This window comes from Dyadobacter sp. (assembly GCF_039919315.1).
Taxonomy (GTDB): domain Bacteria; phylum Bacteroidota; class Bacteroidia; order Cytophagales; family Spirosomataceae; genus Dyadobacter.
Genome location: NZ_JBDSFX010000035.1, coordinates 1 through 57,671 on the forward strand (window position 1 = coordinate 1; position 57,671 = coordinate 57,671).

46 protein-coding genes are annotated in these 57,671 nt (G+C 45.7%); 26 read left to right on the forward strand and 20 right to left on the reverse strand.

Annotated features, from left to right (window positions below; genetic code table 11):
- The first annotated feature begins 495 nt into the window (after positions 1 to 495).
- The 13 genes from hisH to ABIO93_RS09975 all read left to right on the forward strand — a co-directional run bounded on the left by hisH (position 496) and on the right by ABIO93_RS09975 (position 12,367).
- Positions 496 to 1,083: an imidazole glycerol phosphate synthase subunit HisH gene (gene hisH, locus ABIO93_RS09915; protein WP_348067061.1), complete on the forward strand. Its 588-nt coding sequence runs from the start codon at positions 496 to 498 to the stop codon at positions 1,081 to 1,083.
- 19 nt (positions 1,084 to 1,102) lie between these two features.
- Positions 1,103 to 1,825, forward strand: a complete 723-nt coding sequence (gene hisA, locus ABIO93_RS09920) for a 1-(5-phosphoribosyl)-5-[(5-phosphoribosylamino)methylideneamino]imidazole-4-carboxamide isomerase (RefSeq protein ID WP_348067063.1) — start codon at positions 1,103 to 1,105, stop codon at positions 1,823 to 1,825.
- Positions 1,826 to 1,828: 3 nt separating this feature from the next.
- The gene (gene hisF / locus ABIO93_RS09925) at positions 1,829 to 2,602 is read left to right on the forward strand and encodes an imidazole glycerol phosphate synthase subunit HisF (protein WP_348067065.1); all 774 of its coding nucleotides are present in this window, start codon (positions 1,829 to 1,831) and stop codon (positions 2,600 to 2,602) included.
- 105 nt (positions 2,603 to 2,707) lie between these two features.
- Positions 2,708 to 3,337, forward strand: a complete 630-nt coding sequence (gene hisIE / locus ABIO93_RS09930; protein WP_348067067.1) for a bifunctional phosphoribosyl-AMP cyclohydrolase/phosphoribosyl-ATP diphosphatase HisIE — start codon at positions 2,708 to 2,710, stop codon at positions 3,335 to 3,337.
- 12 nt (positions 3,338 to 3,349) lie between these two features.
- Positions 3,350 to 3,685, forward strand: coding sequence for a phage holin family protein (locus ABIO93_RS09935; protein WP_348067069.1), 336 nt, complete (start codon positions 3,350 to 3,352; stop codon positions 3,683 to 3,685).
- A gap of 62 nt (positions 3,686 to 3,747) precedes the next feature.
- On the forward strand, positions 3,748 to 4,086 hold the full coding sequence (locus tag ABIO93_RS09940; RefSeq protein WP_348067071.1) for a phage holin family protein: 339 nt from the start codon (positions 3,748 to 3,750) through the stop codon (positions 4,084 to 4,086).
- Between the two features lie 101 nt (positions 4,087 to 4,187).
- Entirely contained in the window at positions 4,188 to 4,595 is a 408-nt protein-coding gene (locus ABIO93_RS09945) for a hypothetical protein (RefSeq protein WP_348067073.1), read from the forward strand.
- The gene (locus ABIO93_RS09950) at positions 4,592 to 5,365 is read left to right on the forward strand and encodes a geranylgeranylglyceryl/heptaprenylglyceryl phosphate synthase (protein ID WP_348067075.1); all 774 of its coding nucleotides are present in this window, start codon (positions 4,592 to 4,594) and stop codon (positions 5,363 to 5,365) included. The genes ABIO93_RS09945 and ABIO93_RS09950 overlap by 4 nt, the downstream gene beginning before the upstream one ends.
- A 43-nt stretch (positions 5,366 to 5,408) precedes the next feature.
- Positions 5,409 to 5,699 carry a hypothetical protein gene (locus ABIO93_RS09955; RefSeq protein WP_348067077.1) on the forward strand — a complete coding sequence of 97 codons (291 nt, stop codon included), beginning with the start codon at positions 5,409 to 5,411 and terminating at the stop codon, positions 5,697 to 5,699.
- Positions 5,700 to 5,766: 67 nt separating this feature from the next.
- Positions 5,767 to 6,381 carry a hypothetical protein gene (locus tag ABIO93_RS09960; protein WP_348067079.1) on the forward strand — a complete coding sequence of 205 codons (615 nt, stop codon included), beginning with the start codon at positions 5,767 to 5,769 and terminating at the stop codon, positions 6,379 to 6,381.
- The gene (gene porU, locus ABIO93_RS09965; RefSeq protein WP_348067081.1) at positions 6,359 to 9,748 is read left to right on the forward strand and encodes a type IX secretion system sortase PorU; all 3,390 of its coding nucleotides are present in this window, start codon (positions 6,359 to 6,361) and stop codon (positions 9,746 to 9,748) included. Before ABIO93_RS09960 ends, porU begins: the two co-directional genes overlap by 23 nt.
- A 104-nt stretch (positions 9,749 to 9,852) precedes the next feature.
- Entirely contained in the window at positions 9,853 to 11,007 is a 1,155-nt protein-coding gene (gene porV / locus ABIO93_RS09970; protein WP_348067083.1) for a type IX secretion system outer membrane channel protein PorV, read from the forward strand.
- 79 nt (positions 11,008 to 11,086) lie between these two features.
- The gene (locus tag ABIO93_RS09975; RefSeq protein ID WP_348067086.1) at positions 11,087 to 12,367 is read left to right on the forward strand and encodes a pitrilysin family protein; all 1,281 of its coding nucleotides are present in this window, start codon (positions 11,087 to 11,089) and stop codon (positions 12,365 to 12,367) included.
- 3 nt (positions 12,368 to 12,370) lie between these two features.
- Here ABIO93_RS09975 and ABIO93_RS09980 read toward each other — a convergent pair whose 3' ends face one another.
- Positions 12,371 to 13,693, reverse strand: a complete 1,323-nt coding sequence (locus tag ABIO93_RS09980) for a deoxyribodipyrimidine photo-lyase (protein WP_348067088.1) — start codon at positions 13,691 to 13,693, stop codon at positions 12,371 to 12,373.
- A gap of 176 nt (positions 13,694 to 13,869) precedes the next feature.
- Here ABIO93_RS09980 and ABIO93_RS09985 point away from each other — a divergent pair, with 176 nt between their 5' ends.
- Entirely contained in the window at positions 13,870 to 14,721 is an 852-nt protein-coding gene (locus ABIO93_RS09985) for a DUF1080 domain-containing protein (RefSeq protein ID WP_348067090.1), read from the forward strand.
- Positions 14,722 to 14,771: 50 nt separating this feature from the next.
- Here ABIO93_RS09985 and murA read toward each other — a convergent pair whose 3' ends face one another.
- From murA to ABIO93_RS10005, 4 genes are all read right to left on the reverse strand, one after another.
- The gene (gene murA, locus ABIO93_RS09990; RefSeq protein ID WP_348067092.1) at positions 14,772 to 16,079 is read right to left on the reverse strand and encodes a UDP-N-acetylglucosamine 1-carboxyvinyltransferase; all 1,308 of its coding nucleotides are present in this window, start codon (positions 16,077 to 16,079) and stop codon (positions 14,772 to 14,774) included.
- Between the two features lie 45 nt (positions 16,080 to 16,124).
- Positions 16,125 to 16,865 carry a DUF4290 domain-containing protein gene (locus tag ABIO93_RS09995; RefSeq protein ID WP_348067094.1) on the reverse strand — a complete coding sequence of 247 codons (741 nt, stop codon included), beginning with the start codon at positions 16,863 to 16,865 and terminating at the stop codon, positions 16,125 to 16,127.
- A 112-nt stretch (positions 16,866 to 16,977) separates the two neighbouring features.
- Complete coding sequence (locus ABIO93_RS10000; protein WP_348067096.1) at positions 16,978 to 19,785, reverse strand: C25 family cysteine peptidase; 2,808 nt, start codon at positions 19,783 to 19,785, stop codon at positions 16,978 to 16,980.
- 33 nt (positions 19,786 to 19,818) lie between these two features.
- On the reverse strand, positions 19,819 to 20,328 hold the full coding sequence (locus ABIO93_RS10005; RefSeq protein ID WP_348067098.1) for a dihydrofolate reductase: 510 nt from the start codon (positions 20,326 to 20,328) through the stop codon (positions 19,819 to 19,821).
- Positions 20,329 to 20,565: 237 nt separating this feature from the next.
- Here ABIO93_RS10005 and ABIO93_RS10010 point away from each other — a divergent pair, with 237 nt between their 5' ends.
- The 3 genes from ABIO93_RS10010 to ABIO93_RS10020 all read left to right on the forward strand — a co-directional run bounded on the left by ABIO93_RS10010 (position 20,566) and on the right by ABIO93_RS10020 (position 24,289).
- A complete protein-coding gene (locus ABIO93_RS10010; protein ID WP_348067100.1) occupies positions 20,566 to 20,940 on the forward strand; it encodes a PadR family transcriptional regulator in 375 nt (124 codons plus the stop codon).
- Positions 20,941 to 20,969: 29 nt separating this feature from the next.
- On the forward strand, positions 20,970 to 23,528 hold the full coding sequence (locus ABIO93_RS10015) for a PspC domain-containing protein (RefSeq protein WP_348067102.1): 2,559 nt from the start codon (positions 20,970 to 20,972) through the stop codon (positions 23,526 to 23,528).
- Positions 23,529 to 23,593: 65 nt separating this feature from the next.
- Positions 23,594 to 24,289, forward strand: a complete 696-nt coding sequence (locus ABIO93_RS10020; RefSeq protein WP_348067104.1) for a DUF2807 domain-containing protein — start codon at positions 23,594 to 23,596, stop codon at positions 24,287 to 24,289.
- Between the two features lie 57 nt (positions 24,290 to 24,346).
- Here the strand turns inward: ABIO93_RS10020 and ABIO93_RS10025 are convergent, their stop codons facing one another.
- The gene (locus ABIO93_RS10025) at positions 24,347 to 25,417 is read right to left on the reverse strand and encodes a hypothetical protein (RefSeq protein ID WP_348067106.1); all 1,071 of its coding nucleotides are present in this window, start codon (positions 25,415 to 25,417) and stop codon (positions 24,347 to 24,349) included.
- A 117-nt stretch (positions 25,418 to 25,534) separates the two neighbouring features.
- Between ABIO93_RS10025 and ABIO93_RS10030 the strand changes: the two genes are divergently transcribed.
- From ABIO93_RS10030 to ABIO93_RS10055, 6 genes are all read left to right on the forward strand, one after another.
- Entirely contained in the window at positions 25,535 to 26,380 is an 846-nt protein-coding gene (locus ABIO93_RS10030) for an outer membrane beta-barrel protein (protein WP_348067108.1), read from the forward strand.
- Between the two features lie 19 nt (positions 26,381 to 26,399).
- Entirely contained in the window at positions 26,400 to 26,918 is a 519-nt protein-coding gene (locus ABIO93_RS10035; protein WP_348067266.1) for an acyl-CoA thioesterase, read from the forward strand.
- A 54-nt stretch (positions 26,919 to 26,972) separates the two neighbouring features.
- Positions 26,973 to 27,344, forward strand: coding sequence for a Rid family detoxifying hydrolase (locus ABIO93_RS10040; RefSeq protein WP_348067110.1), 372 nt, complete (start codon positions 26,973 to 26,975; stop codon positions 27,342 to 27,344).
- 155 nt (positions 27,345 to 27,499) lie between these two features.
- The gene (gene gltX, locus ABIO93_RS10045) at positions 27,500 to 29,050 is read left to right on the forward strand and encodes a glutamate--tRNA ligase (RefSeq protein ID WP_348067113.1); all 1,551 of its coding nucleotides are present in this window, start codon (positions 27,500 to 27,502) and stop codon (positions 29,048 to 29,050) included.
- Between the two features lie 122 nt (positions 29,051 to 29,172).
- Positions 29,173 to 29,427 carry a hypothetical protein gene (locus ABIO93_RS10050; protein ID WP_348067268.1) on the forward strand — a complete coding sequence of 85 codons (255 nt, stop codon included), beginning with the start codon at positions 29,173 to 29,175 and terminating at the stop codon, positions 29,425 to 29,427.
- A gap of 52 nt (positions 29,428 to 29,479) precedes the next feature.
- Positions 29,480 to 30,259, forward strand: coding sequence for a TIGR00266 family protein (locus ABIO93_RS10055; protein ID WP_348067115.1), 780 nt, complete (start codon positions 29,480 to 29,482; stop codon positions 30,257 to 30,259).
- Positions 30,260 to 30,307: 48 nt separating this feature from the next.
- On the opposite strand, the gene ABIO93_RS10060 is transcribed toward ABIO93_RS10055, so the two are convergent.
- The 5 genes from ABIO93_RS10060 to ABIO93_RS10080 form a co-directional block, all read right to left on the reverse strand.
- A complete protein-coding gene (locus ABIO93_RS10060; RefSeq protein WP_348067117.1) occupies positions 30,308 to 31,312 on the reverse strand; it encodes a two-component regulator propeller domain-containing protein in 1,005 nt (334 codons plus the stop codon).
- 93 nt (positions 31,313 to 31,405) lie between these two features.
- Positions 31,406 to 33,376: a T9SS type A sorting domain-containing protein gene (locus ABIO93_RS10065; RefSeq protein WP_348067270.1), complete on the reverse strand. Its 1,971-nt coding sequence runs from the start codon at positions 33,374 to 33,376 to the stop codon at positions 31,406 to 31,408.
- A 179-nt stretch (positions 33,377 to 33,555) separates the two neighbouring features.
- The gene (locus ABIO93_RS10070) at positions 33,556 to 35,130 is read right to left on the reverse strand and encodes a RagB/SusD family nutrient uptake outer membrane protein (RefSeq protein WP_348067119.1); all 1,575 of its coding nucleotides are present in this window, start codon (positions 35,128 to 35,130) and stop codon (positions 33,556 to 33,558) included.
- 38 nt (positions 35,131 to 35,168) lie between these two features.
- On the reverse strand, positions 35,169 to 38,396 hold the full coding sequence (locus ABIO93_RS10075) for a TonB-dependent receptor (protein WP_348067121.1): 3,228 nt from the start codon (positions 38,394 to 38,396) through the stop codon (positions 35,169 to 35,171).
- Between the two features lie 657 nt (positions 38,397 to 39,053).
- Positions 39,054 to 40,145, reverse strand: a complete 1,092-nt coding sequence (locus ABIO93_RS10080; RefSeq protein ID WP_348067123.1) for a Gfo/Idh/MocA family oxidoreductase — start codon at positions 40,143 to 40,145, stop codon at positions 39,054 to 39,056.
- A 281-nt stretch (positions 40,146 to 40,426) separates the two neighbouring features.
- Here ABIO93_RS10080 and ABIO93_RS10085 point away from each other — a divergent pair, with 281 nt between their 5' ends.
- The 3 genes from ABIO93_RS10085 (at position 40,427) to ABIO93_RS10095 (ending at position 44,562) form a co-directional block, all read left to right on the forward strand.
- Positions 40,427 to 41,914 (forward strand): aldehyde dehydrogenase (NADP(+)), encoded by a 1,488-nt coding sequence (locus ABIO93_RS10085; protein ID WP_348067125.1) that lies wholly within the window; start codon positions 40,427 to 40,429, stop codon positions 41,912 to 41,914.
- Between the two features lie 44 nt (positions 41,915 to 41,958).
- Positions 41,959 to 42,960: a 4-hydroxyproline epimerase gene (locus tag ABIO93_RS10090; protein ID WP_348067127.1), complete on the forward strand. Its 1,002-nt coding sequence runs from the start codon at positions 41,959 to 41,961 to the stop codon at positions 42,958 to 42,960.
- A 186-nt stretch (positions 42,961 to 43,146) separates the two neighbouring features.
- Positions 43,147 to 44,562 (forward strand): amino acid permease, encoded by a 1,416-nt coding sequence (locus ABIO93_RS10095; protein WP_348067129.1) that lies wholly within the window; start codon positions 43,147 to 43,149, stop codon positions 44,560 to 44,562.
- Positions 44,563 to 44,625: 63 nt separating this feature from the next.
- On the opposite strand, the gene ABIO93_RS10100 is transcribed toward ABIO93_RS10095, so the two are convergent.
- The 9 genes from ABIO93_RS10100 to ABIO93_RS10140 form a co-directional block, all read right to left on the reverse strand.
- Positions 44,626 to 45,120 carry an SRPBCC domain-containing protein gene (locus ABIO93_RS10100; protein ID WP_348067131.1) on the reverse strand — a complete coding sequence of 165 codons (495 nt, stop codon included), beginning with the start codon at positions 45,118 to 45,120 and terminating at the stop codon, positions 44,626 to 44,628.
- Positions 45,110 to 45,436 carry a metalloregulator ArsR/SmtB family transcription factor gene (locus ABIO93_RS10105; RefSeq protein WP_348067133.1) on the reverse strand — a complete coding sequence of 109 codons (327 nt, stop codon included), beginning with the start codon at positions 45,434 to 45,436 and terminating at the stop codon, positions 45,110 to 45,112. The genes ABIO93_RS10100 and ABIO93_RS10105 overlap by 11 nt, the downstream gene beginning before the upstream one ends.
- Positions 45,437 to 45,551: 115 nt before the next feature.
- Positions 45,552 to 46,133: a hypothetical protein gene (locus ABIO93_RS10110; protein WP_348067135.1), complete on the reverse strand. Its 582-nt coding sequence runs from the start codon at positions 46,131 to 46,133 to the stop codon at positions 45,552 to 45,554.
- Between the two features lie 111 nt (positions 46,134 to 46,244).
- Positions 46,245 to 46,400, reverse strand: coding sequence for a hypothetical protein (locus ABIO93_RS10115; RefSeq protein ID WP_348067137.1), 156 nt, complete (start codon positions 46,398 to 46,400; stop codon positions 46,245 to 46,247).
- 89 nt (positions 46,401 to 46,489) lie between these two features.
- Positions 46,490 to 47,656, reverse strand: a complete 1,167-nt coding sequence (locus ABIO93_RS10120; RefSeq protein ID WP_348067139.1) for an NRAMP family divalent metal transporter — start codon at positions 47,654 to 47,656, stop codon at positions 46,490 to 46,492.
- A gap of 52 nt (positions 47,657 to 47,708) precedes the next feature.
- The gene (locus tag ABIO93_RS10125; protein WP_348067141.1) at positions 47,709 to 51,479 is read right to left on the reverse strand and encodes a hydantoinase B/oxoprolinase family protein; all 3,771 of its coding nucleotides are present in this window, start codon (positions 51,477 to 51,479) and stop codon (positions 47,709 to 47,711) included.
- 67 nt (positions 51,480 to 51,546) lie between these two features.
- Positions 51,547 to 52,530 (reverse strand): arabinan endo-1,5-alpha-L-arabinosidase, encoded by a 984-nt coding sequence (locus ABIO93_RS10130; protein ID WP_348067143.1) that lies wholly within the window; start codon positions 52,528 to 52,530, stop codon positions 51,547 to 51,549.
- Between the two features lie 22 nt (positions 52,531 to 52,552).
- Positions 52,553 to 56,308, reverse strand: a complete 3,756-nt coding sequence (locus tag ABIO93_RS10135) for a PVC-type heme-binding CxxCH protein (protein WP_348067145.1) — start codon at positions 56,306 to 56,308, stop codon at positions 52,553 to 52,555.
- Positions 56,309 to 56,493: 185 nt separating this feature from the next.
- Positions 56,494 to 57,621, reverse strand: coding sequence for a Gfo/Idh/MocA family oxidoreductase (locus tag ABIO93_RS10140; protein ID WP_348067146.1), 1,128 nt, complete (start codon positions 57,619 to 57,621; stop codon positions 56,494 to 56,496).
- Between the last annotated feature and the right edge of the window lie 50 nt (positions 57,622 to 57,671).

Consider the following 57,671-nt stretch of genomic DNA (forward strand, 5'->3'; position numbering starts at 1 on the left):
CAATCTGATACTGTGAGTTACCCTGCCGTTTGGAAATAAGGGGGAGAATGTCTTTTTGTTTGAATCGGCGCTGGGTTAAAGAAACTTCCCGAAAGGTTTGATGCGCATTAAAAAGCCGGCGGGCGAGGTCTTCGGATTGTGCCTCCGATTGAACTGTGGTCAAGGTAATCAGCAAAAAAAGTAGGTGTGAAACAAATATCCGCATGGTGGTATAACGCCATTTTGTAATCGCAATGTACAAATAAATTTTCTAAGCAAATTTTAATGTATTTTTTACAATTCAGCTTTCTGACTTTTGTAAATTATACTTACATTTGTGGCATGTTAAGAGCTGAAACATATCATCGTTTTCATCATAGCCATCTGGCTTTCGGACGTCTTGGGTGATGTGTTTTTGCAAGTAGTGTTGTAATAAGGTTGAATACATAGTATCCCAGAAGCCCGATTTTTCTAAATCGGGCTTTTTTTATTCTGGTTTCAAAATCTCACAATTGGATGAAAACCGTCATAATCAAGTATAACGCAGGAAATGTGCAGTCGGTGATGTACGCGCTGGATCGTATCGGGGCCAGTTACCTGTACACGGACGACGTGGAGGAGATCAGATCTGCCGACAAAGTCATTTTTCCGGGAGTAGGAGAGGCCAGTACTACGATGAATTACCTCAGGAAGGTAGGGCTGGACAAGGTGATACCTTCATTGAAACAGCCGTTTTTCGGAACCTGTATCGGTATGCAGCTAATGTGCCGCTTTTCCGAAGAAAATAATACGGAATGCATGGGGATCTTTGATGTGGATGTGAAACGTTTTTCCGCTGCCCCAGGCATAAAAGTGCCTCACATGGGCTGGAATAACATTTCAGGATACAAAACAGCATTGACTAACGACATTCCCGACAATGCCTACGTTTACTTTGTACACAGCTACGCCGCACCGGTTTGCGACTATACCGTGGCGAGTTGTGACTACGTGCTCCCATTCAGTGCAATGCTCCATAAAGACAATTTTTACGCAGCGCAGTTTCACTGTGAAATAAGTGGTGACGCGGGGCAGAAGATTTTGGAGAACTTTTTGAAAATTTGAGTTAACAGACTGATTGACAATGATTGAAATTATACCTGCCATTGACCTGATCGAAGGAAAATGCGTGCGCCTGACCCAGGGAGATTATAGCCAGAAAACCATTTATAATGAAAATCCGGTGGATGTGGCGATGGAATTCGAGGACGCGGGCATCAAGCGGCTGCATTTGGTGGACCTGGACGGAGCGAAGGCGAAAAAAGTGATCAACTGGAAAGTATTGGAAAGAATTGCTTCCAAAACAAAACTACATATAGACTTTGGCGGTGGGGTCCAGTCGGATGATGATCTGAAAGTGGTTTTTGAAAGTGGTGCCAAGCAGGTAACTGGTGGTAGTATAGCCGTGAAGCAACCTGAGGTTTTCGAAAACTGGCTGGCTGTGTACGGAGGCGACAAGATTATTCTGGGAGCCGATGCAAAAAAAGAAAAAGTGGCAGTGAGTGGCTGGGAAGAAGGGACCGAGATTTGGGTTTATGATTTTGTCGAGAAATGGGTCGAAAAAGGAGTCAAATACACCATTAGTACTGATGTCGCCAAAGACGGCCTGTTGCAAGGACCTTCTTTTGACCTATATAAAAATATGCAGGACAAATGCCCTGATCTGCAAATTATTGCCAGCGGAGGGATCAGCGGATTGGCAGATGTGGAGAAACTGGCGGAAATGAATATTTATGGTGTGATCATTGGCAAGGCAATTTATGAAAACAGGATCAGCCTGGCCGATTTACAGCGTTTTACAGTTTAGGATATGCTCACAAAAAGGATAATTCCCTGTCTGGACGTCAAGGATGGCCGGACGGTAAAAGGTGTCAATTTCGTAAATCTCCGTGATGCGGGGGATGCCGTGGAGCTGGGCGCTCTCTATGCTGCCCACGGCGCCGATGAGCTGGTGTACCTGGACATTACCGCTACCATCGACGGCCGCTCAACTTTTATCGATCTGGTACGTCGGGTGGCGCATACGATCAACATTCCATTCACAGTCGGTGGCGGGATTTCGTCCATCGCGGACGTTTCTGCATTGTTGCATGCTGGGGCTGACAAGGTTTCAATCAATTCGGCAGCTGTCAAAAATCCGGATCTGATCAATGAGCTGTCACTGGAATTCGGCAGCCAGTGTATCGTGGTCGCGATAGACACCCGTTACATTGCCACGGATCATGGGCAGGAGCACATTGTACATACACACGGGGGTAGGAAGCCTACGGAATTGCGGACCATAGCATGGGCCAAAGAGGTAGAGGAGCGCGGAGCAGGCGAGATTTTGCTGACATCCATGGACACTGACGGTACAAAAGCAGGATTTGCATTGGACCTGACCGCCACTGTTTCGGGTAATGCTAATATTCCGGTGATAGCCTCGGGCGGTGCGGGGAGTATGGAACATTTTTATGATGTGTTTACCACCGGAAAAGCCGATGCAGGGCTTGCAGCAAGCATTTTCCATTTCAGGGAAATTGACATTCCTGATCTAAAAAAGTACCTGCACGATCAAAATCTGCCGATCAGAATGACGCGTTAAGGAAGTGAATCGGGACTTTGTAAAGCATAATCTGAAACAGAATGCCGGCGTGATGAAACGAATTAGCCGGAAAGAATGCAACTTTGCCTAAATGAATTATTAAAAATGAGCGATACCTTTTCCACCATTGATTTTGATAAATCGGCCGACGGGCTGGTGCCTGCCATCATTCAGGATGTAAATACCGGTAAAGTCCTAATGTTGGGTTATATGAATGCAGAAGCATTGCTAAAGACCAAAACGGAAGGCACGGTAACATTTTTCAGTCGCAGCAAACAACGTTTGTGGACGAAGGGTGAAACATCCGGTAACTTTCTTTTTGTGAATGGAATAACCGCCGATTGTGACGGTGATACCATCCTGATCAAAGCCACTCCGGCGGGCCCAACCTGTCACACCGGAGCAGATACATGCTTTGGGGAAAAAAATAGTCAGGATACACGAATCGGGGAAGCGTCCTTTCTCAATTACCTTCAGAAGGAAGTGATCCGTGAAAGAAAATTAAACCCTTCTGATGAGTCCTATACGAGCAGTCTTTTCAAGAGAGGGATCAACAAGATCGCGCAGAAGGTAGGGGAAGAAGCGGTGGAGGTGGTGATCGAAGCGAAGGATGACGACAACGATCTTTTTAAGAGCGAAGTTTCTGATCTTTTGTTTCACCTTTTGGTCTTGTTAGAGCAAAAAAACATTGACTTAGATGAGGTAATTAGCGTACTTCGTAGCCGTCACCAATAAAACGGATACTGTATGAAGTTACTCCTACGCCTTGTAATCAGTACTTTGGCAGTGCTGGTTGCCGCTCATCTTGTTCCGGGGGTTGTGGTTGCCAGCACAAGCACAGCCATCATTGTCGCCATCGTATTGGGATTACTCAATACTTTTTTGAAGCCAGTTCTTCAGATTTTAGCGCTGCCCATCACGATCCTCACCCTGGGGCTCTTCTATTTTGTCGTTAATGTTTTCATTATCTACCTCGCGTCCTCACTGATCGACGGATTTTCGGTGAACGGGTTCATTCCTGCGTTACTCTTTGGTCTGGTGGTTTCTGTGGTTTCTGCCATTCTTGGTATGTTTTTGGATTAGTGTACTAGAAAAGCCCTGGGTTGGGCCGTACATGCATACACATGATTTGATTGCTACCGCTTATGCTAAGTCAATTAGAGGAAATCAAGGACACGCTTTTTAAATATTTCGAGACACGTATCGATTTATTTAAAATTGAAACAAGAGATAAAATTGAACGTGCGGTCGTCATGGCAATTTACGCCGCGATCCTGCTTTGTCTAGGGCTGACTGTACTGATACTGATCGTTATTTTATTGGGTACATTCCTGAATAAATGGCTTCACAGCGATTATTTGGGCTTTCTGATACTCCTCGGCGTCTTCATTCTCAAACTAGTCATTACGATCGTCTGGCGCGAGGGAATCGTTACTTTTATCCGCAATATGATCGTGCGGTTTGTCAAGGTAAAGGAAGATTAATGTGCCTGATGGTGTATTATTGCAGATAATTTTGCGCCAAATTGCTATTTTTGGGTTCCTTTTGGGTATTTCTTACGCCACTATTTAAAACAGGTACTGAAATGAGTTCTTCACCAGAATCGTCCGTCAAGATTACAAAGCCGTTTTCATCGGACACGGATCAGGAAAAAAAGGAATTGCTGCAAGATGCGGACCTTTATAAAGACAAGCTGGAACTACAATGGAGCGATCTCAAAAAGGACGCTACCGAGTATGGAAAGCAGGCTCTGGTGATAGGAGGGGTACTTGCTACCACTTTTTTGGTCATGAATGCCGTTTTACCAAAGAGCAAAAAGGACAAAGAGAAATCTGAGGAGCCAATAATACCTGCCCAAAAAAGCAAAATTCCGAAAAAGAAAACCCAATTTGCGGTTGGACAAGCCGTTCAAAGTTTAGCCTGGACATTGGCTGTGGGATGGGCACGCCAGAAGCTAAAACATTTAATTGCAGATGAACGAAAAACCGAATGAAAACAGCGAATCATAAAATCGCAGACCTCCTTTCGACCAGAAAACAAGAAAAAAGGAAATCGTTTGCTGTTCTCTTAGATCCTGATAAAGTCAATTTTTCTACTTTTCCGAAATTCCTCGAATATGCGGCCGGGCAAGGCGTAGACTTCTTTTTCGTTGGAGGAAGCCTGATTACCAACTACGCCATTGATCAGCTCGTTGCAGCGATTCATGAACATACCAGCATTCCTGCCATTCTTTTTCCCGGCAGCAGCCTACATATTGATCCTTCCGCAGATGCGATACTTTTGCTTTCCCTGATCTCAGGCCGTAACGCGGAATTGCTGATCGGGCAGCATGTAATAGCTGCACCTTTGCTCAAAAGAAGCGGAATAGAAGTGCTGCCCACGGGATATATGCTCATTGAAAGTGGCAGGCTTACCACAGTATCCTACATTAGCAACACCATTCCCCTGCCCCGCGACAAGCCGGGCATCGCCGCATGCACCGCACTGGCCGGAGAATATCTAGGTCTTAAAAATATATTTCTGGACGCAGGCAGCGGAGCACAGTTTCCGGTAAGCCCTGAAATCATTGCAGCAGTTCGTGGCAGCGTCGATACCCCGATCATTGTAGGCGGCGGGATCGATTCTTACGAAAAAGCGGAGGCAGCACTCACAGCCGGAGCCGACGTGATTGTGGTAGGTAACGGAATAGAACAAAATCCTGATCTGCTTCCCGAAGTTGCAGCCTGTGTGAAAGCATTCAACAGGAAATGGGAAAGTGTTTAATAGAACAATGGTAGAAATTATTGGATAAAATAAAGGGATTTGGGTGTTTTCTAAGGAAATTTTAAGTTCTTGGAAAAATACAATCTCCAAAGTTGGGAATATTCAAACTTATCATGTTACCTTTGCATCGAACCTTAATTACACCCAAGAAATGAAAAAATTCTTTGCATTTGCGTTTGTTGCCGGGATGGTAGCTTTCGCTGCTTGTACTAGCAAACCTGCTGACGAATCAGCTGATACTACTGCTGTAACTGTTGAAACTCCTATGGTTGATACTACAGCTGTTGATACTGCTGCTATCGTTGATTCAGCTGCTGCTGATTCAGTTAAGTAATCAGACGTACAAGTCGAAAATCTTGAAAAGCTCTATGAAAATAGGGCTTTTCTTTTTTTATTTAAGGATGAAAAATAAATCCTTTGCCTTGCATGTCCCTCCGGATGCAAGATCTTACTGCGAAGAATTATACAATCAATATCAATTCGATTTCTTCCTTTCACGCCCGCGCCGCACCCGGCTGGGCGACTTTACGGTAAAACCAGGTACTACTCCGCGGATAACCGTTAATGTTAACCTTAATCCATACAATTTCCTGATCACGTACATTCATGAAGTGGCGCATTGTGCCGTACATTATCTGTACAAAGGTCGTCTCAGGAAACGAGTAGCTCCGCATGGTATCGAATGGAAGCGGGAATTTGAGCGGCTTTTGCAACCGGTCATGAATGAAAATATTTTCCCCGAAGACATCCTGGCTGCTTTGCTTCGTTATTCTAAAAACCCGACCGCGTCCACGGGCGGTGACACATTACTTTTTAATGCCATCAGAAAGTACGACGAGCAGGCACTGAACTCCGGCAGGGTAGCATTGGTTCAGCTCAATGAAGGTTCCAGCTTTGTTTTTCAAAACAGGCAGTTTACCAGGGGTATTTTGAGAAGGACCCGCGTTCTTTGTACGGATAAGGCTTCTAAGCGTCTTTACACCATTCCCGCTCATGCATTGGTTGAAGCATGTTGATCTTCGGAAATCATTGATCCGTTCAGTTTTTAGCTGTCTGGGATTCCTACTTTGCCTTTCTTTACAAGCCCAGCAGTCGGTTCTGTCCACGGGGAACTGGTATAAGATTGCCATTACCCAAACCGGTATTCACAGGATCGATGCGGCTTTTTTACAAAAAATGGGCATGGACGCAGCAAGCGTGGCCCCTGGCCAGATCAGGATCTATGGAAATGGCGGAGGTATCTTGCCGCAGGCTAACAATGCAGGTTATACCAATGCATTGATAGAGAACGCGATATGGGTACAGGGAGGCGAAGACGGCAAATTTGACCAAAGCGATGCCATTTGTTTTTACGCACAAGGCCCGCATGTCATTCAATATGATTCTGTCAAAAAAGAATTACAACATATTACCAATTGCTACACCGATACGAGCTACTACTTTCTCACATTCGGGCAGGGAAATGGGCTGCGCGTGAAGGAATTACCCGCAGTCGCAGGAAAAAATGTGCCGATAATAAGCCAATATGACGATTATTGGTACCATGAAAAGGAAGCGACTAACCTTCTCAAATCAGGAAGGGAATGGTGGGGTGAATATTTGTCAGGGTTAGCGGTTTTCAATGTGGATGCCAATATGCCGGATGTGGTGCCGTCGTCGAGGATCAATGTCCGTGCCTCGGCCATCGGCGCGGCGCAGGTACCAACAAAATTTCGCTGGCAGCTCAATGGGCAACCCATTGGCGAGGGTAGCATTGGAACCGTCACCAATGCTACCTACGACGTTAAAGCTTTGCGTTCAGAAGCAAGTTACGCTGCCACTGCATCAATAACACCGCCAGCGCTTTTTACGGTTGGGGTAACTTATGATAGGAATGGGCAGAATTCGGCGCAATCTTATCTTAATTATGTCGGTTTGCAGGCGAAAAGACATTTAAGGCTTTATGATCAACAGCAGATTTATCATTTTTTACCACAAAATACGGATACTGTTCATTATCAGTTTGGTAATGCTATGGACGGGGTCTTTCTCTGGAATATTACAAATCCTTTGACTCCATCAGTAGTAACAAGCCGCAATGCAGCCAGCATTTTTGATTTCATTGCCAACGGTGGTGGGGGAGTCGGCAAATACATTAGTTTTAAACCGGAACAGGGTTATGTACCGTCTTCCTGGCAACACATCAATAACCAGAATATTGCGATATCCGAAACGCCCGATCTGCTGATCGTAACCGCGCCGGGCTGGGAGGCGGAAGCAAAACGGCTAGCTGCATTCAGAAGTGAGAACGATGGACTCGAAACTTTGGTAGTCACTACAGACCAGATTTACAATGAGTACGCTTCCGGCAGGCCCGACATGACGGCTATCCGTGATTTTGCCAGGCAGCTTTACCGAAAAACTCCGGGTAAACTGAAATACCTGCTGCTATTTGGAGATGCGACTTACGATTATAAAAATATCTTACAAAACCAATCATTGCAACAACGCGCAAACTGGGTGCCGGTTTACGAAAGCAAAGAATCGCTGAATCCGGTATCAACCTATTCTTCGGAGGATTACTATGGTTTTATGGAACCCGGTGAAGGAGCCTGGACAGAGTCGGCGGCGGGAGATCATACGGTGGAAATTGGAATCGGCCGTCTGCCGGTAAAATCGGCTGCGGAGGCAAAAATAGTGGTTGACAAACTGATCCTTTACGCATCCGGACAATCTGCGGGTAGCTGGAAAAACCAGGTCAGGTTTGTGGCAGACGATGGAGATGGTAATGTGCATCAGCAGCATGCCGACCAGCTTGCGAAGATGATACAGCCTTATTTTCTGTCGTCGAGATTATTTATGGATGAATTCCCGCAAACCACTACAACATTAGGACAAAAAGCACCTGCACTCAATGGAGCTATCCGGGAAAGCATTAATAAAGGTACATTGATCCTTAACTACACCGGCCACGGCGGAACGACAGGTTGGGCGGAAGAGCAAATACTCACCCTGGCGGACATGCAAGCATCCCGTGGAATGAATAATTTGCCTCTACTATTTACCGCAACCTGCGATTTCGGAAGATATGATGATCCGGGGATCGTTTCTGGCGCAGAACTCATGGTACTAAGCCCTCGTGGATCGGCCATCGGGGCAATAAGCACGACCCGTCCGGTTTACGCGAGTACCAATTTTACATTAAGCAAAGCATTTTATGAGTCTCTGACCAAAATAGGCCGGGATGGGAGAATGGGGGATTATTTTAAAGAAACTAAAAACAAATCACTTGTAGGTAGCCTCAACAGGAACTTCACGCTACTAGGCGACCCTTCCATGAAATTGGGCTTGGCACAAAGGGCTGTCCGCTGGGCGCAAAAACCGGATACATTACGTGCATTGCAGAAGGTAATGCTGAAAGGGGAAGTGTATGAGTCAGGTAGCGGGCTGAAAGATGCTACATTCAATGGCATTGCCCGGATTGCGGTTTACGACAAGACCACGGAATTTCAAACGCTCGGCAATGAAGATCAGCCGAGGACTTACTCAGAATTTCGCAGCAAATTGTTTGATGGAAACGTACGGGTAGTAAATGGCTTGTTTACGTGTGAGTTTGTGATGCCGAAGGATATTGATTACAGGATAGGAGTAGGCAGGGTGAATGTTTATGCGGTTGCGTCCGACAGTATTATGGATGCGGGAACGCAGCTGGATGTGGTCGTAGGCGGCAGCGCGAGTCTGGGTAATGATAAAACACCCCCGCAGGTGTCTGCTTTTCTTAATCATGAATCATTCAAAGATGGTGACACAGTTGATCCATCGCCCGTATTGATCATGCACGTCAGCGATGAAAACGGGATAAATCTTTCCAAATCAGGCATCGGGCATGCGATTACTTTAACATTGAATGATACAATGACGATCCCATTGAATGATTACTTTACGGCTAATCTTGACGATTATCGAGCAGGTGTGATCCGTTATCCGTTCGAAAATCTGCCAACCGGTAAATATGTTATTCGTCTAAAAGTGTGGGACACATATACTAACTTTTCCGAAATTGCGTTCGGTTTTCTAGTAGGTAAGAATCGTGGAATTAAACTCAACGCTCTGAATATATTTCCTAATCCGTTCGATAAGAATCTGTCATTTGAACTCAGCCACGATAGAGTAAATGATGATTTGGAACTAGTTTTGAATATCTTTCTTAAAAACGGACAGCGTTTGGGTACTTTCAGCTGGCAATATTATAACAGTGAACCAATTATCAAGGAATCTCTGAATTCCTCGCAATTGGGAAACTGGATTCCGGTCAACACTTTACTAGTATACCAGTTGTTGATCAGATCATTAAAAGATAATTCGGTAGACCAGCGATCCGGAAAGCTCATACGATCTCCTTAGGATAATAAAACTTATCATTTTTTTAGTAATAACTATCTTTCATTGTACTTTTGACCCTTTAAAGAAGCTGATTCAAAGCACTTCCTATCGCAAATCCAATTTCTATGAGACTTTTTTTTGTAGCAGTATCTTCTCTATTTATTCTAACATCAGGCACACTTTCGGCACAAGCTCAGGACAGCGTTCGCATCCCGGCATCACCACTATCCTTTTTAACATTTGCTCCTGATGCCAGAAGCGCAGCAATGGGGGAAGCAGGAGTTGCATTAAGCCCGGATGCTAATTCTACCTACTGGAATGCAGCGAAGCTTCCTTATAATACAAAAGACTTTGGTATTTCAGCTTCCTATACTCCATGGTTGAGAAACCTCGTTGACGATATGTGGATGGGATACCTTACAGCCTATAAAAAACTGGGAGATAAGCAGGCTGTTGCTTTTTCAGTTAACTATTTCAATAATGGCGAGCTTGACCTGCGCGATGCAGTAGGCACTCAAATGGGTTATTTTAACTCGCGGGAACTTGCCCTGGCCGGAACTTACTCACGTCAGCTCGGAAAGAACTTCTCTATGGGTCTGACCCTGAAATATATTTCTTCAAACCTCGCAGGTAATGCGGTTATCAATGGTGTTTCTTTGAGCGCGGCACGTGTCGCGGCGGGTGACATCAGTGCCTACTATAAAAAGCAATTCAAGAACGACGATACAGGCAGCGATCTGACCTGGTCATTGGGGGCGGTGCTTTCTAACCTGGGTGGTAAAATTAATTACGGCTCGGACTCAGGTACTGAGAACTTTATCCCAACTACACTGAAAATCGGAACAGGACTGTCGTTTACAGGTGATGGCCGCAACCGTTTTAACTTTGTAGTAGATGCCAGAAAACTAATGGTTCCAACACCGGATGGTACCAAATACAATGAGAGACCTTTGCTGAAAGGTGTATTCGGATCATTCTCTGATGCGCCGGACGGGTTTAGCGAAGAAATACAGGAGATCGGAATCGCGGTTGGTGCTGAGTATTGGTACAACAATATCTTCGCTTTGCGTGGGGGATATTCGGCAGAGAATAAAAATAAAGGAGATCAAAAATTCTTTACTGCTGGTGCGGGAGCACGTTTTATGGATAAATATGCTGTTGATTTTGCTTATTTATTCCCTGTTACCCAAGGTAGCCCTCTGGCCCAAACATTGCGTATCACACTTTCGCTTAGTTTGAACAAAGCTGAAAAATTGGACGTGAACGACACAGAAAACTAACTGAAATAAGAAATTTAAATTTTTCAAAACGAATGGCGTTATTGCAACGTCATTCGTTTTTTTATACTGATCTCTCAACATGTCATTGGACCGCACGATAGCCCCTGATTTCAAGATAATACGTTCTGTAAACTTGCCTGAGCCTAAAACCTACACACTTGACAACGGCATTCCGCTGCATGTGATCAACATTGGTGAGCAGCCGGTGATCAGGCTTGAATGTATTTTTGAAGCAGGAAACTGGTTTGAAAGTAATATAGGCGCATCCTATTTTGCGATCAAAATGTTGCCGGAAGGCACCAACTGGCAAACATCCCAGGAGATCAGTGAAGCGTTTGATATGATAGGCGCGTTCACGGAAATGACCCATACTTCCGACCGTATAGGAATCGTCGTTTACTGCCTTTCACGCTTCCTTCCGGAAGTTTTGCCGCAGATAAGCCAATTGATACAGGATGCTGCCTTCCCCGAAAAAGAACTGGAAGAATTGAGAAACATTACCATTCAGAACCTGAGGGTCAGCAAAGAGAAAAATGCATACCTGGCAACGACTGAATTCAGGGCTAAGCTTTTTGGTGCAGATCATCCTTACGGCCAGAGCCAGGATGAAACTAACCTGGCTACATTGTCTCCCGAGGCCATTCTCGCACATTATAACCAATACATTAAAGGAGGGAAGTTTACCGTCGTGCTTGCCGGACAGATTAGTGATGCAGATATCGATGTAGTAAACGAAACTTTGGGGAAAAGCACAGTTCAGGGCACCACAAATTGGACACATTATGCACCGTCAGGAACCTACCAGGGAGCCGAAATGGTAGTAGAGAGGCCTGAAAGTGTGCAGTCTTCCATTCGCATGGGACGCATATTGTTCAACCGTCACCATCAGGATTATTTCAAAATGCTGGTAACCAATGAGATCCTCGGCGGCTACTTCGGATCACGATTGATGAAAAACATCCGTGAAGAAAAAGGGCTTACTTATGGCATTTCTTCCCACCTGGTTACATTGAGGAATGAGGGTTACTTTATGATCGGGACGGATGTGAAAAAGGAGTTTACCCAGCAGACTATTGATGAGATCAAAAAGGAGATCAACAAGTTGCAGACAGAACTGGTAGGAGAAGACGAGCTTACTACTGTTAAAAACTTTATGGCGGGGGAATTTGCCGGGTCGCTTAACACCGCATTTGAAGTGGCGGATCGTCAGAAAATATTGCTACTTGACGGATTGCCTTCGGATTTCTTCAATCATTACATTGATCAGATCCACGCAACGACCAGCGAAGATATACGGCTGATGGCCAATACCTACCTGCAACCCGATGATATGCTGACGGTCATCGCAGGAGGCAAGTAGTACCTACTTTTGGTCCAGGGCCTCTTTATAGACTTTTAAACAGCGTTCCCTAGCCATTTTGTGATCTACCATTGGCTCCGGGTACTCATTCGTGCCAATTTCCGGAACCCATTTTTTAATATACTCACCTTTGGGATCAAATCGCTCGGCTTGCGCGGTTGGGTTGAAGATCCTGAAATAGGGAGCGGCATCCGTTCCGGAGCCAGCTGCCCATTGCCAACCGCCATTGTTGGCCGCCAGGTCATAATCCAAAAGCTTTTCCGCAAAATAAGCCTCTCCCCACCGCCAGTCAATCAGCAAATGTTTGGATAAAAAACTAGCTGTTACCATGCGTACGCGGTTGTGCATAAAGCCGATCTCGTTCAGCTGCCGCATACCAGCGTCCACCAGCGGGTAGCCCGTTTTCCCTTCGCACCATTTCTTGAAATCATCCTTATCGTACCGCCATTTAATGTGGTCATAGGCGCTCCGAAATGCTTTTCCTGTTCCTACGTGTGGGAAATTCGATAGTATTTGCTGGTAAAAATCCCGCCAGATCAGTTCATTGAGAAATGTACTACTATTCTTCTTTGCCTCTCTCGCCAGTTCCCTGATACTAACAGTTCCAAATCGCAGGTGAATTCCAATGCGGCTGGTAGCTTCAAGTGCCGGGAAATCTCTCTGATCATGATAATTTTGGAGTAAAGATGTGCTTACCTCATCAGAGGGAAAGCCATCTTCAACTTTTTCAAAACCCATCTCAGGCAATGAAGGGATGCTCGTTCCTTTCCATTTCAGAAAGTGTTTGAAGTACTTTTTATTGGGATAAGATGATAAATAGAAGTCATTGGCTTTGTCTTTCCAGGAGCGGCTATACGGTGTAAAAACCGTGTATGGTGAGTTTTGACCCGTCAATATTTCCCGTTTTTCAAAAATAACCTGGTCTTTGCAGCTTTTGAAAACGGTACCTTTCTCTTTTACAATCTTGAAAACTTCGCGATCCCGTTCCGTTGCGTAAGGCTCGTAATCGGTATTGGTATATACTTCCGCAATGTCATATTCATCGCTTAATGTCTTCCAAACTTCCAAAGGAAAACCATATTTCACGAGGATATCCGAGCCATTCGCTTGAAGTTCCTTCCGCATAGCTTCCAATGCCTGATAAATGAATGTTAACCGGCTATCTTTCTTATTATCAAGGTCATCTAGAATGTTTTTGTCAAAAATAAAAAGTGGAATAATCGGATACCCTGACCGCAGCGCGTAGTAAAGCCCCGCATTGTCATGAAGCCTGAGATCACGACGAAACCAGAATATTGCTATTTTCTTTTTGATTTTTAAGCTCATAGGATGCTAATGACTTTAATGATGCAGACTTTAGTGATGAATGCAGAAATTTGAATAAGTACGAAGTAAAGCTTTTTTTAGATTTTGTTCTCCTAGTATATTTACTTCGGCAGAGACTTGGATAGGTGTGACAGCTAAAATCCGGCCAGTGTTTACATTTTAACCATACCTTTTTCATGAAATTACAATTAACCGTCCTTTTTAGCCTGCTATGCCTGGTTGCAATCGGACAAAAAAATTCGGACAAGCAAGAATGGAAGCAGCTTTTCAATGGCAAAAACCTGGACGGCTGGGACATTAAGATCAGGGGATACGACCTGAATGATAACTATAACAATACTTTCCGTGTGGAAGATGGTAAAATGGTGGTGCGCTACGATAAGTACGACGACTTCAAGCAGAAGTACGGACATATTTTTTATAAAGGCGATTACTCGTACTATCGGATTTCAGTGGAGTACCGATTTGTAGGAGAGCAGGCGCCGAAGGGGGAAGGCTGGGCCTGGCGTAACAGCGGAATCATGGTTCACGGGCAACCTGCGGCTACCATGGGTAAAGACCAGGATTTCCCTGCGTCGATTGAAGTACAGCTTTTGGGAGGTAATGACAAGGTACGTACTACCTGTAACCTATGTACACCCGGTACCAATGTGGTCATGGATGGCAAGCTGATCACGCAGCACTGTGTGACTTCGAAATCAAAGACTTATAATGGTGACCAATGGGTAAAAGCAGAAGTGTTGGTCCTGGGCGACTCGCTGATCCAGCATTTTGCAAATGGGGAAATGGTATTGGAATATAACAAGCCGCAGCTTGGAGGAGGAAATGTAAGCGGAAATGATCCTTCAATTATCATTGCAGGAAAGCTCCTGGATCACGGATCAATATCTCTTCAAAGCGAAAGCCACCCTGTTGAGTTTAGAAAAGTGGAAATACTGGACCTCAAAGGATGCATGGATCCGAAAGCGACGAACTTTAAGTCTTACTATGTGAAGGCGGATAATACGAAGTGTGCGTATAAGAAGTAATTGAAAGAAGACTTGGCAAGTCTTGTAGACTTACCAAGTCTCTTTTTAATTTACAACCGCACAATCTCAGCGCCGATCGCATTCAAACGCGTATCAATATTCTGGTAACCGCGATCGATTTGCTCGATGTTGTCAATGATACTTACTCCTTTCGCGGACATGGCTGCGATCAGCAATGCAACGCCGGCCCGGATATCAGGCGAAGTCATACGAATGCCACGAAGCTGCGTTTCGCGGTTATGTCCTATAACAGTGGCGCGGTGTGGATCGCAAAGAATGATCTGAGCGCCCATTTCAATTAATTTATCTACAAAAAACAGACGGCTTTCAAACATTTTCTGGTGTACCAGTACGGTTCCCTGTGCTTGCGTGGCTGTTACGAGAATGATACTCAGCAAGTCGGGCGTGAAGCCTGGCCAGGGTGCATCGGCTACCGATAATGTAGAGCCGTCGAGGTAGTTTTCAATGCGGTAATGTTCCTGTGCGGGAATAAAGATATCGTCACCGCGGAATTCCATTTTGATTCCCAACCGCTGAAAAACATCAGGAATGATACCCAGTTGTGCAATCTGGCAATCTTTAATCGTTATTTCGGACTGGGTCATCGCTGCGAGACCGATAAAACTGCCGATCTCGATCATATCAGGAAGCATGGTATGCTCCGTGCCATGCAGCTCGCTAACACCTTCTACCGTAAGCAGGTTAGAGGCGATCCCTGAGATTTTTGCGCCCATGCGGTTGAGCATCTTGCATAATTGCTGCAAATAAGGCTCGCAAGCCGCATTGTAAATGGTAGTAATGCCTTCCGCCATCACAGCCGCCATGAGTACATTGGCTGTTCCGGTTACAGAAGCTTCATCCAAAAGCATATACGCCCCTTTCAGATTGGCCGCGTCTACTTTATAAAAACCACCGTCCTCTCCGTCATAGCTGAACTCAGCGCCTAGTTTTTCAAAACCCAAAAAATGGGTATCCAATCTTCTTCTGCCAATTTTGTCCCCACCCGGACGAGGAATTCTTCCTTTACGGAAACGAGCCAGCATAGGCCCTAAAAGCATCACCGACCCGCGAAGCGCAGCAGCTTTTTGTTTAAAAGATTCAGATTCCAGGTAATCGAGATTAATTTCACTCGCTTCGAAACGAATCGATGATTCGCTCAAACGCGTGCGGCGAACACCCAGGTCACCCAGCAGGTTGATCAGCTGATTGACGTCGCGGATATTTGGAATGTTATGAATAGTGACCGGTTCCTTTGTTAAAAGTACTGCACAGATGATCTGCAGTGCTTCGTTTTTAGCGCCTTGTGGTACAATCTCACCCTTGAGACGCTTATCTCCGGTTATTTTAAATGAAGCCATATAAGATTTGGGGGCAGTTTGACTGGATAAAATTAAACCTGGATGCTAGATTCCAGGTTTTTTACGGTTATTACGGTTGTTGTTATTATTACCGTTGTTGTTGTTCCGGCCTGCGAACTTGTTGTTGGGCCTGTTGCGATTGTTCGGGTTACCCTGGCTGTTTCCGCCCTGCCGCTCAGCATGTTGATTGGGCTGCGCTTTGAATCCGCCGCCTCCTACGTGATTACCCCGATTACGCTCCTGGTTATTGTTATTCCGATCCTTCGGAGCAGCATCTACCGGGCCATTGGCTCTGATATAATCAATTTCTTCGGTAAGCTGGCCTTTGCTAAGCTGTGCAAGTTGCACCAGCAGCACATTATCCTCGGGATTATCCTTGTTCCAGGTGTTGAAGAAGGACCGCATTAAGCGGAAAATGTAGGAAACGAATGCCAGTTTATCCTCTTTATTTTCAGTTTGGATCGCCTTTTCAAGCAACAGATCAATGTTCCGGCCGTAATGGCGGTACATCAGGTTTTGCTGATTATACGCCACTTTAAGCGGTTGTTTTCCCAAAGACTCTTTCGATGGCGGCGGGAAAGGACTATCTACATCTAATTGAAAACCGGAAATTATATACAGGTCGTCCCAGAGTTTATTGGTATAGTCCTGATTGTCCCTCATGTTGGGATGAATCTGCCGCATGAGTTCAATCAGAATGTGCGCGTAAAGATTGCGTTTTGCCTTATCCTCCATTTTTACAATGTGGTCGGCAAGTTTTTGTACGTTACTACCGTATTCTTTCAAGGGATTGAATTATTTTATATTCAGCAAAAATAAGAAGTTTTTACGGAAAGAAAATGTCAGAGTGGGCGAAAGGACACATAGCAAACCATAAGCGATCGATTTAGTACGTTATTTAATTAACTCGGATCAGTTTACCTTTTATTGTCTTTACTGTTTTCAATGATTGGCTCCCGCTATTTTGTTCTGATTTGATGGAATAAAAATACAATCCTGCCGGTAGCCGTTCGGGGGCCCAGTACCATTCATTTTTGCCAATGCGAGGTTTAAAAACGGATTCTTTTACTTTTCGTCCATAGCTATCGTGAATGGTAAGTGTCATGTTCTGACTGATGCTCAAACCTTCAAAATCCGCTGCAAACCTGAACCATTCAGTCGACGGATTAGGAAAAACGCTTACGTTAATCAATGTATCTGAGTCGCTGACCTTGAAATTGATATCATAGTCAGGAGCAAAATTGCGATTCCGGTCCCTGGCCTGAACGGTAACATGATAAGTGCCGGTTTCCAATGGTGCAGGTAAAGTCAGTTCCAGGTATGAATGTCCTGGTGAAATGTTTTTGCAAATCGCATGGTTCAGGTAAATCCTCTTTTCCCCGCAGCCCTGACATTTCTTTTTCATCCAAATCGTTATCCCGGAAGTATCACGCTGGACTTCGGATTCATCATGACCGATTAGTTCAATACCAAGCGTCGGCTGGTCTGAGACACATTCAAAATCAGTGATTTGTCTTTGATCGATCGTGACGAGTAGGACAGGAGTTGTATCATCGGCAATCGCTGAACTATCAATCGCATCAGCTTCTGGTAATCGGGCAGGGAAAATCCGGATGGCAGGGTCGCCGTGGAGATTCATCTGCTGGACGGTGATTTTATCCAGTATAGCAGGCTTTCGAAGCATATTCCGTTTGATGGCTTCTTGTTGAATGATCCCGAAAGGTGCGCTGGTGAAGTTAGAATCTGCCAAAACTTCGTAAAAAATGTCGGTATAGCGTTTTAATGACGTGGAGACACCATTAAATGTATGAGCAAGGAATAGTACCGCCCCACTTTTAGGTGCAAAAATCCAGTCACTGCTCAGGGTTTTGGTGGAATGAAAAATGCTTCCGGAGGCACAGCCATTCACGATGACGGCAGGATAGTGGGGATGGTTTTGGTACCGGGAAGCGGGATCGCTGGCTAGTCCAATGTCAATATCCGTAACATCCAACCCCGAATGCCCGAATAGCGTCATTAATGCAACACCTTTGTTGACGGGCTCGTACACTGGCAGCTTCTCCACCGGATCGTCTGTTTCTTTGGAAATGGTTACTACGGACGCAGCCAGGGCAGTATTTTGTATCTTTTGTTCAAAAGATTTTACATAGCTTTTAAACAAAGCAAGCTCGCCCCGCGATCGGCCGCCACTCAAATGCAGAATTTTTTTCCGCCAGGGTGATCGGGAAAGTTCTGCCTCCATTGCCTTTACTTTTTGCAGATAATCGTGCACTTGCTGCGCATTCAATGCATTAATCCTCCCGATCGGAACCGTCGGCCAGTCGGCGGAATCGGGGTTAGTGGCCATTACAAGGGCAATGTCCGAGCCGGGCCAACCTGCATTGGGTACCATATCCACCTGTCCTGCATCGGGTAATTTCCGGGCTTTTTGTGGGTCAATGGATCTCCCGATCAGAAAGACAAACTTCAAACTACCCTTTTGATGCAGCCAGGTGATCATGTTTTTGATCCCCTGCGGCCCCGGATCACCATAATTGAACTCATCATAGACCTCGGAACTGTGCACGATCAGCGGCTTGTAGCTTCCTCCCGCCGTGGAAGCGCGATAGTCTGCGTACGCCGTGACAGGATCGGTACCATCAATTGGAAGACGCATTAATGGGTGGCTAATGATCAGATAGTCAGTGAGAAGTGGATTGGTATGATGGAATTTGACCGGCTGGCATGAATGGACATGCATGGTTTCTTCTGGCTGAGTGTTTGACTTTTGCCGATATTTCAGCTTTAAATAAGAAACTGAAATGTGGCCTCCCTTTCCAAGCGGTACTAATGTGAAATTGACTTTGTTGTCTTTTTCCAGATCAGAAAGTAACATTTCCACATGGATCTTCACCGTGTTATTGTCGAGAAAATCAATGTTTGTGAGCTTGCGTAATGGGTTTTTAATACTCCCAGTCCATAGTTCAAACGAATGCTGCCCGGGTGACCATCCTGCCAGTAAAATTTCAATTGATGCTTTTTCAAAATGGTTTTTAACAGCATTTTCAGTCTGGACCGACGTTTCATAAGACTGATTTTCCTTCAATTCCGGTCCCGTCCAGCCTTCGCCGGTATCATAGGCAGTTACTACTGAACCCGTTTCAAAATTGCTTCCCGTTGGATAAAACGGTCCGGGCAGGTAATGTGAATTGAAAAGCTGCAAGGACTCTTCAACATGATAGCCCACGGTGTCAGACTGAATTTCAGGATCATTGACCAGCATTCTTTTGCCAACCGTACCGTCCATTTTCCAGGTCAAAAAATAAGCCGCTGTGTCGGAATACAGACTGTAATAGGAGTGAGGCATTGCCGCCGGAGACGTGTATAAAAGCGAATCCGCAGCTCCGTCATTCTTTTCTCCGTAAAAAATCAAGTAGCCGTCGTTGCCCAGCCTACCCGATTCGTCGGTAGTAGTTTCAATGGCCAATTCTTTTCCCCGTCGGAACATTTGTAGGCTGGCAGCGGGAATTTCATCAACGGGAACGCGGTACCTGTGAAGTTCCGCAGTTGAGATTTTGTAAATACCGGTTTTGGAAACCGGTATCCTGAAATAAACCTGACAGGGTTCTATCCATTCATTTCCATAAAGCCTTTGTGCTTCCGCAGATAATGGAAGTACTAATGTGAAGCAAATCAAGCAAAGCGTGTGTGTAAAAATCCTGTGCATACGTGAATTGGTACCACGGGAAAGAAGAGCCTGTCAATCGGATGTCTTCCTGACGTACACATTCATTGAAAACGAATAAATATGTTGGTCATCGACCCCGTGAAATTCAGAACTGATTAGTTCCCAGGCGTTTTGATCGACGACCGGAAAAAAAGCATCTCCTTCTACCTGTGTGTGAACAATGGTTAGATAAAGTTTTTGAACCAGCGGAAGCATTTCACGAAAAACCGTGGCCCCGCCTAATACAAATACTTCGCTTTCACCAGAAAGTAACGCAAGTGCACCGGAAATATCTTTGGCATACTCTGTCAGCGGTTCAGGCTGATCGGGAATATCAGAGGTAAGGATCACATTGCGGTAAGACGAGTGTAGCGCGTCCGGCGCTTCGAAGCTTTTTCTGCCCATTAAAAACGGTTTCCCATCGGTCACTTTTTTGAAATGCACCCACTCGTCGGGCAAGTGCCAGGGCAGGTGGTTTTGCATGCCGATCACATGGTTTTCACTCATGGCGGCGATGATATAAAGTTGTGGTATCGGTGTCAAAATGAGTTAGGTTAAGTTGGTATTTGACTTTTAATATGAACTGAAAAAATGATACCAAACTGTCAGTGGTCATTTTTTGCCGGTTAGCTAGAAAAATCACCATTCATCCAAAGTAGAATAATTTTTTAACATGGTACCTTGCATCACAAAGTACCTGTGTATACCTTTGTAATAGTAGAGCATTAGATTCTATCTGTTAGCCATGAACTTATTCATTTAATTAACACATGAGACCACATGAATATTGAAAATGCCCAAGTGCAGATGCGGAAGGGAATTTTGGAATTCTGCATCCTGCACATCATATCGAGGGGCGAAGTATACGCTTCGGATATGTTGGATGAATTAACGTCCGCTCGCATCATGGTGGTGGAAGGGACGTTGTACCCGCTTCTTACCAGGTTAAAAAATTCGGGCTGGCTGGATTATAAATGGGTGGAGTCGTCTTCGGGCCCTCCAAGGAAATATTATGTTTTGACGGATGAGGGGAAGATATTTCTGAATGCAATGCAGGCCACGTGGTTTGAACTGGCCGAGTCTGTACAGACGGTGATACATCGCTCAGAGGAATTGAGCAAAAGAGCTTCAATAAACCTTCCTGACCCTAACTGATCATTTAGAGACATTCGATTACTTCAATCATGAAAAAGACAATCAGCATTAACATAGGTGGCATCATCTTTCATATCGAGGAAGATGGTTACGAAAAACTGAAAAGCTACCTTACTTCGATACAAAAGTATTTTTCTTCTTTTGCCGACAGCAAGGAAATCGTGTCCGACATTGAGGGCAGGATTGCAGAGCGGTTTTTCAACAAGCAAAAGGCGGAAAATAAGCAGGTTATTTCACTTTCCGATGTGGAGGAACTGATCGCAGCCATGGGAACAGTGGCTGATTTTGAAGCCATCGAACAGGCGGAAGACATTCTAGCCGATCCATTGGAATCAGCTCCGTCACAGGCATCAACACCACAACCGGAAACGGCTTCTGCCTCATCTTCCACTTACCATGCTCCTAAAACAGAGCCGGTAACACCACTAAGCGCCCCGAAAAAACTTTACAGAGATTTACGCAGGAAATTGCTAGGCGGCGTTGCTGCTGGTCTGGCGCATTATTTCACCATTGATCCGATTTGGGTAAGGCTTGCGTTCCTATTCGCAGTAGTAGGCTTACCTGCCGGTTCTGGAATGCTGGATCTTAATATGGAAGATGAATTTGGCCCGTTTTCAGGGTTTATGGTACTGGTGTACATTGCCATGTGGATAGCATTCCCGGGTTCATCGACGCTGGAAGAGGATACCAAGATCAAGAAATTTTACCGTGATCCGGACCGTAAAGTAGTAGGCGGTGTAGCAGCGGGTGTAGCCTCTTATTTTGGCGTGGATCTGGGTGTTGTGCGATTCCTTTGGGTGTTATCAATCCTGCTTTTCGGAACCGGAGTTGTGATATACATTATACTTTGGGTCATTGCGCCTGTCGCCAATACGCTTACGGAAAAAATGGAAATGCAGGGGGAGCCGATCACGCTTTCCAATATTGAGTCCAATATCAAGCAAAGCCTTAACCTGGAAGAAAGAGGTGGCGAGGAGCATGGTCTTACCAAAGTGTTGCTTTTCCCTTTCCGGGCCATTGCGCTGGTCATAGGAGCATTGGGGAAGTTGCTTAGGGGTCTTGGCCCTATCATCAGGATCCTGATCGGTGCGTTTTTGATCGCCATGTCGGTACTAGGTTTGCTAACTTTGGTCATAGGCGGAGGTGTAGCATTGGGGCTGACCAATTCAGCAGCTTTTGACAATTTGCCCATTCCCTTTCTGATTTTCCAGGAATTACCAGGTGTTCTGATTCTATCAGGTATCCTTGTAGCAGCTATTCCATTGGTCACCTTCCTTTTACTGGGCCTGACGCTTTTGTCGAACAAAAGAATTGTGGGTGGTTCTGTGTGGCTTACAATGCTTGGTCTGTGGATCGTAGGGATCATTGGCAGCACGATCGGCGGTGTTTCTTACCAAAGAAATTTTGCTAAACGTGGAGAGGTGGTGCAGACAACTTTTTATCAGGCACCTGCCGGAACATTGACATTGGACTACAATTATATCAATGATGAAGAAAATGTAGATGTCGATATCAGACTGGCCGGATATACCACGACAACTGACAGCATTAAACTAGACAAAACATTACACGCCCGTGGCAAAAGTCGCCAGGAAGCGGAAAAAAATGCGTCGGGATTAGTGTATAATGTTGATGTTAAGGACTCTGTGTTCCTTTTTAAGGAAGGGCCATTGCTGGCTGGCCGCGGACCTTACAGGGACCAACGCATTGACCTGATTGTGAACATTCCTTATAACAAGAAGTTTGTAATGTCCCGTGATTTTTACTTTTCCTTAAATCATTGGGAAACAGATCAGCAAAACCTCAAGCATTATGATCTTGGCGATAACCGTGATGTTATCTGGAATAACCTGATATGGGAAATGCGCCGCGATTCCGGTCTGATCTGTACCAATATTCCTGCCAAATACATTCGTAGTGAAAATGAGGGGGAGAGCAACGAAAATTCAGGATATTCATTTGAATATGACGATAACAATGACCTAGAACTTGGCGAGCGCGGAAATTACAGCAAACAATTTCCTGTTGGAGATTTCAAAAAAGTGGATATCGGCGGTGCCTATTCCATTATCATCCGTCAGGGAGCAGAATACAATGTAACTGCCGACAGCGAAGAATCCGAGGACGTCGATGATCTGAAAGTGTACGTGGAAGACGGCACATTAAGAGTAAAACGTACCACAGAATTCAGCTTGTTCGACAGCGATAAATGGAAACGGATCGGACTGGTGATCACGATGCCGACAGTGGAAGGACTATCATTGTCCGGAGCCAACAAGACGCTGGTTACCGGCTTTAAGGGACTAGCCAAGTTGAATGTGGATATTTCAGGTGCTTCGAAATCGGAGATCAACGTCGAAACTGACCAGCTTACCGTGGGTGTTTCAGGAGCTTCGAAGGCTACTCTGAAAGGTTCAGCCAAATCGGCTAACATCGACGCACACGGTGCTTGTAAAGTTACAGCCACTGAAATGAGTATTCAGAATGCGGATGTGGATGCATCCGGCGCTTCGAAAGTTGAATTGGGAAGGGTGCCGAACCTGAACCGTCACGCCAGCGGCGCCAGTAAAATTGATGTGCAGGAATAATAATGACACCCGATGCAACTTTTGAGATTGCGATGTCATCTTTTCAAAAAAATCTAATTAATACCATGAAAAAGTCACTCATATTTTGCGCCGCAGTTTTCACGCTGGCAACCTTGGCAATGAGCGCGAATGCGCAGGATTCCCGTAACTTCTCAGCTTCCGGTTTCAATAAATTGTCTATGGGCAGCTCATTTAAGATTGAAGTAAAGCAAGGGAGTAGTTTCAGTATCTCAACTTCGGGCCGCAAGGAGGATCTTGACGATCTGGAATCGTCGGTAAAAGGAGGCACATTCCACCTGGGCTATAAAGGCAATAATTGGAACAAAAACAGAAAGACTGTGAATGTCAATATCACAATGCCTGCTTTGGAAGGAGTTGATTTTTCGGGAGCCAGCAAGGCCAATGTTTCCAATTTTACCGGTGTGAAAACCATGGATATTGAAGTTTCAGGAGCATCGGGCGTTACCATGGCGCTGTCGGCACCCAAAGTTAGCTTCGATTTGTCAGGAGCGTCATCGCTTACATTGACCGGGCAAGGAGACATTCTGACGGGGGAAGTTTCAGGAGCATCATCTTTTAAAGGAAGAGAGTTTTCGAGCAAAATCGTCAACATTGATGCTTCGGGAGCGAGCAGCGCCGCAGTAGTAGCCAGCGCCACGGTAAATGCCGAAGCTAGTGGTGCCAGCAGTATCCGGTACTCAGGCGGCGCGAAAGACATTCATTCCAGCACCTCGGGAGCGAGTTCAGTGAAAAGAGATTAAGATTTTATATTCACCATGAAACAAAAACGGACCTGCATTTTGTGGGTCCGTTTTTTGTTACTTACAATTTTGATATCTGTAATTCGTAGTCCAGCTTAGCTTATCCGGATTTGGGTCTGGCATCGATGTTAAGCTCTCGGGATAACCCGCCGCGTTGTATTGATAGGAAAATTTATTCACAGACACTAGGTTATTGTTCTGAAAGTTGGTGGTTTTCTCTTCAACAAGATTATTCACGCCATCCGTCGACTGAATGGTGGGGATTGGGTCGGGAATGCCTTTAAATTTCAAAGGAATTAAGTTATCGGGATTTGGATGATTATCATATTTGAATTCCTGCTTGAAGATAGCCTTGTTATCCACAATTGATTCAACAGAAGTTAGATTGCCATTTGTATCATAACCCAGATTAAAGCCTCCAACGCTGAAAATGTATTTGATTGCTAAACCCTTGTCATTGTAATTGATCGTCTGTTTGTCTCCTTTCGTACTTGTAAAAACATTGGAAGCTCTTACGCCATTCGCATAAGTGGTCACGCTGGTACTGCCACCCTCAGAAGTTTCGGTGGAGGTAATTGTCTTCCCATTGGAATCGTATTGATAAACTCTTTTACTGATAACGGTCGTCTCAACCGGACTTTGCTGGTCACCAATAAATGTAGTTACATTCTTCAATGTGCTGGACGCAACATGGTCGGATTCGTAAGTAAAATCCGTAGTCTCCACTGTGATCTTGCTGGCGTTTTTGAATGGCCCTGAATTACCTTCATAGTAGCCGCCTGTTGTTTTGACAATGAATGATTTAGTAGCAATCATTTGTTTTAGAAAACCCTGCCCATCATATGTAAACGCATATTTTCTCTGATTTGTTGACCTATTAAATTCAATGTTTGTTTGTGGATCGGTGCTTATAGAGATATAGGTCGTGTTCGCCGAAGTCAACAAGCCTTTTTCATCCAGCGTAAGATCAGAATTGTGCTCATCTTGTAAACTCTGTGAGTAATTTACTTTATAATTTTTGCCAAGATAAGTGCAAGAGATCGGCTCCACTTCCTTTTTATCTTTTGAACATGAGAATGCCAGAGAGGTAATGATTGAGATCAAGATAATGACCCTGAATTTTCGCATAAAAGGTGAGCGTTGTTTAACCGAAGTAGTAAGTAACCCATGATTACTTTCACAATTTGGGATAAATCAGTTTCTTTTACAACTTGCAATGTTCAACAGACTACCTATGCTCACGTTATGATCAGAAAATATCTACTTTCCATCGTGCTCTTTCTGACTCTTTTCCAAACCGCCGCCATCGCTCAGGGAAGGAACAAGTTTGGCAGCCGTTATACTAATCCATTTGGCGTTTTGAGCGTTACCGCCGGTGTCGGCATCGCTTACTATATGGGTGACCTGGCCGATGGGGTCAATATGAAGCATCTGGGTTTGGGGCCATCTGTTTCCTTGGGTGCGCAATACCGCCTCACTGAGCATGTGAGCGCGCGCGGAGAACTAAGGTTTTATCAGGTTTCGGGTGATCAAAAGTATTCCAAAAATTTCCAGAATAACCTCTCATTCAAAACATTTAATCCTGACCTGAACCTGGGTTTGCAGTTTGATCTGTTTTCTTTTAATCGTCAGGCTCCCATTAACCCCTACATTTTCGGTGGAGTGGGTGCTACATTGCTGAATCCAAAAGCTGAAATTGATAATGAATGGGTTAGTCTTGCCCCGCTCACGACCGAGGGCATCAAGTACAGCCGCTTACCATTGGTATTCACGGGAGGAATTGGGGTCTCATTTAAAACAACCCAGCGGCTGAGCCTGGGTGTGGAGCTCTGCAATAATTTTCTCAATTCCGATTATCTGGATGATGTCAGTACGGTATACCCTAATCCTGACCAGCTTCCAACCGACCTGGCACGTCGGCTTTCTGACCGTGCCCCGGAGATAGGCGAGCAGCCCCGGCAGCCCGGATGGAGCCGGGGCAGTGCGAAAAGCAAAGACAGTTATCTGTTCCTGCAAGTTCGCGCTACTTACCTGATAGGAAACAGGATGCAGGCCATTGAAAGAAGAAAAACCCGTTGTCCCAAATTTTAATCCATTTGAATACCTGATGATGCTGAAGCCGAAACATCCCCACCAGTCAGAAGTGACCATGACCGAAATGGTACTTCCCAATGATACCAATACACTTAACAATCTAATGGGAGGGCGGCTTTTGCACTGGATGGATATTTGCGCCGCCATTTCTGCCCAAAAGCATTCCAATCGCATTGTTGTGACGGCATCGGTGGATAATGTGTCTTTTACTGAACCCATACGGCTGGGTAACATTGTCACGATGCGGGCGAAGGTAACCCGGGCTTTCAACTCGTCCATGGAAGTATTTCTGGAAGTGTGGGCGGAAGACATTCCTGCTGGCCTGCGGGTTAGTACCAATAGGGCCTTTTACACATTTGTAGCCGTGGACCAGAACGGCAGACCTATCGAAGTACCCGCATTGGAACCCGAAACTGATGAAGAGCATGAATTGCATTTGAGCGCACTTCGTCGCCGACAGCTACGGCTTGTACTGGCCGGGCGCATGAAAGCCACGGAGGCCACCGAACTGAAAGCACTTTTTCAGGCTGAATAAAGCGGTCGGAACATCATAATTTGGTAATTTTACCCGATCAATCCTATTTAACATATGTCCAAAGAAATCATATTTTCAGATAAAGCACCGGCACCGATCGGGCCTTACAGCCAGGCTGTTAAAGTAAACGGAACTGTTTATGTTTCAGGACAGATCGCCGCTGAGGCTGCGAAGTCTGGCGATATCAAAGCGGAGACTGGCCTGGTGATGCAAAACATCGGTCATATTCTGGGTGCAGCCGGCCTGGGTTTTCCTAATGTTGTGAAAGCCAGCATATTTTTGAAGGATATGAATGACTTTACGTCGGTGAATGAAATTTACGGAAGCTTTTTTACCAAAGAGCCTCCCGCTCGTGAGACTGTACAAGTTGCGCGCCTGCCTAAGGATGTGAATGTGGAAATATCGGTGATTGCAGTGGAGTTGTAGTGTCAGATGTTGTCACTTATTGTCAGGTATAGTCATTTATTGTCAGATATAGTCAAAACAAAAAATGACCATCAATGACGACCAATGACCACAACATGAAAATAACCGACAATCCGCAAGACCTAGTTATATTAAGTAAAATAGTTTTAGAATAAATGAATAGTCAACCCGTTCGAGTAAGATTTGCCCCTAGCCCAACCGGCCCGCTTCACGCAGGTGGTGTGCGTACCGCGTTGTATAACTATTTGTTTGCACGCCAGCAGGGTGGCCAGATGTTGCTTCGTATTGAAGATACCGACCAAAACCGCTACGTTCCCGGGGCGGAAGAATATATACTGGAAGCGTTGCAATGGCTGGGCATTGAAATCGATGAAGGCCCGCAGCAAGGCGGCCCTAATGCACCTTACCGCCAGTCGGAAAGAAAAGAAATGTACCGTGAGTACGCTGAAAGGCTGATCGAAGAGGGAAAAGCTTACTACGCTTTTGATACTCCTGAACAGCTTGACGACATGCGCAAGCGTCTCGAAGAAGCGAAAGTGGCGGCGGCGCAATACAATGCGATCACCCGTACAGAAATGACGAATTCGCTGACATTATCTGCCGAAGAAACAAAGGCTCGCATTGAAAGCGGTGAAGCTTACGTGATCCGGATGAAGATCATGCCGAAAGAGGAAATTCGTTTCAATGATCTGATCCGCGGCTGGGTGGTAGTACATTCATCACAGATCGATGATAAGGTATTATTGAAATCCGACGGCATGCCTACCTACCATTTGGCTAACATTGTGGATGATCACCTGATGGGCATTACGCATGTGATCCGTGGGGAAGAATGGCTTCCATCGGCTCCTTTGCACGTTTTATTATATCGTTACCTGGGCTGGGAAAATACAATGCCGCAGTTTGCACATTTACCTTTGTTATTAAAACCTGACGGAAACGGAAAGCTGTCTAAACGCGATGCGGACCTGGGCGGTTTCCCTATTTTCCCGCTTGAATGGACTGACCCTGTAACCGGCGACAAAGCGAAAGGCTTCCGTGAAGAAGGCTATCTTCCCGCTGCTACGGCTAACTTCCTCGCATTGCTGGGCTGGAATGCCGGTACTGAGCAGGAAATGTTCAGTATGGAGGAACTGATTAGTTCTTTCAGTTTTGAACGTGTGCATAAAGCAGGTGCCCGGTTTGACATTCAGAAGGCGAACTGGTTCAACCAGCAATATGTGAAACAGCTTGACGACTCATCGATTATTGCCGCGCTGATACCGCTTTATCAGGAAAAAGGAATTGAAGTAAGCGAATCGCAGATCGTTCAGATCGTTCATTTGCTGAAAGACAGGGTACATTTCATCAAAGAGATCGCAACCGAATCTGTCTTTTTATTCCATGCGCCTGATACCTATGACCAGGATGTGGTGGTTAAAAAATGGAATGAAGAAGCGGTCAATGCTATTTCAGGATTTAAGGATGCACTGACGCAATTCGAAGGAGAATTTGTTGCGCACGACATCAAGGAATTACTGTCTGCGACGATGGAATTCCTGGGTATCAAAATGGGCAAGATCATGCAGGCGCTGCGTCTGGCAGTGACCGGTGCCGGTACGGGGCCAGATCTGATGATCACCATGGAGATCCTGGGCAAACCGGAAGTGATAGCAAGGCTGGAAAATGCGGTTGACCGCTTACCGGCTCAAATTCGCCTGGCATAATCCTAATATGACCGCATGATCAAATTACATTGAAACCAGATTGATCATTGCATAATTTCGTAATCATTGATACACCCCCGTGGACGCGGCCACCGCGTGAGCGGCTTATTTCGATCAGACACATGGCTAAGAAAAAACAAGCAGATACGTCCAAGCCGACACAGGAAAAACCGCGCGTGCATAAAGATCTGGACGGTTTTGACATTCAGATCAATTCATTCGGTGAAATTACGACCAGCTTCGATATGGACCGTATCAATGAATTTTTGAACAAAAATGTAGATGACAAGAAGCTGCGCGACCGGGAAGACATTCCAGGCAGAAAAACGCGGAAAAAGAAAAAAACGTCTGAAGAGGAAGAAGAGGAGGAGGAATAGCAAGCCGTTACTGCAGTTCAAACTTACTATCAATTAAACCTTTTGCGTAAAGATGATCTCACACGAAATTGATTACAAAATTATTGGCGACGATATCCAGGTTGTGGAAATTGAGCTGGATCCAAACGAAACAGTGATTGCCGAGGCCGGTGCTATGCTTTTTATGGAGGACGGCATTCAGTTCGAAACCAAAATGGGTGATGGCTCGGAGGCTAATCAAAGCGTCATGGGCAAGATTTTCCAGGCGGGTACACGTTTGATCACAGGAGAATCGCTCTTCATGACGCATTTTACAAACCGTGGGGTAGGTAAGAAAAAGGTAGCTTTTTCGGCTCCCTACCCGGGAACAGTGATGCCTATCGACCTTTCGAAGATCTATGGCAATGAGTTGATCGTTCAGAAAGACGGCTTCCTATGTGCGGCAATGGGTACAAGTATGAAAATACACTTTAACCAGCGCTTCGGATCGGGTCTTTTTGGTGGCGAAGGTTTTATACTTCAAAAATTGAAAGGCGACGGACTTGCTTTTGTGCATGCCGGAGGAGTTGTGATCGAAAGGCAGCTTAATAACGAAACATTGCGTGTGGATACGGGTTGTGTAGTAGCTTTTGAACAATCACTGAGTTTTGATATCCAACGTTCGGGCGGCCTGAAATCAATGGTTTTTGGTGGCGAAGGAATGTTCCTGGCTACATTGAGAGGCACCGGCCGTTGCTGGATACAGTCAATGCCAATCTCCAAACTGATTCAGAGACTGTCCGTTATGGGGCCAAATGCTGGGAAAGAAAGCGGCTCCGTGATAGGAGGGCTTGGCAGGTTATTTGAAAGTTAATATTCGAATCAAGGAAATAGGTAGAGGCAGGTGGATGCGCGCTTGCCTCTATTGTTTTAATATAAACACACCTTTACTAGTCCCCAACCAGATTGTCTCCCGGGGACTTTCACAAAAAGCAAAAATACCTTCCGTATCAAGGTTCCTTAAATTCCACTCACCGTCCTTGGACACCCCGTAGTTTTGGTCACCGAAAAATGAAGCCCATACATAGTCCCTGCTATCGACGAATATCTTGTGCGTTTGGTAAATGACTACATTTTCATTCGGCAGATTCAATACATCGGCTTTTTTACCATTAAATTTAAAGATCTGCGGCCGCCCGGTAACCATGTTACTGGACAGCATATAGTTGATAGAAGCCACCAGTTCGTTCTGCTTGTTGGTGACGATATTGCCATAGTAGTACGAGTCAACACCTATCTCCTTACCTCTGTAAATCTGCAACTGCCCATTCTCGATCTTCACCAGCGCCGTCGTGTTCACGGCATCATTGACTGCGATCCATAAGCGATCTTCTCCGTCTACTGCCAGGCTCTGGACCATATTCCCGGGTATCTTTGAATTCTGCGGCGTGAATGTGGTAAATGTAGTTCCGTCATATTTTACGAGTCCTCCCGACCGGAAGCTACTGCACGAAAACCATACATTGTCTTTCGAATCAATGGCGATAGTTTGGACGTGGTTTCGGGGCAGACCAAAACTTTTTGCATCAATTCTGGTGAATTTGGAACCGTCGTACCTAATCAAATCGTCGCTTCCAACCCAGATATTTCCTTTTTTATCAATTTTAATATCACTAATAACAGCCTTACTGAAAATGGAATTGGTAGAATCATAAACAACTGTGGAGCTGCCATCATATTTAATAAGGCCCTGATTTAATGTCCCGAGCCAGGCAGTGCCCGCTTTATCAAAAGCAATGGCTGTGACGAAGTAGTCTTTTAAAATGGCTTCTGAAAAGCTGTCGGGAAAAGGGTCGCCGTCTTTTCCGTCTTTTTTGCAGGAAACCATTATGAATGCGAAGAGGCACAGGAGTAGTATATTTTTCATCACTTCAAAGTTGGGTTGGAACGCTGTTTAGGACGGACACAATAATTGCTCAGAAGGTTGTTATTTTCCCATTAAAAATTGAACATTGGCAAGCTATCTGAAAAGTACCCTTTGCGTACTGCTACCATTATCTGCAATGGTTTTCAAAATATAAATACCAGAAGGTAAATGATATACTGGCCTCACGGTAATTAATCCAATCGCTTCCCTGTCGGAGGTATAGATCGGATGCTCATTTCCCTGCATATCAAAGAGCACGCACTGGATTGTCTTACCGGCAGCAGCCTTCAAATAAAACTGCTGATTATTGACCGGGTTTGGAAACACGAGCAATTCCGGCGGGGCTCCGTTTAAAAAGAGTGTTACAATGGTAGAATAGGCGATGGTACCATTCGAATATTTCATTTGCAGCTTGTAAAATATACTGCCTTGTCCCGGATTAATGTCCTTATAACCATATACCTGTGAAACTGCGTCGGCAGCGTCAAAGCTTTGCAGATCATTGTAATTAACGCCGTCTATGGTTTTTTGAAGGGTCATTTGTTCCAATTCCGGATCAGCAGCCAGCAACCATGATACAAAAATATTTTGGCCCTGGGTCCTGGCCGCAATGGTATTGAAAAATTCAACCTCCTTGTAATTACTGTTTACATAAAATGCATCAGACACGCTTCCGGGAAGAACCGGTTTACTGGCAGTGACCCTGATCCTGTAATCACCATTGGGAATGTTGGTGGGTATGGTGATGAATAACGGACTTTTTGTGCCTGAACCTGCAATAGCCACATATTTACCTGCTTTATCCAATAATTCAGCCTGCATTGAAATGGTACCGGGAGCCGCACCGGTGATCTCATACGGGAGTGTAAACGATGCGCCCGGGTACAGTCTCGCCGGGGTGACACCCGTATGAATGAAGTATGCAGGCTGGATAGGGATGATTTTTTTTACAATAGAATCCTGTAAGCTGCGGTTCCAGGAAGTGGCCGCCAATGTTAGCCCCTGCATGCCGCCCGCGACATTTTCAAAATGGCCTGATACGGGTCTGGGAATTTGAATAGTATCGAGGTAGGGGCCTTTGAATGTATTGAAGTTCTTGATCTCGGTCAGCCGGTTCTGCGCATTCAGAATCGGCAGGTAGGGATCTTTCTGTGTGTTACTTGCCGAATTTCGGGCGATTACCCACGGAATGTTGTAACCCGTGTCCAGTCTGCTGTTCGCTATCAGTGTTCGGATATAATTAAAGTAGTCTTCTTCCTTAAAAGCTAGTTGGGCATCATTTTCACCATGTGACCATAGCACCGCCCTGATCCCACTGTATGAGGCAAAATACCTGATAGTGTTGACAATGTTGCTATAAGGTTGGCGGTTAGGCCAGAATTTGCCTACATACAAATTATACGCATCCTTTCCCGAAGCAGCGTCGCGGTAGTTTTCAGAATTCGCCGCTGCCCAGGCTGCATTGAAAAACAGGACCGGCGTATTCCATCTTTTGGAGAGTATTTCGCCCAATTCGCCCCAGTACCAGGCCGTTTCACCATTGGGGAAAATGTAATTATCACTTTTGAGTATTTCAAATTGCGGCGGCTGCATCGGTTCGTCGGGTGCCACGGTGATGTTTTCGGCATTCAAGGTTTTGTTGACTGCGTTCATCGAAACGACTTGGGAGGACGTGCTTTTTGCGCCCAGTCCCGGCAAGCCCATTGCATTGGAATTACCGGTCACCATCAATACTTCTCCCACACCCACACGCGGGACGACCACAGAATCCGTAATGCCTTCGTCGGAATATCCGATCAGTTTCAACCGGTACCAGCCAGTTTCTGCCTTTATTGTCGTACTCAGGAATCCCTGCTGTACTTGCTCCTGATCGAATGACCATTGTTTGGCTTTATGCACATTTCCTTCGACAGGCGTAAGGGAAGCGGTAATGCGGGCGTAGGGGGAATAGGCGTATCCGGTGATTGGAATGGTAGCGTTACCAGCCTGATCACGCTGCATGACCTGGTTATTAACGGGTGACGTAACGGTCAGCTGCGCGTAAAGGCTGGCGGGTACAGTCATCAAGAAGAACAGAACTTGCAGCCATTTCACCATATGCACGTTTCTTGTCAGAATATCTTTAACGATTGAAATTAGCCGAAAATTGATTCTAATTTGGAAAGAGAGGCAACTTAACAAAAAAAGAGCCGGCCCGATGCATGAACTGCAACCGGGCCGGCTCTTTAATATCACTCCAATGCTTAGTTATAACCTGGGTTCTGAGGAGTCAGTTTCGGGTTATTTTTCATTTCCTGGATACCCAATGGGAACAGTAAATGTTTTTCCTGCAAAGGAACACCGGAACCAACATTCAGGTTAAGGTGACCTACGAAGTTGTCAAAGCCTTTGGTTTTTTCGTTGAATACTTTACGCAAACGAACCATATCAAACCAGGTGATACCTTCGTAGCAGAACTCGTACCAGCGCTCTCTCCATACTGCCTCGCGGAAGGATGCCTGGGTGAAAGTTCCCAAAGCAGGAGTTGCAAGCGTAGATCTGTCCCTTACTTTTTTATAGGCGTCGTATGCAGCCTGAGTAGGAGCACCCAATTCGTTTTGTGCTTCTGCGAATATCAGAAGAACTTCTGCGTAGCGGATCAAAGGTACATTCAGGTTGTTATTACGCGATCCTGGTACGCCTTGTGAGCCATTGGCTGTCTGGTTGAAATGCTTGAATACGTAAGGAGCACCCAGGTTGAAAGGAGCACCATCACCATTTGTAAAATAAGTGGTATAGAAGTATCCTTCCTGATCTTTGGCTCTTAAATCACCTTTTTCATACGAAGCGTAGAAAGTTGGCGTAGGAACTGTACTTCCTGTTCCACCCGGACCTGAAAAAGTCACAGGCTTAAAGTTAGGATAGTAATCTCCGAGCGGGTTTCCAGCCACAGCAACATTGTACTGGATCTGGAAAATGTGCTCAACGCGGTTTTTAAGACTTTCCTGGTGTACTTGTTTGTAAGTAGCGAACAGGTTGATCGTTGCAGGGTTTGCATTGGCATAAGTGATTACTTCCAATGCTTTATCAGCAGCAAGCTTGTAGTGAGACGCACCTTTGCTCAATGGGAAACCAGCCATTGTCAGGTATACTTTCGACAAAAGTGATTTTACAGCCATTTGACTCGCACGACCATTGGTTTCGGTTACCGGGAAACCAGCTGCTTCCGCTGCAAGCAGATCTTCGACGATCAGCTTGTAAACTTCTTCCTGCGGCGTACGGCCAGGCATGAAATCTTCTGATTCAGCAGTCTGTGGTTTGGTGATCAAAGGAGCATCTCCCCAAAGTCTGACAATGTTAAAGTAAGCCCATGCACGCAAGAAACGTGCTTCACCGATCAGTTTGGTTTTTTGAGCTTCGGTTGCAGGAGCAAGGAAAGGAATGGTTGGAATCTTTTCCAATGCCAGGTTAGCATTGGCAACAATTCTGTACAAACCATTCCACCAGTTTACGATATGCGCCGTGTTACCGTCGTAAGTAAGTGAATACAAGTTGTTCAAATCTGAATTCTGACCTGTTTCAGTAGTTGCTGTACCTGTTACGGCTTCCAGCATTTGCCAGTTTGCAGAAAAGATCCCGGCTCCGTCACCATAAAACCGTAAGCCTGCGTAGGTTGACGCTACTGCTGCCTCAGCGTGATCCGGAATCGTGTAAAAGCTTTCCGGCGTAAGGTTTGACGGATCCTGCTCGTCAAGGAAATCGGAGCAACTCGTTGGCCCAAGCAAGATGGAGCCGCAGAGAAGTATTTTAGCTACGTTTTTGAAATTATATAACTTCATTTTGAATATCTTTTTTAATTAAATGATGAAACAGCTCATTAAAACGCGATCTGTAATCCAGCCATGTATGTTGTTGGCTTTGGATATCCGTGCCAGATCATACCTTGCGAAAACACGTTGCTATTTTGATCACCATTGGTTGGTGTTACTTCCGGATCTCCGTGAGGGTATTTAGTCAACAAGAAGAAGTTTTGTGCAGAAAGATAGAATCTCAGTTTGCTCAGCTTGATTTTGCTAACCATTTCCGCAGGGAAGTTATATCCTAGCAGTAAGTTTCTTCCGCGAAGGAACGAACCGTCAAAAACCCAGTGAGAATCCACGTTGGTCACATATCCCGCTCTTGTTTCACGAATCTCAGCAACCGGCGTATTCTGGTTGGTAGGAGTCCATGCATTCAATACGGAAGTGTAGCTGTTTGCAATAGAAACGCGGTCTTCACTTGGGTGCAATGTCATATCCAATACATCATTACCGTAAGAATAAGCCAGATCCAATGTCAGGTCAAACGCTTTGTAACGAACTGTGTTAGTGAATGATCCCCAGCCTTTTGGGCTACCGTTACCGATAATGCTACGGTCAGCATCAGTAATCGCTTTGTCACCATTCACGTCTTTGTACTTGATGTCACCAGGCAACATTTTAAGGTTGTTACGGTAGCTGGTAAACTGTGCAGCCTGATCTCTTTCAGCCTCGCTCCATGTTCCCAGACGGGTAAGTCCCCAGAATGATCCAACAGGCTCGCCAATACGGATGATACCGGTTTGGTTTGTAAAGTTAGGACCACCCACACCGAAGATATCGGAAGGAGTTGCCAGCGTAAGTACTTTGTTCTTGTTCAAAGAAATATTGAAGTTTGACGTCCATGTGAAGTCACCTGTTTCAATGTTCACCGTGTTCAAAGAGAATTCAAATCCTTTGTTTTCCATTGAACCAATGTTCTTTCTGATTACTGCATAACCGCTGGTACGTGGTACAGGAGCATCCAAAAGCATGTCGGTGGTTTTTCTGTAATAGTAATCCGCTTCAAGTGAAATTCTTCCTTTCAAGAAACTGATTTCAAGACCTGCATCTGTCTGAGCTGTTTTTTCCCATTTCAAGTCAGGGTTAGCCAACCTGTTGATACCCGTTCCGCTCACCTTTGTATCATTGTAAATAGTCGAGTAAGTCGAGCTTAGCAATGAAAGTGATGAGTAAGGTGGAATTTCAGAGTTACCGGTCAAACCGTAGCTGGTACGTACTTTCAGGTTAGAAATGATAGCATTACCTTTCAGGAATTCTTCATCCGATACTTTCCAAGCCAATGCAGCAGATGGGAAGAACGCAAATTTGTGGTTATCCCCGAATTTAGAAGATCCATCCGCACGTCCGGTTACTGTGAACAGGTACTTATCAAGCAATGTATAGTTCAAACGACCGAAGTAGGAGTTAAATGCAAAGCGTTGTGCACCCGAACCAACCGCGTCAGATGGCAAAGTAGCACCTGCTCCAAGGTTATCGAAACCGAAGTAGTCGGTAGAGAAGTTACGTACGCCTGTACCTGTTGTAGCTACGTTTGTTTCCTGCCACGAGATACCCGCCAATGCATTGATCGAGTGAATTCCCCAGCTCTTGTTGTAAGTCAGGTAATTTTCCCACGACCAGAATTGCTCCTTTCTGTACTCTTTTCTGGCTGTTCCAAATTCTGAAATAGCTAACGTACGTGTCTGTGACTGGTTTACTTCCTGATTGATAATATTCACACCCAGTACTGAACGCAATTCCAGACCTTTTGCAAGGGTAAGGTTACCATACAAGCTACCCAATGTAGTAGAAGTATTGACATTGTATTTACGTCCGTTCAATCTGTGGATTGAGCTGAAAGAACCTTCTGCCTGTGGATAATCACGGTTGTTAGCATAAGTTCCGTCTGGATATTTCACAGGAAGGAAAGGGAAATCTTCTACCATCTGACGTGCTACCGCATCGTTGATATCCACGATGTTTTCAGCCTGATTGTTGTAGCTCAATGTAGCTCCGATTTTCAACCAGCTCTTTACCTGATCGTCAATGCTGAAACGGGTTGAGTAACGTTTCAGGAAAGATTTCTGAATAAGCCCTTGATCATCACGGTAGTTCAGAGACAGCGAATATTGCGTTTTATTGTTACCGCCGCTGAAACCTAATTGGTGATTTTGAGAAATTTTGTTCTGAGTAGCTTCTTTGAACCAGTCAGTATCGTAGTTAGGAAGATATTTACCTCCTGACAATGTGAATACGTCCGGGTGCAGTTTAGAGAAAGCCGCTCTGCGTACTGTCGGGTCAAGGTTGGCATATTTGCCGGAAGACCATCCCGCAGGGTCATATTTTTCGATGTTTTTGTAAGCAAGATCTTCTACATCAAGATACTGTTGTGCATTCAATGTATGAGGTCTTTTTGGTCCGATGGTAGGAACGCTGATGTCCACATTATAGGTAACAACGCCTTCGCCCGACTTGCCCTTTTTAGTGGTAACCAGGATTACACCATTCGCACCTCTCGCTCCATAAATTGCAGTAGAAGACGCATCTTTCAACACTTCCACAGAAACGATATCATTAGGGTTGATATAGTCGATTGCCGAGCTGTATTGATTTTGCGTTGCTTGCGGAAGCATTACTCCATCTACTACATATAACGGGTTGTTAGACGAGTTGATCGAGCTGAAACCACGGATACGAACATTGGACCTACCGCCTGGGCGGCCTGAGTTAATGTTAACCTGTACCCCTGGTACTTTACCGGACAGAGACTGGTTCAAAGACGGGGAAGGGCGCTCGCGCAGCTGATCTTCTTTAACGGAACCAACAGCTCCTGTTAAGTCAGATTTCTTCGCGGTACCGTACCCGATCACGACTACTTCACTAAGCGCCTTGGAGTCAGACTGGATTGCAACATCCAATGTGGAGCGGTTGCCCACTTCCACTTCCTGGCTTACATATCCTACAAAGCTGAAAACCAATGTAGCACCATTGTCGGGGATCGACAGGGTGTAGCTGCCGGTTCCGTCCGTAGTTGTTCCCGTGCTGGTTCCTCTCACCACCACGTTCACACCCGGCAGACCGTCTCCGTTTTCTTTGTCGGTTACTTTACCTTTGATTGTTTTATCTACTTTAATGAAAGAGGTGGTCGCGGTTCCAACATTGTTGGCGGCTACCATCAGGGGGCACGAGAGTGCCGGCAGTATCAGTAGGGAATTTCGGATGCTCCTCATTCGGAGCAGCCATTGATTAGTATCGGTATTTTTCATGTAAGGTTAGTTAGTTAAACGTTTTTCATAGTTTGAAATCTAAATACACAGCGTTAAAATGGTGGGATTAAAAGGGTCGGCGTTTTGTCATTCATAGATGTTCGTTTGAGTTAAAAAAATAATTGAAAATGTTATAGGTAATGTTTATTTAATTCTATTCATTTTTGATCATACGTTGGCACCCTGTGATTCACCACAGCGTGGACTCATCAAGTCCTGTTCTAAATTTTAGGAGGGGACTAAGGCAACAATAAGTTTTCTGACGTGGATGGGGTTGACGAAAAAGGCATCAGAAAAGCAGCATAACCTGCCAAAAAAATACTCAAAGTTGATTGGTGTCAGTGGTGATTAATTAATAAGTCTTAAAAACACCTTGCAATATTATAATATTTAACACTAAATTTTGAATAAGGCCGGGAGAAAAAACATAATTATTTGTGCAAACGTTTGCATAATTTTCGCTTAACATTGGCGCTTAGACCCGTCTGATCAGGCAGTTAGTCTCCATTTGGACACAAAAAAACCGTTCTAGGCCAACATTTGGCAGAACGGTTTTTTGTTAAACAATGAGTGATTTTTGAGTGATTAGTATTAGTTTTTGCAAAAATGGTACCTAAAACATTCCTGTTTTTTCACTATTAATCCTGCTAGCCGCCGTTAGGCAAGGTCAACAGTGCGTCCTGTGCGAACCGACTCATCGCATGCAAAAGCGATCTGCAAACTGGTTACCGCATCCTGCAAATGATCCGTCAGATCCAGGTTTTCACGAACTGCTTTCAGGAAGTAACGCTGCTCTCGGTTACATAGCTCCTGGTGGTCAGGCTCGTCTTCCAGGTTGATCCAGGTATCCTGGTGTACAAATTCGTCCTGATCATTCAGGTCGGCGTGATGTATGCGAATGGATTCTGTTTTGGTATGTGCTTCCACGGACGACGACTTGCCGCTTGCGCCAGCATCCTTGGCAACAATGGAGGCAGATCCTTTCGGCCCGATCACATCTTTAACGAAGAAGGCAGTTTCGCTGATCATGGGTCCCCAGCCAGCCTCATACCAGCCTACTGAACCATCTTCAAACCAGATCTGAAGTTGTCCGTAATTGTAATTTCCAGCAGGGATATCCTCGGTCAGCCGCGCACCGATCGCATTCACGCGAAGTGGTTTCGAGCGCGTCATCTGGCACATTACATCTATATAATGTACGCCGCAGTCCACGATCGGGCTTAGGCTTTTCATGAGGTTGCGGTGAACGCCCCACATGTAGCCGTGGCTCTGCTGGTTGAGGTTCATACGCATTACTAGCGGCTTGCCAAGATTTTGCGCTTCCGCCACAAAACGTTCCCATGAAGGGTGAACGCGTAAAATGTAGCCAACAACCACTTTCTTACCAGCTTTCGTAGCAGCTTCTACCACACGCTTCGCTCCGTCGACAGTATCAGCCAATGGTTTTTCAATAAACACGTGCGCGCCTGCTTCCAACGCCTTCACCGCGAAATCCTCATGCGTATCCGGGTAGGTCGAAATGCAGACAGCGTCAGGCTTGGTTTCCTTTAATGCAGCATCATAGTCGCTGAAAAGGCTGTAACCACCACCGAGTTTTTCGTTCAGGGTTTCTTTACTTTTTCCGGTGGAAACGATCCCGCAGATCTCAAAACCATCCAATAACTGATAGGCAAATGCATGGGATGCGCCCATATTGCCACAACCGACTACCAGTACGCGAAGTGGGCTTTCATTTTCAAAAGATGACATAGTAAATGGGTAATGTTAAGATTTTGGGTTAGATGGGGAATAGGTAATCAAGGAACAAAGCAATGCTTCATTTTGTGTCAAAATTAGAGATTTAAATCGTTTTTTACCCTGGCGGATTTTAGAGTGAAAAAAAATCTACGATGAGTGGCACATATTTCTGAAATTCGCCGCTACCCGATTTTCATTTATGTTAAAATTCGTCAGTAAATGATTAATACATGAGAACATCGGCATTGTAGAATGATTTACTTTTGAAATAAATTGAGACCTGATCTTTAACTATGACTACTTCACAAGATACATTGGATAGCATCCTGGAAAAATCACAGGAGGCTTTTATCATCATTAATACCTATCCGATTTCAAAGCGCGTGGATTTCATGCGGACCGTTGCAGCGGAAATCGAAGCACTGGGCCCAGAGTTGATCCAGACAGCGATGGCAGAATCCAACCTGCCCGAAGCACGTCTTAACGGTGAAAAAGGAAGAACTATATTTCAATGGCGTAGCTATGCTGACGCAGTGGAACGCGGTCAGTCGCTGGATGCCAGCATTGATACTGCTAATACAGAACGTACCCCGCCGAAACCTGATATCAGGAAAACCAATGTCGCATTGGGCCCTGTGGCCGTTTTTGGGGCAAGTAATTTTCCGTTTGCGTTTTCAACGGCGGGCGGCGACACCGCGAGTGCTATTGCTGCGGGTTGTCCGGTGGTCGTGAAAGCACATCCGGGACATCCCAAAACCTCGCAAATCATGGCTGACGCGATCAGTCGTGCAGTTGAGAAAAGTGGTTTTCCCGAAGGAACATTTGCACATATTTTTTGTGAAACCAATGAAGAGGCACAGGCGCTGGTAAGTCATCCGGTGATCAAAGCCGTAGGATTCACTGGATCCAATCGTGGCGGATTGGCGTTGGTCGATATTGCTAATAAGCGTCCGGAGCCAATTCCAGTTTTCGCAGAAATGGGCAGCATTAATCCCGTATTTCTTTTGCCTGGAAAACTAGCTGCCTCCGCCAGCGAAACAGCCAGGCAATATGCCGCTTCGCTGACTTTGGGTGTGGGTCAGTTTTGTACCAATCCAGGGCTGTTGGTTAGCCTAGACGGTCCAGGCCTGGAAGCATTCACAGAGACATTAAGTGAAGAAATACTGAAAATCGTACCTGCTCCGATGTTGAATGCAGGCATTGCAAAAGGCTACACGGGCAATCGTGACAAGGTAACCTCGCAATCGGGCGTTGCGTTACTCGCTGTCGCTACCGCAGAGGCAGCGGAAGGCCAGGGTGCCGCTACTGTCGCGACGGTATCGGGCATTGATTTTCTGATTAATGATGATTTGCAGCAGGAAGTTTTCGGGCCATTTGCATTGATCGTGAAATGTAAGGATGCTGACGAGTTGCTGGCAGTTGCTGGCAAAATACATGGACAACTTACTGCCACATTGTTGGCGACGAATGAAGACCTCGCATCTTATCGGGAACTGGTTTCAGTGATTCAGACCAAATGTGGGCGGATCATTTTTAATAATTTCCCTACCGGAGTGGAAGTTTGTAAATCCATGCACCACGGCGGGCCATTCCCATCGTCGAGCAACGCACAGTACACATCTGTCGGAGCCGATTCGATCAAGCGTTTTGTGAGACCATTGAGTTTCCAGAACTGGCCGGATGAATTTTTGCCCGATGAATTAAAAAATGCAAATCCGCTGGGTATTTGGCGGACTGTTGATAATGAATTAACGAACGCAAGACTTGCCAAGTCAAGGTGACCCCGTCTTGAAGACTTACCAAGTCTTTCTCTCTCCCATAAACTATGCGTAAAACTTTTTTTTGTATTGATGCCCATACCTGTGGCAATCCCGTGCGCGTAGTGGCGGGTGGGGGGCCACTTTTGCAGGGCAATAGTATGATGGAGCGCAGGCTTCATTTTCTCAAAGAATTCGACTGGATCAGAAAAGGCCTGATGTTCGAGCCACGCGGGCATGATATGATGAGCGGGAGCATCTTGTACCCGCCCGTTGATCCTGCCAATGACATTGGTGTATTGTACATTGAAACCAGTGGTTGCCTGCCGATGTGCGGTCATGGTACTATCGGTACCGTCACTATTGCGATTGAAGAAGGCCTTGTAACACCCAAAATTCCGGGTAAGCTTCGTCTGGAAACACCCGCGGGATTGGTTTTGGTGGAATATGTTCAGGAGGGCAAAAAGGTTAAATCGGTCAAGCTGATCAACATTAAGTCTTTCCTGGCCGCTGAAAATTTGCAGGTAGAATGTCCCGATCTGGGTACATTGACCGTAGACGTATCTTACGGCGGTAACTTTTATGCAATCGTCGATCCTCAGGAAAATTTTAAGGGCATTGAGAATTATACGGCTGACCAATTGATCAGTTGGAGTAGGGTTTGCCGTCAACGAATGAACGAACAATACAAGTTTGTTCATCCTGAAAACGAACATATCAACGGCCTGAGCCATTTCCTTTGGACGGGCGCTACGCTCGACCCGACATCAACTGCGCGGAATGCTGTTTTTTATGGTGACAAAGCCGTTGACAGGTCTCCATGTGGTACAGGTACCTCGGCCAGGATGGCCCAATGGCACGCCAAAGGCAAATTGAAACAAGGTGATCAGTTTATTCACGAAAGCATTATTGGCTCCAAATTCACTGGAACTGTAGAGGAAGAAGTTACCATTGCTGGCAAACCTGCCATTATTCCAGGTATCGAAGGCTGGGCAGTAGTGACGGGCTATAATACGATTTTCATTGATGATGAAGAAGATCCGTATGCATTTGGGTTTCAGGTGTTGTGATTTGGTGTCGGCTGTTCGATAGCAATGGTGAATTGTCATTGATCGTCATGAATGGTCAATTGTCGTCATGAATGGTCAGTGGTCATTCGTTAGTTTTCCTGGTAGCCGGTGACAAAATATTGGCGGAAGAATTATAATATTGTAGCTTACAGAGATTAACACCTGACAACTAACTCTTGACTTTTTATGCCCCCGGAAAGCAATTCCTTTAAGCCCACATTGGGTCTCGTAGATGCAACAATGCTCGTAGCCGGTAGTATGATCGGATCGGGCATTTTTATTGTCAGCGCAGATATTGTGCGAAATACCGGAAGTGTGGGCTGGCTGATGTTTGTGTGGCTGATCACAGGGTTTATGACGCTTACGGCTGCATTGAGCTATGGAGAGCTGAGTGCCATGTTCCCCAAGGCGGGTGGTCAGTATGTTTATCTCAAAGAGGCATACAATCCTCTGATCAGCTTTCTGTACGGTTGGAGCTTTTTTACGGTGATCCAAACCGCCACCATTGCCGCTGTGGCGGTGGCATTCGCTAAATTCACGGCATATCTATTGCCCCAGTTCAGCGAGGATATTATTGCATTAGATTTAGGTTTTCTCAAAATATCCCCCGCGCAGCTACTGTCCATTGTCGTGATTGTATTGCTGACGTTTATTAATACACGTGGCGTCAACAGCGGAAAAATCATACAAACCACATTCACGGTGACCAAGCTGTTGAGCTTACTCGGTCTGATTATATTCGGGCTGTTTTTCATGAAGCCTGAGGTATGGGCGGCCAATTGGGATTCTGCAACCATGTGGGACCTGCACAAATTGAATGTCGACGGAAGTGTAGCGTCGCTCACGACCATTGCAGCTTTTGGAGCGATTGCAGCTTCGATGGTAGGGTCGATTTTCAGCAGTGATTCGTGGAATAATGTAACATTCATTGCAGGTGAAATCAAGAATCCGCAGCGTAACATTGGGCTGAGCTTAGCGCTGGGAACGATCATTGTGACCCTCATTTACGTGATGACCAATGTCATGTACACCGGTGTTTTGTCCATGCATGAAATTGCTTCTTCCGATAAAGACCGTGTCGCGGTTACTGCATCCAATATGATTTTCGGAAATTCCGGAACGATCATTATCGCGGTGATGATCATGATTTCCACATTTGGCTGCGATAACGGACTCATTATGTCTGGCGCAAGAGTTTATTATTCGATGGCCAAAGACGGATTGTTTTTTAAGAAAGTAGGGGTTTTGAACAAAAACTCAGTTCCCGAATTCGGCCTTTGGATCCAATGTGTGATCGCTTCGTTATGGGCGTTGAGCGGCAAGTATGGTAACCTGCTGGATATGATTTCCTTCGTGGTAGTGGTGTTTTACATGCTCACGATCATTGGGATTTTTATACTTCGTAAAAAACGTCCCGATGCAGAAAGACCTTATAAAGCTTTCGGTTATCCTTTCCTCCCGATCATTTACATTGTAATGGGACTCGCGTTTTGTGTTTTATTGATCATCTACAAGCCTGAGTATACCTGGCCGGGACTGATCATTGTGTTACTGGGCATTCCTGTTTACTATATGGTCGCTCGTAAAGAAATTGTAGCTTAGTAAAATCATATTAAAGTATACACCAGCCTGTAACGGTTTCGCAAACGTTACAGGCTGGTTTTTTTATTGTCTAAAATACTCGTCGAGATTTTCCATTCCAGCAAGAAATCCTTCTTTAAAGCCCATCTGGATAATTTGTTCCAGGTCCGCAAGGTTATCATACTGAATGTTGATAGACACAGTAGTCGAATCCGACGTTCCAGTAAACTGGTTGGTCCATGTAGATCTGCCAAAGTCGGGGTTTAGGTTTCCCTCTTCGTCGCAGAATGCATCTATTCCTGAAAAGCTTTTCAGTGGGGATATAGATTTGTAATCCAGTCGCGCCCAATGTTCTTCTCCTTCCGGTCCGACCATTGCGTATAACCAGGAACCACCTTCCTTGAAGTCCTGGCTTTTCGTTCTGGCTTTCCAGGGTTTGGGAGCCCACCATTGGTCAAGGATATTGCTCTGTGTCCACGCAGCCCACACATTGGCGACAGGTGCGGCAAATTCTCTTTCTACTTTGATTTTGTTGTTTTCCTTGTCTACGGAAAAATTAACAAGCAGGTCAGTTTTCATTGTTATTGGAATTTAGGTTGATTAATACTTGGTCTAGTTGGCTGAAACGGTCTTCCCAGTGCTTTTTGAACTGGGCAAGCCAGTGGTCTAATTCTTTCATTTTTGCTCCATTAAAATAATAATGAATCTCTCTCCCGGTCTTGGCCTGAGTCAGCAACTCGCAATCGGCCAGAACTTTGATGTGCTTTGAAACCGCCTGTCTGGTTGTGTCAAAGTGTTGGGCCAGCGCATTAGGCGTCATGGATTGAGCGGCGATGAGTACTAAAATCGCCCTTCTCGTCGGGTCGGCAATGGCTTGAAAAATATCAGCTTTCATTGGTAAACTAAATAATATGCAACTCTGTGGTTGCAAATATAAATGCAACTTTTGAGTTGCGCAATTTTTTATTAAGTTTTTTGAGAAAAAAGAATCGGAGGGCTAGCCCAAGACTTCAGTCTTGGGTCTTTTGAGCGCGGGTGCCTCGGGTACCCAGCACCTTCATATCATGCCAGTTTATAAAAGAATAATAACGGAGGTTTTCAAGATCAGCCTGGCTGCGAATGGCGGGCCTATATCTGGCTAGCGAAGTTGCATTCGCAACCCTGGCACCGATAGCGGACAAGCTAATCGCAGTAAAAGGCGCGCCAACCATTGCGCCTATGAACTGCGTTTCAAAATCATCGGGAAGCATTGGATAGAAGATCGCAATCGCGGCTATGCCTGCCAATAAGCCCATAGTACCTCCGAGAATACCGGAGTATCGACTGCGTACGCGAACTTGTATTAGCTGTTTGTCGAGAGGAATTGTTTCGAGTAATTCGGGGAGGCTGTCAATAAGGAAAAGATGTCCAGATTTTTTTGTGATCTGGATCGTAGAGTCTGTGACCTGGTATAGATAACCCTTTTTGAATTTTGTATTTTTAATGGAAATAAAGCATTTGTAAGGATAAATCGGTTTTTTCTGAGCAGTTGCGGAATGTGCCCATAGCATCATGATGGTGCAGTGGATCAAGAAAACGGAAGATAATTTCATAGTGCATTCCTACCAAATAGTTTGATCAATATACCAAATGTAGATCAAGGAAAAGCCCAGAAAGCTGCACTGTCGGTTAATGCTTCCTGCACCCGTTGAGTAGGAACAATGTCAATTTTTGGGCAGTCCAACCTTTTTGATGATCAGGTTAGCTTTTTCAACTTTGTCTTTGAACAAAGGCTGATCTTCATATTTGTTTTGCCGGTCCGGATTGACCTTGAAGCCATTAGGAAGTTTGTTCTTGTCGGAGATCGACTTCGTTTTCATATTAACAGGTGTTGTGTGGATAGTATTCCGGTCGCAAGATACCGATTTGTAATTCATCGAAACCAAAGGAAAATTAAAAAGAAAAAAAATCACATAACGCCAAACACCCCCATACCAATCAACACACCCACCACCGCCCAACCCGCAACCTGCAATACCAGCGGATGTTTGTAGCTTCCAATAAGTCGGGATTTGCGGCTGGCCAGGAGGATAATGGCGAGAGCTATGGGCAAGACGAAGCCATTTAACGTTCCCACGAATATCAAAATCTTGATAGGGCGCCCTATTAACAGAAAGACAACTGTTGAAATTAATATAAAAACAATGGTAAGGTAGGTGTGGTATTTATCCAGAAATGGATGGAATGACCGTAGAAAGGAAATGGAGGTATATGCCGCCCCTACAACCGAAGTAATGGCCGCCGCCCAGATCATTAACCCAAACAATTGCTTTCCAAATCCGCCAGCTGCATTTTCGAAGACCGAAGCTGCGGGATTTTCGGGATTAATGTGCGTGCCGGCAACAACTATTCCCAGTGTCGCAAGAAAAAGCATATAACGGATAATGGCTGTCACCAGAATACCGGTGGAGGCACTTTTGTTAACCTGCGGCAAGGAAGATTCTCCGCGCACGCCTGAGTCGAGCAGGCGGTGGGCACCTGCGAATGAAATGTAGCCGCCTACGGTCCCGCCTACGAGGGTAAGCGTGGCGATGGGATCAAATTTTTGAGGAAAGAATGTATGGGTTATTGCTTCGGCGATCGGAGGGTGGGAGGTGAATGCAATGTACAGGATCAGCACGATCATCAGAAACCCGAGAATTTTGGCGAATGTATCCATAGCCTTACCAGCTTCTTTGAACAGAAAAATGGCAATCGCAATAGCTGCACTTACCACCGCGCCAGTCTGTACCGGAACCCCGGTCATAGCTTCGATGCCCAGTCCGGCACCGGCCACATTTCCAATGTTAAATGCCAGTCCGCCGACAACGATCAGTAAAGCGAGTAAATAGCCGAGGCCAGGAAAAAGCTCATTAGCGAGATCCTGAGCAAGTTTTCCAGACACCGTAATAACCTGCCAGATGTTATACTGCACACAAAGATCGATGATGATCGACAACAGTATGATGAAACCGAAGCTCGTCATGAGCTCTTTGGTAAATACTGTCGTCTGCGTCAGAAAGCCCGGCCCGACCGCTGATGTGGCCATTAGAAAAGCTGCGCCTAGCAGGGCTTTGGAGGATTTAGGTGATGACATTTTTTGCTTTTATTTGCGATTTTATTGCCACGAATGCACGAATTATTAGAGCCTAATCATTTCCAAAACCGCCACCGCCCGGAGTCTCAATCGTCAGAATATCACCAGCTTCGACTTTTAAACTACAAATTCCCGGCAACTCTTTCACTACCTGATCGGTAATCAATGTGTGTTTGCCGCATTGTCCGTTTGCCCCGCCATTCAAACCGTAAGGCGCATATTGGCGATGTTGCCCGAGTAATGTCACCTGCAAAGGCGCGAGGAATTCGACTTTCCGGACGATCCCGTCGCCTCCCTTAAATTTCCCTTTTCCACCCGAATTTTTACGCACGCCGAATTCCAGTAACCGCACCGGATACTTGCGTTCCAGCTGTTCGGGATCGGTAATGCGGGTATTGGTCATATGCTGGTGCACGGCAGACCTTCCCGGAAACGTTTTTCCCGCACCAACTCCGCCGCCGATCGTTTCGTAATAACCAAAGTGGTCATTCCCGAAGAGAAAATTATTCATAGTTCCCTGGCTGCAAGCCGCCAGACCGAATGCTTTTAACAATGTATCCACCAGCCGCTGACTTACCTCGGTATTGCCGCCCACTACGGCAGGACATTGTTGGGGATCGTCAGAAAAATCTGGATGGAGGAAGCTGTTCTCGGGAAGCTTGATCTCCACATTTTTCATTAAACCATCATTCAAAGGAATTTCTTTGTCTACCAACAGCCGCAAAACATACAGAATGGCGCTGTACAAAATTGAAATATTTGCATTCAGGTTATTAGGGTGAACTGATGATGTTCCGGTAAAATCGAAAAGTTGCTGGTTCGGCGTGATATGGATTTTTACTTGAATGCAATGTCCGTCGTCGAGGTATTCCGTAGCTTCAAATGTCTGATCTTGTAATGGTAAAAGTGCGGTTTTCAATTGTTTAACGGCACTTTCTTTAAGCAGGGACATGTATTTTTTTACTTCGGAAAGGCCATGTGTTTCTACCAGTTTCAAAAGCTGCTGACTCCCTTTCCGCAAAGCCGATAGTGCTGCAATGATATCCGCTTCATTGGAAATAAACGACCGGGTAGGATAGGGGCCCGTCGTGAAAAGCGCCCGGATTGTATCCCATTGAAATTCATTACCGCGCACCAGGTATTGCGGCAGAATGACCACGCCTTCCTCTGCCAGACAAGTGGCATCCGGTGGCATGGAGCCAGGTGTTTTTCCACCAATCTCGGCATGGTGCGCCCGGTTGATCACATAGCCGATACATTCATTTACCTCTGTAAAAACACCTGAAATGAGTGTGATATCAGGCAAATGAGAGCCTCCGTACCTGGGATGATTGGTAATGATCACGTCACCCGGGCCAATGTGGATCGCGGCTCTCACAAGCCTGCCGCAAATTCCCATACTACCCAGGTGAACCGGAATGTGTTGTGCATTCACCAGCAGCTCACCTTCGGCATCAAGCAATGCGCACGAAAAATCCAGCCTTTCTTTTACATTCACTGAAAACGCTGTGCGTTGGAGCTGCACGCCCATTTCTTCTGCGATAGCATTAAACCTGTTGGTGAAAAGCTGCAGCACAACTTCTTCCCGATGACTATCCGCCACTACTTTCCGGAAAGTATCCCTGAATGCAATGGCGTCTTTTTGATCCTGAATGATCAGTTTCCAGCCTTTTGGAATAAAGGAGGTTGAAGTATTGTTCAGCAATATGGCCGGGCCATTGATCTGCGACCCTGAAAGTGCGCTATCCCATTCGAAAATGCCAATCATGCCATTTTCTTGATCATTTTCTATTTCAAAAAAAGGAATAACCTGCCTGGAAGGAGTAATAGTTTGTCCCTCTTTTTTGATTGATTCTGGTTCGCCAAGTGTTGTTTTTTCCTGGACTTTCAGTTTAATGCTTTCCAGCTCAATACCCAGGTTTTGCGGATAGTATCCGAACTGCGTTTTATATGCTTTCTCAAAAGCTAGTAAAGTGTCACCATCATCGAAGTGCGTTTCAATCGTGTTTTCCTGTCCGGCAAAGCGGAGGTATACATAGCAAAAAGCAACTTCATAACTTTCGACACCCTGGGCTTGAAGAGATGATGCGGCAGACTGAATGAGTTCACTTTTCCATGCTTCAATGCGGGATTCGGCTTCTGTCCATGGTAGCAATATTTGTTTGGAAACAATGGTACTGATCAATGCTTCACCCATACCTACCGCACTGAAAAGACCTGCGTCGTAAGGGATAATGACGGTGTTCATGTCGAGCAGCTCGGCCAGCTGGCAGCTATGAAGCCCGCCCGCCCCGCCAAATGTAACTAGCGAATAGTCGTGGGGACTAATGCCTTTTGCAACTGAAATTTTACGGATAGCGTCAGCCATTTTCTCATTGGCGATCCGTTCCAGGCCGGTTAGCAGCTCCCGAAATGTTAGTTTATTGCCGGTTTGCTCCTCAATGGATTTTGCTAATGAGTCAAGTTTTGCGACTGCTGCTTTGGGATGAACGGGTATGCCGAACTTAGCAGCATCCAGTTTGCCCAGCAAGAGGTTTACGTCGGTGATCGTCAGCGGGCCTCCGGCTCCGTAGCAGGCAGGACCAGGACTTGCACCTGCGCTTTCGGGCCCGACCTGCAATGAAAAGCCGTCGAACCAGCAAATGGAACCTCCACCTGCGGCCACTGTTTCAATAGCGAGCATGGGATTATGAAACTCGATCCCGTCGATTTCTGAAATGTATTTTAATTCCGGCTGGCCGTCGATCAATGCAGTATCCGTGCTCGTACCGCCCATGTCGAATGTGATCACTTTCGGAAATCCTAGACGGCGGGCAAGGTTGGTAGCTGCCACCATTCCACCTGCTGGTCCGCTTAGCAAACTGTCTTTGGCACGAAACCCGCTTAATTCCGCCAGACTTCCGGTACTCGTCATCACTTTGAGGGTACCGTTGCTCAAAACGCTTTGTATGTTATGAAGGTACTTGTCCAGAATGGGATCGAGGTAAGCATTTACAACTGCAGTTTGCGTCCGCCGCAGATAATGTGAAAATGGAAACAGACTGGACGAAGAGGACACATATTTGAAACCGTGATTCCTAAAAGCATCGGCTATGGCTATTTCATGAACCGGATTCTGATATGAATGCAGCAAAGAAATCGCTACCGATTCGTATGCGCCTATTTGCGGTAATGCATCATTTTCTCCGACATAATCTTTTAAAATATTCCCAGAAGCATCCAGTCGCTCATCCACTTCGAGGACGTCGGTGTACAGTAACTTAGGCTCGGGAATGTTGAGTTGGAAAAGTGAAGGCCGCTGTTGATTGCCAATGTAAAGCAGGTCTTTAAAACCTTTGGTAACCACGAGTAATGTCTTTGCTCCTTTCCTTTCCAGCAATGCATTGGTCCCACGGGTAGTGCCCAGCCGCATTTCAATGGGAAGGAATGGTTGGTTCAGCGGAGTTTTAGTAAGTAACCGCGCCGCCAGAACAGGCGCTTCTTCACTTGTAGTTATTTCAAAATCAGCCGGATTAATGAAGTGAATGTCGTCTTCCAGCGTTAATGTTTTCTCTTTGTGGTCAACGGAGACGAGTCGACAAGATTCACTTTGACCTTGAAAACTGAATTGATAGCCAATTAGCAAATCATCACCAAACTCCCAATTTGCCTCAAACCTATACTGAAAAGCCTTTATTTTCTCAGTGATCCGTCCCCTCAGACGGCTTGAACTAAGAACTTTGATCCGGGTTTTGTTACCAGTCGGGTCAATGGCCAGGCAGTCTGTGAAGGTGCCGCCGGTATCAATCCATATTTTCCAGGAGGGGTTATTCTTTGGTTCCAAAATGATCCGGCTGCTGAGATTAATGATGAAGCACCAAGGTAATGGCTATTCAGCAGGCAATCAAATTTTAGCGGACAATTGGCCAGCCGTCGGTCCAATCAAGCTCTTTGACCAGCAACTTGGAGCGTCCTTTGTCCTTGGCATCATATCCGTGGAAGATCAGGAAATCGGTGCCGTCGAATGTGTAAACAGCGTTATGCCCGACGCCGTGCCAGTCGGAATCGCCTTGCAGCAGCAATGTGCCTCCGCCTTTGGTCATAGGCGTTCCGGTTTTATCGAGGTAGGGGCCGCTGAGTTTTTCGGAGCGGCCGATGCGCATTTTATAAGTACTTTTTTCGCCGCGGCAGCAGTAATCGTAAGAGGCGAAGAGGTAGTAGAAATTTCCTTTTTTAAATATAAATGGCGCTTCAATAGCTCCATTTCCGGCGGTAGAGTCGTTGCCCGGCTGGCTGCGGGGAACGCTGGCAATTGTAAACCATTGTTGCGGATCGGTCGAAATCGTTTTCGCGTCATCTTGCAGCTTCACTAGTTTGATACCATTCCAGAAAGAGCCGAAAGTTAGCCAGGGTTTTTGATCGTTGCCAAGGACCAGATTAGGGTCAATGGCATTCCATTCGTCGCGGCCGGGAATGGATTCAATTACTTTTCCATGATCTGTCCAGAGGTAGTCTTTGCTTTTCGGATCGAGTGTTTTGTTTGTTGCCAGGCCGATACACGACCGATTCTTGCCAAAAGTTGAAATAGAATAATAAAGGTAGTAGGTTCCATTGAAATAGGAAATATCAGGAGCCCAAATGTGCCCCTTAAAACCTGAAACAGCCTTGACGGCCCATTCAGGAGGTGAGCTGAAAACCGGGTTTTCTTTCTTCCAGCTTTTCATATCCTTCGAAGACCAAGTACTGATTCCCCTTCCGGTCGCGAAAATGTAGTAAATACCATCCTGGCGCATCATCACCGGATCGTGAACAGGAATGTTCATTTGCAAAGAATCCTGGGCGCTGGAAATTCCGGCACCCAGGATTAGTATCAAAAAAGCGATCTGCTTTATCATTCAGGTCAGGCTTGTTCAGCGCTTACAGTCCCTCTTTGGCTTTCACTACTTTCATCACGCCTTTCATCAGTCTCCAGTGACCTGGGAACGTACATACGAACGGGTAGTCGCCCACCTGATCCGGTACTACGAATTTAAGACGGAAAGTTTGGCCGGGGTTAACCAGCGGCGAAGCAGCCAATACCTGCGGAATGTTAGGAACATAATTCTTTTCTGCTCCGTCTTTGGCTGTGATCATTTTGTCGGCAGCTGCGCCAATGATCTCTGTGGATTTCGGTCTTCCTACTACCACATTATGCTGCATCGCGTCCGGATTTTCAAAAACGATCTCCACCGTTTTACCAGCAATAGCCGTGAATTCAGTCAAACTGAACTTCATTTCCTCGCGGATCGCTTTGATCTGCACGATCTGTACATTCGGGTCAACAGGTGCTTCATCCTTCACGCCGTACGATTCCAGAAGCGTCGTGAACTTGGCGCTCAAATCGTCGGAAATATTAGCTTTTACGGAAGCCAGCAACTTGCGGCTGTCATCATTGGCCGTTTCCTTACGTTTTGGGTTCCATGCTCCTAGAATACCTTTCATCACTGCATTACGTCCTTGTGGATCCAGCGATTGAGCAGTTTCGATCAGCTTGATCACATCGTTACCACTTGCATAAGAGGCATAGCCACGTGTCGCACGTTCCAGCGCAAAGTCCGAGAGACGGTCGAGGCGGCGTACTTCGAACGTTTTGCTTAATGTATTGTTTTTATTCTCATCTTTTTCAGGAACTACATTATCGACGTCCACGGTAGCAGTCACACTTACCTTACCGGCCTCGTCAGAAGTAAAGCCAAATCCGCTTTTCCAGGGGCCATTGTTTCCTTCCACCAGTTTGACAGTTTCGCCCGGAGCGATACCTGCATTGAGCTGACGGCTAATATAGTTGGTGTTCAATGAGCGGCTTCTTACGTTCACATTCACCACCGGTACCAGATCTTTCGGTACCGCTACACTTCCCTGATTGGTAATTTCAATGACCACACGCGCGTACTCACGTACATAAGGTGTGGCGGGCTCGATCGTAATGTTGGTGATCGCCAGTTCAGCAGAACCTTGTACCGTTACTTTGTTCGCAGACTGCGCGTCATGGTTCATAGCAGAATGATCCATTGCTTTCGCAGTTTCGGCTTTCTGTGCCGAGGCATTGGAAGATGCTGCCTTGCTGATGCGTTGAGCGAGGTATTTTTCACGCAAAGCACCATCGTGCGAATTCAGGATCGCTGCAAATGCATCCGGCATCCAGCGGTCGTCAGCCTGAGCGTAGGAATCCAGCAGGGCCAGTACCGCGCTTTCAACCTGAGGTGTAAATGGAATTTCGGAGAATGCGAGTAATGTATTCAAAACTACCAGTGGCTCTTTGTCATGCAATGCATCTACAGCTAGTAATGACTGGGCAGTAGCAGCTGTGCGGGGCAGAACCTGAACGGCGGTCTTACGAACATCATTAGATGGATGCTTCAAAGCTTCCGTTACTACTGCCAGCACTTGTGGATCTTCAATGGCTTTCAGACCTTCCAATGCCCATAATGCATGAATTACAGTGGTATTAAGCCCTAATTCGTCAACTGTTTTGTCTTTTGCCAGCTCAACCAGTTTTGCAACAACATCTTTATTACCGCGTTCCACCAGCAGGCGTTGCGCGTGTTGTCTCCAAAGCATATTGTTGTTTTTCAAGGTCGCTACCAGTTCTTCCGGGCGGTCTTTGCTCAATGTGATGGGTGTATATTTGGGTGCATCTTTCCAACCAATGCGATACAGACGTCCGTGAGTAAAGTCGCGTAAATCGGTTTGATACGCATTCCCTTTGCCATTTTCAGAGCCTTTTGGTGTTGGGTTATGCTGAATGATGTAGCTGTACCAGTCTGCTACCCAAACGGCACCGTCGGGGCCTACCTCGGCGAACACAGGAGCAACCCATTCGTCGGCACCAGCCAGCAGGTTGAAGCCCAGGTTATCTTCAAAATCGGTTCCTTTTTTAGCCATGATATTCTGGTGCAGAAGGTGGCCGGTTGGTTCGGATACGAATGCTACTTTATTCCAATATTTCTTTGGATAAGCTCTTGCCGTGTAAAAATTATGTCCGGCTGCGGCTGTAAAACCTCCAAAAACGTCAACCTGACGTACTTTTGGTGTGATAGGCTGCATGTCTTTATGGGTATCCGTGCTGCGGCTTCCGTTGTCAACCTTACTGTCACCGAAATAGCGGTTTGGAATGGCGCTGTACCAGCCGTGGGAGTTATTGGCAGTGGATCCAAACAAATCACCTGCCTCATTAAATCCTAAACCCCAGGTATTGTTTGAAGTTTTCGCAACGATTTCCATATTGGTACCATCCGGTTTGAAGCGGAAAAGCGCCTGTCCGAAGTTAAGCGAATCGCTCACGCCCACTTTGCCTTTGAAACCTGAATAACCTACCGATCCGTAAACCCAGTTATCAAATCCGTAATGTAAGTTGGAAGGTCCTGCGTGGGTATCACCGGTACCGAAGCCCGAGAAAAGGATCTTCTTCACATCAGCTTTGTCGTCACCATTGGTATCTTGCAAAAACAGCATATGCGGTGCCTGAGAAACGATCAGACCACCATTGGCAAACACCAGACCTGTTGGAATGCTCAGGTCGTCGGAGAATTTCGTGAATTTATCAGCCTTGCCATCTTTATTAGTATCCTCGCAGATCAGAATATAATCGCTGCCGCCGGTATCCTTGCGTTCGTTGGGATAGTCCTTGGTGATCAGTACAAATAACCTTCCTTTTTCATCCCAGGTCATCGCGATCGGGTGCATGACGTCAGGTTCGTGCGCGAAAACATCCAATGTGAAATCCACCGGGATCTGAATGTGTTTGACTGATTCTTCAGGAGAAAGCGGTAATTGCTGCATCTGAGCGCCAGGGCGCTGCTCGTAGTTAGGAAGCTTGGCTTCGCGGTATTCGAATGGTTTCGGGTTCAATGCTGCCAATGCTTTTTTTGCATCATCATTCACAGCCCACAAAATCCCTTTTTCCAACATATCCTGAAAACCAGGTACAGCCCAGGTACGTTCGTCGTGACCATAAGCTGTGTAAAAAATCCGTCCTTTTCCGTGCGTTCTCACCCAGGTATAAGGTTCTTTTTCCTGACCTGGCTTGTCCTTCGCCTGGTCTTTCTGAATAAGACGTTCGGTGAGAACAATGTTATCAGGCTGCAATAAAGTATGTAAATAGGTTTCGTCTACCGTTTTAAATGGCTTCACACCGGCGATAGCAGGATGATCAGGTTTGGTCCAAACTGGCTGAATGGTATCCCAGGTATGACGCCAGAATTGTCCGCCCATCAGCTTCACCACTTCCGGGTTATTACGGAAGCAATAAGATGCGCAATGCACTGGAATAAAACCTTTTCCGCTGGCGACGAAATCCAGCAATGCTTTACCTTGCTGGGGCGCGATAGAGTCCCAATTTGCATAAAGCAGCAATGCATCGTATTTGTTTAATGTCTCAGGATTGAGGTCATTCAGGTCATCCGTATAGGTAAAGTTAAAACCTTTTGGGCCTAATGCTGCCATCAGCTGCGCAACGCGTTCGGCAGGCTTGTGGTGACCGTTGTCTCCCAGGAAAAGAATTTCCAGACGACGTGCTTTTCCCGCTTCGCTCTTGACAGAAGAACTTTTCACAGAAGCGTTCTGAGAAGACGGCTGAGTGGCACAGCCCAGCAGGACAATACCAAGTATAAAGGATAACGCTTTGGTTTTCATTTAATTAATTTCTCTTTAATGGTTGTCTTCTTAGTTTTTGTCAGTGTAACCTACATTGTATCAATTAGTTAATTTGTCATTGTTGGTTGCTTTGTCACACTGAGCGCAGTCGAAGTGCATATGCACTCTGCAAAATTCCTTCGACCGCCCGGCGGCCCGGTCCGCGCAGGATGACAAGCTGATTACTATGACAGTTCCTTAAAATCAGGAAGCTGTATCAAAGCACCGCCTTGCAAGGCCGACTCATGGGCCAGGATACCTACGCTCGTCCAGTTAGCCGACTGCCATGCATTCGGGAAAGGTTCGCGGTCTTCGATCAATGCGCTGATAAACTCGTGTGCAAGGTGCGGGTGCGAACCTCCGTGGCCACCGCCCTGTACAAACGATAAGTGTGAGTTATCATCCAGATCATACACGCCATGACCAGTGAAATGTTGAATTTCTTTTGGTAAGTAATGTGCGTAATCGGGTGTCGTTACCTTCTCGGCAATTTCATGCTCAGGCTTTTTCGCGGTGTGGATCACAGGATCTTCACCTTCGATCAATGGCCATTCAAATGATTTTTTGCTTCCGTAAACTTCAAAACTTTCGCGGTACTGACGCGCCACATCAAACAATGAGCGGTACACATATGCTGATAAGTCGCTGTCTTTGAATTTGATATGTGCCGATTCCACTGCAAATGGAGAGTTGTGGATTTTGGCAAGATCTTCGCTGATCGTGCCTGATCCGAAACAGGAAACGTACTCCGCTTCCAGTTTGAGCAAACCTGCTACCGGTCCCACGCAATGCGTAGCATAATGCATTGGAGGCAATCCAGGCCAGTAATCAGGCCAGCCTTCCATATCCTGCTGATGGCTCGCTTTCAAAAACTGAACTTTGCCAAGCTCGCCTTTTTCATATAATTCTTTCACGAAAAGGAATTCCCGGGCATATACCACGGTTTCCATCATCATATATTTTTTGCCTGATTCTTTGGTAGCTTTTACGATTTCAATGCAATCCTCCACACTGGTAGCCATTGGAACTGTGCAGGCCACGTGCTTGCCCGCGCGTAGTGCTTTTAATGTTTGCTCGGCGTGGTTGGGAATAGGGGAATTAATGTGAACCGCGTCTACATTCGGGTCATTCAAAAGGTCATCGTAACTTGTGTAACGTACTTCAATACCATACTGATCACCCACCGCATTCAGTTTCGACTCGGTGCGCTGGCAAATGGCATACATATTAGCATTAGGATGTTGCTGATAAATGGGGATAAATTCGGCTCCGAAGCCTAGTCCAACGATTGCAACATTAATTTTTTTAGACATACTTATAATAGGTTAATGATTTCGGTTTGAATGGGTTAGTGCTGTTAAAT

Bases quoted from the DNA above. Each gene is read 5' to 3' on its own strand.
- hisH (WP_348067061.1), top strand. From the start codon at position 496: ATGAAAACCGTCATAATCAAGTATAACGCAGGAAATGTGCAGTCGGTG.
- hisA (WP_348067063.1), top strand. From the start codon at position 1,103: ATGATTGAAATTATACCTGCCATTGACCTGATCGAAGGAAAATGCGTG.
- hisF (WP_348067065.1), top strand. From the start codon at position 1,829: ATGCTCACAAAAAGGATAATTCCCTGTCTGGACGTCAAGGATGGCCGG.
- hisIE (WP_348067067.1), top strand. From the start codon at position 2,708: ATGAGCGATACCTTTTCCACCATTGATTTTGATAAATCGGCCGACGGG.
- ABIO93_RS09935 (WP_348067069.1), top strand. From the start codon at position 3,350: ATGAAGTTACTCCTACGCCTTGTAATCAGTACTTTGGCAGTGCTGGTT.
- ABIO93_RS09940 (WP_348067071.1), top strand. From the start codon at position 3,748: ATGCTAAGTCAATTAGAGGAAATCAAGGACACGCTTTTTAAATATTTC.
- ABIO93_RS09945 (WP_348067073.1), top strand. From the start codon at position 4,188: ATGAGTTCTTCACCAGAATCGTCCGTCAAGATTACAAAGCCGTTTTCA.
- ABIO93_RS09950 (WP_348067075.1), top strand. From the start codon at position 4,592: ATGAAAACAGCGAATCATAAAATCGCAGACCTCCTTTCGACCAGAAAA.
- ABIO93_RS09960 (WP_348067079.1), top strand. From the start codon at position 5,767: ATGAAAAATAAATCCTTTGCCTTGCATGTCCCTCCGGATGCAAGATCT.
- porU (WP_348067081.1), top strand. From the start codon at position 6,359: ATGCATTGGTTGAAGCATGTTGATCTTCGGAAATCATTGATCCGTTCA.
- porV (WP_348067083.1), top strand. From the start codon at position 9,853: ATGAGACTTTTTTTTGTAGCAGTATCTTCTCTATTTATTCTAACATCA.
- ABIO93_RS09975 (WP_348067086.1), top strand. From the start codon at position 11,087: ATGTCATTGGACCGCACGATAGCCCCTGATTTCAAGATAATACGTTCT.
- ABIO93_RS09980 (WP_348067088.1), bottom strand. From the start codon at position 13,693: ATGAGCTTAAAAATCAAAAAGAAAATAGCAATATTCTGGTTTCGTCGT.
- ABIO93_RS09985 (WP_348067090.1), top strand. From the start codon at position 13,870: ATGAAATTACAATTAACCGTCCTTTTTAGCCTGCTATGCCTGGTTGCA.
- murA (WP_348067092.1), bottom strand. From the start codon at position 16,079: ATGGCTTCATTTAAAATAACCGGAGATAAGCGTCTCAAGGGTGAGATT.
- ABIO93_RS10000 (WP_348067096.1), bottom strand. From the start codon at position 19,785: ATGCACAGGATTTTTACACACACGCTTTGCTTGATTTGCTTCACATTA.
- ABIO93_RS10010 (WP_348067100.1), top strand. From the start codon at position 20,566: ATGAATATTGAAAATGCCCAAGTGCAGATGCGGAAGGGAATTTTGGAA.
- ABIO93_RS10015 (WP_348067102.1), top strand. From the start codon at position 20,970: ATGAAAAAGACAATCAGCATTAACATAGGTGGCATCATCTTTCATATC.
- ABIO93_RS10020 (WP_348067104.1), top strand. From the start codon at position 23,594: ATGAAAAAGTCACTCATATTTTGCGCCGCAGTTTTCACGCTGGCAACC.
- ABIO93_RS10025 (WP_348067106.1), bottom strand. From the start codon at position 25,417: ATGCGAAAATTCAGGGTCATTATCTTGATCTCAATCATTACCTCTCTG.
- ABIO93_RS10030 (WP_348067108.1), top strand. From the start codon at position 25,535: ATGATCAGAAAATATCTACTTTCCATCGTGCTCTTTCTGACTCTTTTC.
- ABIO93_RS10035 (WP_348067266.1), top strand. From the start codon at position 26,400: ATGCTGAAGCCGAAACATCCCCACCAGTCAGAAGTGACCATGACCGAA.
- ABIO93_RS10040 (WP_348067110.1), top strand. From the start codon at position 26,973: ATGTCCAAAGAAATCATATTTTCAGATAAAGCACCGGCACCGATCGGG.
- gltX (WP_348067113.1), top strand. From the start codon at position 27,500: ATGAATAGTCAACCCGTTCGAGTAAGATTTGCCCCTAGCCCAACCGGC.
- ABIO93_RS10050 (WP_348067268.1), top strand. From the start codon at position 29,173: ATGGCTAAGAAAAAACAAGCAGATACGTCCAAGCCGACACAGGAAAAA.
- ABIO93_RS10055 (WP_348067115.1), top strand. From the start codon at position 29,480: ATGATCTCACACGAAATTGATTACAAAATTATTGGCGACGATATCCAG.
- ABIO93_RS10060 (WP_348067117.1), bottom strand. From the start codon at position 31,312: ATGAAAAATATACTACTCCTGTGCCTCTTCGCATTCATAATGGTTTCC.
- ABIO93_RS10065 (WP_348067270.1), bottom strand. From the start codon at position 33,376: ATGACTGTACCCGCCAGCCTTTACGCGCAGCTGACCGTTACGTCACCC.
- ABIO93_RS10070 (WP_348067119.1), bottom strand. From the start codon at position 35,130: ATGAAGTTATATAATTTCAAAAACGTAGCTAAAATACTTCTCTGCGGC.
- ABIO93_RS10075 (WP_348067121.1), bottom strand. From the start codon at position 38,396: ATGAAAAATACCGATACTAATCAATGGCTGCTCCGAATGAGGAGCATC.
- ABIO93_RS10080 (WP_348067123.1), bottom strand. From the start codon at position 40,145: ATGTCATCTTTTGAAAATGAAAGCCCACTTCGCGTACTGGTAGTCGGT.
- ABIO93_RS10085 (WP_348067125.1), top strand. From the start codon at position 40,427: ATGACTACTTCACAAGATACATTGGATAGCATCCTGGAAAAATCACAG.
- ABIO93_RS10090 (WP_348067127.1), top strand. From the start codon at position 41,959: ATGCGTAAAACTTTTTTTTGTATTGATGCCCATACCTGTGGCAATCCC.
- ABIO93_RS10095 (WP_348067129.1), top strand. From the start codon at position 43,147: ATGCCCCCGGAAAGCAATTCCTTTAAGCCCACATTGGGTCTCGTAGAT.
- ABIO93_RS10100 (WP_348067131.1), bottom strand. From the start codon at position 45,120: ATGAAAACTGACCTGCTTGTTAATTTTTCCGTAGACAAGGAAAACAAC.
- ABIO93_RS10105 (WP_348067133.1), bottom strand. From the start codon at position 45,436: ATGAAAGCTGATATTTTTCAAGCCATTGCCGACCCGACGAGAAGGGCG.
- ABIO93_RS10110 (WP_348067135.1), bottom strand. From the start codon at position 46,133: ATGAAATTATCTTCCGTTTTCTTGATCCACTGCACCATCATGATGCTA.
- ABIO93_RS10115 (WP_348067137.1), bottom strand. From the start codon at position 46,400: ATGAAAACGAAGTCGATCTCCGACAAGAACAAACTTCCTAATGGCTTC.
- ABIO93_RS10120 (WP_348067139.1), bottom strand. From the start codon at position 47,656: ATGTCATCACCTAAATCCTCCAAAGCCCTGCTAGGCGCAGCTTTTCTA.
- ABIO93_RS10130 (WP_348067143.1), bottom strand. From the start codon at position 52,530: ATGATAAAGCAGATCGCTTTTTTGATACTAATCCTGGGTGCCGGAATT.
- ABIO93_RS10135 (WP_348067145.1), bottom strand. From the start codon at position 56,308: ATGAAAACCAAAGCGTTATCCTTTATACTTGGTATTGTCCTGCTGGGC.
- ABIO93_RS10140 (WP_348067146.1), bottom strand. From the start codon at position 57,621: ATGTCTAAAAAAATTAATGTTGCAATCGTTGGACTAGGCTTCGGAGCC.